Below are 57,671 nucleotides of genomic sequence, written 5' to 3' on the forward strand. Positions count from 1 at the left end.
GCGCGGCTGCGGCGGCGCGGGCGCGCGGAACTGGTGGCCGGCCCCCGGCCGTCCGGCGGGCGGGTTCAACTCGTCCAGCAGCAGCAGGACCTGCTGGTCGTCCCGGAGTGGCAGGTCCAGTCGGACGTCCAGCCGGGCCGACACCCCGGCCGGTCCGTCCGTGCGGCCCGCCGTGCCGATCGGCGCGACGATCCGCGGCTGCCGGGCGAAGGTCTGCGCGTTGGACTCCACGGCGAGGTGGTCGGCGGCGGGCCGGCCGTCCAGCGCCAGTCCGTGCAGCACCTGCACCTGGTACACCCCGGGCGGCAGGTCCTCCGGTACGGCGACGACCAGCCGGTCGTCCCGGACGCCGCCGGGGCCGACCGCCACCCGCCGCTCGCCGATCCTGGCCACGACCAGGTCCGCGCGCAGGCCGGAGCCCTCCACCACCAGCTCCCGGTCCTTGGTCACCGGCCCTTCCCCGGGGGCGCCCGCGGACCCGGCCGGCCGGGAGAGCACCCGCTCGACGACCGGCCCGCGGGACGGCACGGCCCGCACCGTACGGCGCAGCACCGGCTTGCCGGCCACCGGGTCGGTCCTGCCCTCCACGAGGACGGCGGTGGCCTGGTAGACCACGGACAGTGCGTACGGCGTCTGGAGCAGGGTGCTCCACAGCTTGGACAGCTCCTCGAGGTCCATCGTGGTGGGGGTGAAGCGTACGCGCTGTGGCGAGGCGGCCAGGTCCGTCCCGACCAGGTACGGCTGGGAGGCCGCCTCGTCGATCAACTGCCGGGACAGCGCCGGCTGTTCGGTCAGTGCCCGGACCACGCAGCCGAGCAGTCGCTGCCCGACCAGCTGGCTCTCCTCGCCGTAGCAGCTGATCAGGTAGTGCAGGTCGAGGGCGGCGGTCGGCCGGGCGAGCACGGTGCCGTCCGTCGCGCGGGTGGGCGCGTCGCGGTTGCGCAGCGCGGCGTTGGGCGTGACCTGGTAGAGGAAGACGGTGATGGTCGGGTCGGCGGGCGGCTCGGTGAGCGGCCTGCGGGTGCCGACCTCCACCGCGAAGGGGATGTCGGGCGAGAGCGCGCGGGTGATGAGCAGCCGCAGGGCCTCGCTCACGGTCGCGATCGCGAGGTGGTTGCTCATGGGGCCCACTCCCTCGACGCGCCCACCCGCCCGGTCATGACGGCTCCCGGTTGAGGTACCTGCCCAGGTCGAGGGCCGGGGCCGGGCGGGCCGCCGCCGGCCTGCGCGGTCCGACCGGGGTGCGCTCGGCGGCCCTGACCTCGACCCGCCCGATCCGGACCCGCACCACCCGCTCGACCGGCCGCTGCCGGCCGCTGGTCCCCGTCCCGGGCGCGTGGCCCAGGGCGGCCGTCAGGGCGGCCCGCCGTCCGGACGCCGGTGCGACGGCGGGCCGCACCGATACGGGCGGTGCCCCTGCCGTCCGGGGGGCGGCCGTCCGGGACGGAGCGGTGCCGGGCGGCGCGCTGCCGGCCGGCGGGGCCGCCGGGCGGGCGGCCCCCGCTCGCAGCACCGGCTCGACGGCCGGCGCGGCGGCGGCGATCGGTGGCGCGACCAGCAGCGGCGTGCGCGGCAGCGGAAGGACGGGTGCGGCGGCCGGCCGGTCGTCGTGGGCCGCGTTCCGGGGCGCTCCCTCGGCCGGGGCCGGACGTGGTGCCGCCGTCGGCCGGGGGAGCGGTGCGGCAAGCGGCCGCAGTTCCGGCCGACCGGGTGCGGCCGACTCCCCGTCGACGTCCGGCCGGTCCGGACCGAGACCGTCGATCCGTTCGAACGGCCCCGGCAGGCGCGGCCGCACGCGCACCACGCCCTCGGACCCGGCCTCGGAGCCGGATTCGGACCCGGAACCGGCCCGGTCCCGGGCGCCCTTCGCGACCAGGCGGTCGAAGTGGTCAGGCATCTGCACACAGCTCCAGGTAGTAGCGGCGCCGCAGCGGGCTGAGCGCCAGGATCTCCGCCTCGCTCCAGCCGTAGGCGGTGGCCAGGAGATGGACGTCGAGCAGGGTCGCCCGGGCCCAGTCGTCCAGCTCCTCCCAGAGGTAGGAGGCGATGTCCAGCTCGGCGAGGGCCTGCCGGCCGCACTCGGGACAGCTGAGGTTCAGCCGGACGTCCGCGCACGGGTCGGCCGCGGCGGCCGCCTCGGCGATGCGCCGCTGGACCGCTTCGGGGAGCCGCCGGGCGGCCACCGGCTCCCCGCCGTGCTCGGCGGTCAGCACGCACCGCTCCAGCAGGACGGCCCTGCCCTGGCCCGCGGGGGCCTGTTCGGCGGCGGCCACGTCACCGGGGGTGGGCAGCCGGAAACCGACCCGCCAGCCGTCCAGTTCCACCCGCAACGGCCCGGCGCCGCCCGACTCCGCGGCGCCGCCCGACTTTCCAGCGGCGCCCGACTCCGCGACGCCGCTCGACTCCCCGGCGCCGCCCGACTTTCCAGCCTCGCCCGACTTCCCGGCACCGACCGACGACGCCGAACCGACCAACTGCCGGGCGTCGAAGGCGAACTCCATCTCCTCCGCACAACCCGGGCAGCCGACCAGCACGTTCAGCTGCTCGCCGAACAACTCCACGCGCAGGCCGAACAGTTCGGCGTCCCGCTCGCCGAGCGGTACGGCCAGCAGCTCCGCCGTCCCCGCCCCGGGGCGGGCGACGGTGTGCAGCAGCAGGGCCCGCCCGCTGCGGCCGGCCGCCAGTCCGGCCTCCCAGGTGGCCAACAGGGCGGCCTGCCCGGCGAGTTCCATCGGTCCCCGCTCAGGCCGGCTGCTGGAACGACGGCTCTTCCGGTTCGGGCGTCTCGTCGTCCCGCTCCCAGCCCTCCACTTCCAGCTTGAGGCTCTGGATCGCCACCGCGTTGGCGTTGGCGTCCAGTTCGCCGAGCACCTGGTACTCGCTCGGCCAGGCGCGGTACAGCTTGTGGGCGACCGCCACCTGGCCGGCCTCGTTGAGCACCTGGATCACCAGGTCCTTGCGGAAGTCCCGGAGCGAGACCTCCGCCCCGCGGCCCGCGCCGACCATCCAGACCTTGTTGGCCCAGCGGTCGAACTCCGGGTCGTGGGTGACGCCGCGCTCCAGGGTGACCGCCTCGAAGTCCGTGCGGCCCGGCGACTTCCGCGGTGCGCTCGGATCGCCCCCACTGCGGTGCTTCACCACCTCGGTGGTGCGCTTGAGCGGGCTGACCTTGCTGACCCCGGCGACGACCCGGCCGTCCCAGACCACCAGGAACTTGAAGTTCTTGTAGGGGTCGAACCGGTGCGGATTGACGGTGAACTCGACCATGGAGATCCTAAACCTCGAACTGTCCGGCGAGCTGCTCGATCTTGACGATCACGAATTCCGCCGGCTTGAGGGGCGCGAATCCGACCACGACGTTCACCACACCGCGATTGATGTCGTCCTGCGTGGTGGTGTCCTTGTCGCACTTCACGAAGTAGGCCGAGCGCGCGGACGTGCCCTGGAACGCGCCCTGCTGGAACAGCGAGTGCAGGAACGCGCCCACGTTCAGCCGGATCTGCGCCCACAGCCGCTCGTCGTTGGGCTCGAACACGACCCACTTGGTGCCGCGGTAGAGGCTCTCCTCCAGCATCAGCGCGAGTCGCCGCACCGGGACGTACTTCCACTGCGAGCCGAGCACGTCGGCGCCGGCCATCGTCCGGGCGCCCCACACCACCGGGCCCACCACCGGGAACGTCCGCAGGCAGTTCACCGCGAGCGGGTTCAGCAGGCCGTTCTCCCGGTCCGTCAGCGGGACGGTCAGCGCGCGCACCCCGGGCAGACCGGCCTCGGTGCCCGCCGGCGCCTTCCACACGCCCCGCTGGCCGTCGGTGCGCGCCATCACGCCGGCGATGGTGCCCGACGGCGGGAAGCTGCGCAGCCGGCCGGTGAGCGGGTCGACCAGTTCCAGGTGCGGGAAGTACAGCGCCGCGTGGTCGCTGCGCACCGAGTCGAAGGCGGCCAGCCCCGTCCGGGCGGCGTCCAGCGTCGTCCACGCCTGCGGCGAGTCGACGATCAGGAACATCCGCTTCTCCGCGCAGAGCGCCTGGGCGGCCGAGACGACCGTGACGGCGTCGTCGACGTTGGCGTAGCCGGCCAGTTCCGGCAGCACCAGCAGGTTGACGTCCTGCACGTCGCGCAGGGCCTGGATGCCGGTCTTGGCCGCCTCGCTGCCGATCAGGTCGGTCAGGCCGGGCGCTGCGCCGTCCTGGCCGCCGGCGAGGGCGAGGACCGGCGGGCTGACCGAACCCTCCAGTCCGAGGTTGTTGGCGGCCTCGCCGAGGAAGCGGACCACGTCGGCCGGGTCGGTGGAGCCGGCGACGACCTGGAGCTGCCGGCCGAACACGCTCACCCGGGTGCCCGCGAAGACCCGGCTGCCCGGGGCGTCGGGCAGCGCGCGCAGTTTGCGCTCCAGCAGCAGGGCGAGTTCGGGGACGGTGGTCGGCGCGGCGCCGTCCATGGCCGGGTCGTGGATCCGGACCGTCCGCGACACGTCGCCGATCTTGACCTGGATCTCGTGGGTGAGGTCCGGCAGGGTGGCCGCGAACGGCTTGGAGACGGTGCCCACCGGGTCCGGCCGGCTCGCCGCCAGGACCTTCACCCGGACGACCGTCGAGCCGCTGTTCACCACCGTCTCGGCGAACCGGGGGCTGGTGTCCCGGACCGACAGGTCGGTGAAGGACTCCCGGACGGCGCCCGAGGTGTCGAAGACCTGGAGGTTGAAGGTCTCGGCCGGGGTCGGCGTCAGGTAGTCCACGGCGACCCGCAGTGCCGCGCCCCAGAGCCCCGGCTCGACGGCCGTGACCTCAAGGGCGGGGGTGGCGGTGGAGGTCTGCGTCGACTGGAGCGTGACGGCCGCGGCGGCGCCGGTCCCGGCCGCCGCGACCCGGACCACGACGCCGATCGATCCCCCGTTGAGGAAGAACTGCTGGACGGCGTAGCTGACCGGGCTCTGGCTCGCGAGCCCGCCGAAGCGGCGCTCGAAGTCCGCGAAACTGGTGACGGTGACGGGCTGGTCGAGCGGGCCGCGCCGGGTCGCCCCGACGAAGGCGGTCACCGAGGTGCTCACCGCGGTGATGGTACGGACGCCGCTGGGAAGCTCTTCGATGTAGACGCCCGGGTAGGTCGGTGTCGTCGGCAAATTCCCCCTCCGTTCACTTCGTGCATCAAGGGACCCGGGAAAGTGATTCGAACCGGATTGCGGGTATGCCGCGCGGTCCCGATGCATCGGTGGCAGGCTCAGTCTCATATTCGGGTGACTACACGTCAAGACCCGAGCAGGAAAGGCAAATTGTATTACTGCACTAATTGGGCCGGGGGGCGCGGAATCGGCGACTCACGCCCCCTGCCGATGCCCGGCGCGGCCGGTCAGCCGCCTTCGGGGAGGTTCCGGTAGTCGGGTCTTGCCGCCGGGGGATCCGCCGGCTCGGGTGTCGGCGCGGGGGTGGGCGGCGCCGGTTCGGGCGCCGGTTCGGGCGTGGGTGCCGGTACCGGTGCGGGCGCCGGCACGGGTGCGGGCTCGGGCACGACCGGCGCAGTGGCTGCCGTCGGCGCGGGAGCCGGTCTGGGGGCCGATTCGGGCTCCGGCGTGGGAGTTGACTCGGGGCCCGATCCGCGGCCCGAACCGGGGTCCGACGTGGGGGCCGACCCCGGGGCCGCCGTCTGGTACGACGGCGGCCGCGCGGCCCCCAGGAACCAGCCCCAGGACGCGCCGAACCGGTGCTCCAGGAACCGGAACGCCGCGTAGTAGGCCGTGCCGAAGCCGGTGACCAGGGCGGAGGTGGCGGAGGCGTTGTCCAGGTGGATGCCGAGCCGCGCGGCCTGCACCACGAGGAAGGCGACGATGTAGGGCACGCACGTGCGCCACAGGGACAGGGCGATTTGGTACATCGGTCCTCCTCGACCGACGTCAGTCGGCGACCGTGAAGCCGTGCGCCTGGCCGAGCCGGGTCAGCGAGTTGATGCCGGGGATGCCGTCCGCCTGCTGCCCGCTGTACCCGTACCGGCGCTGGAGGGCGGAGTAGGCGTCGATGGTCCTGGTGCCGAACGAGCCGTCGGCCCACTGCCGGTCGAGCAGCCCCTCGGCGACGAGGGCCCGCTCCACCGTGTACACGTCGTCCGCGTGGGTGGTGGCGCCCTGGGGCGCGTCCGGGTCCTGACGGGCCGCCGCGACCACGTTCGACTTCGACACCTGGGCCAGCGGGACCGCTCCGCCGAGCAGCCGGCGCAGCGAGGCCTCGCCGGGCACGCCGTCCGCGTCCCCTCCGGAGTAGCCCAGACTGCGCTGGTAGTCGGCGTAGTTGAGGGTGTCGGCGTCGGTCCAGTCCGGGCCGGGGCCCTGGCTGTAGTGCGAGCCGAAGCCCGCCGCCGACAGCGCCTCGCCGACGAGGGTGACCTGCGGACCGTGCGCGCCGTAGCCGTACGCCAGCCCGCCGACGTTCTTCTGGTACCGGGCCGGGGTCGGGTCCGGCTGCGGGGCGGGCTGCTGGGGCGCGGTGACCACCGTCCCGGACGGGCGCGGCGCACCCGACGTCACCCAGGCGTACAGCGCCGGGCCGGGGCAGTCGGTCGAGTAGCCGTCCTGGTGCCCCTTGATCTCCGGACCGGCCGGGCCCTGCCGCTGGCAGTACTCGATGGCGTCCCGCAGCCCGTTGAGCTGGTCCGGGGTCGGCTCGGTCGACCCGGAGGAGCCGACCAGTCCGCACACCGCGTAGTGCGCCTCGTTGAGCGGGACGTCCCCGTTGGCGCTGTTGCGCCGGTTCAGGCCCCGGCCCTCGAACACGACGCCGTGCTCGCAGACCACGAAGCTGTAGCCGATGTCCGACCAGCCGTCGTCGTCCATGTGCGAGGCCTGGAGGCGCCGCACGTAGGCCGGGCAGGAGTCGTGGGTGGAGAAGGTGTACGCCGTGCCCAGGTAGTGCACCTTCACCCCGGCGCGCGGACCGGCGTACGGGATCGAGCCGTTGGGCTCACGCCAGGCCCGCGCGCCCCACTGGTCGCGGTTCACCAACTGCAGCCCCGGCCAGTCGGGCTGCTGCGGCACGGGGTCCGGCGCCGGCGTGGGCGGCTCGGGCGCCGGGGCCTGGCCGGCCCCGGCCCACGCCTTCAGCTCGTCCAGCGAGCCGTTGAACACGTTGGTGTCGAGCGGGTCGTCGGTGTACTGGTGGAAGCGCCAGGACGCCTGGATGCGCGGCGAACCCGCGGACACGTAGTCCGCGATCCACAGGAAGTCGCCCGCGTTGTCGTCGGTCCTGAACCAGTAGTCCCGGTTGGTGTAGAGCCCGACCAGATGGTCCGGGTAGCGCTGCTTGACCGCCGCCAGCCACTGGTTCTTCGCCGCCGTCGCGTCCCCGTCACCGACCGACTGCCCGTACGGCTCGAAGTCCAGCACCAGCAACTCACCCGCGGGGATCCACCCCACCACCCGGCAGAAGTGCTCCACCTCACCGTCGACCGGGTTCTCCACGTGCAGGAAGTGGTAGTGCCCGACCACCAGCCCCCGCCCCCGCGCGTCCGCCACCTTGGAGGCGTACCCCGACTGCTCGGTGTGCCCGCCCTCGGTGGCCTTGATGAAGACGAACTCCGCATCCCCCGGAATGCCCGACTGGAAGTCGGAGACGTCATAACCCTTCGCGTATGCCATCAGGAAGCTCCCCCTTCGCGCCGATGGCAGCCACGGCCGGACCGGCCCCGTACTGGGGCACACGACACCGGCCAGAGCGTCATGTCCACTCCACAGTACAACCGAAGAAAGGTCAACTCTCTTTTTTCCCAAGGATCTTGAATTTCCCGAAAATTCCTCGCACGGCCCGCCCCCGGACCGTGCCACTGGCAATTCCACCGACGCGTGAGGGAACGGTGATGGTTTGTCACAGGATTGCCATCCGAATCCGCCGGAATGGCCCCAACCGGATGCGAGCCGCTTCCCCATTCCACCGCCTGCCCGCCCCTCCGGACCACCGGGGCTCTTCCGCCCAGCCCCGGAGTCCGCACCGCCCTTCCCGGCAGACTCCCGCAGCGCCGGCGGCAGCGGCCTCCCTGCCAGTCGCGCGGCGCTGCGGGCACGCCGCACGACGAGCAACCCCGCGAGCGAGGGGCCGACTGGAACCGATCCCCCATCTCAACTTCCCGCACAGAGCAACCCCCGCGAGCGCGGGGCCGATCAGCTGACCGCGAACTCGTCCATGAAACGCGAGGAGCGATCCCCGCGAGCGCGGGGCCAATGATTTTTTACAACACGCCTGTGCGCGCGGCGAGTTCGCGCACGCCAGCTACCGTCACCGGCGCATACAGCAGGTCCGCCGTCAGCGCCCGTAGAGCGGGGCGGCGTGCCTCCTCCGGCGCCATCTGCTCCGTGAACTGCAGGGCCGCGAACGTCCTGCGGTGATCGCCGAGGTGATGCCACATGCGTGCGCAGTCGGTGCCGTACCGGGCCCGGCGCTCCGCGGTCGGCAGCCGCCCCGGGGCGATCCGTGCCGCGTAAGGGACTCCCTCGTCCGGGGTGCCCAGCGCGGTGTGCACGCCGATCCAGTACAGGTCGGCCTGTGCGCTGGTGGCGTCAACCGTGAACAGCTGCTGGGCCCTCTGCCGCTGCTCGGCCAGGCGTCCGACCGCCTCCTCGGCACCCCCCATCAGATCGAGGGCGTCGGCACGGCGGTGTGCGCACGCAGCCGTGTACGCGGCCGTCATCAACAAGGTTGCTGCCACCGCCCGGGAGATGCCGTCCGTGCCCTGGTCGAGCGATCCGGCGGTGCGACGCAGGAGGTCCACTGCGGCGGCCGGGCGGCCGGCGCGTCGCATCGTGATCGCCAGCACCCGAGCCGCCTCGCCCTGGACCGCCGGGTCGCCACTGGCCTGGGCCGCGGCCAGGGCCCGATCGGCCGCCGGCCACGCCACGTCGGAGTGACTCTTCAACGCAAGCTCCGTTGCCAGCACCCAGGCGCGGGCCATGCACGCGTGCGCCTGGTCCCGGGCTCGGCCGGACAGAGTGTTCCGAGTCGCCTCGCCTGTACCCAGCAGACCAGGGAGGGCGGCACCGAGATCCTCGTGCGGGCCGCCGTGAACTGCGCGCGGGCTGAGGTCAGTGCCCGGCCGAGTTGCTGCAGCGACACAGGTGCCGACTCCGTCGGCTCGTACAGCGCCCCGACGATCCGGGCTGATGTGTCCGGCCGGGACGCTCTTGCCACCGATGACGGGAGCACCGACGTACCGGCCGCCGCCATGCCGGCCACGAGCAGCTGCCTGCGGAGCATGGCGTCCTCCTGATCCAAAGTCACATTCCGTGCCAGATTAGCCGGTCGGCCCTTGCTGATGTCGTCAAGCCGGATCCCAAGCACCCGGACGATCACGGCGAGCGGCTGGTCTGCCGGCCGTAGCAGGCCCGCCTCCACCCGGCTGATCGCGGACGCCGAGTACCCACAGGCTCGCCCCAGCTCGGCCTGCGTCATCCGCTGTGCACACCGGGCGGCCCTGATGGCCGTCCCGAGCCGACGCTGACGTGACACGGCGCACCCTCCGACTGCACGGGGCCGTCACCGTATCGACTGGACCGGCACCGCGGGCAGGGCGTGCACGGGGTGTGCGGGGCACGCACACGGCGTGCGGCAGCCCCTCCAGGCCTCCTGGCGGCAGGCCGGGACGGGGTTCCCTGGTGAGTGCCCCGGCCGGGCGCATCCCCATCCCACCCCTCAACAGAGGAGAGTGCGTCATGAGTGCAGCCCTGCTCGACCGCCCCGAGACCCCGAACCTGACCCACGGCGACCCGCAGCCCGGTACCGTGCTGGACAGCGACCGGACCGCGGCCGCCATGGCGTGCCCGGTCTGCGGGTCGGGAGCCACCTACCAGACCATGGACGGCAGGTGGGGCTGCACCCAGTGCGGCTCGACCTGGGCCTGAGCAAGCAAGGAGGGCCGACGGCATGCCACTCTGCGCCGAGTGCCGCACAGGAGAGGCGGCCATCGAGGACCGGGACGTGAACCCTCCGCGACCGTGGTGCCTGGAGTGTGCCATCGCCCTGGTTGCCGCAGGCGATCCGGTGCTCAACTATCGGACCCTGACTGATGAGGCGGCCGACTACGCACGCGCCCTCGGGACCCGCAGCACTGCGGTCATGCCGTTCGGGTAGCCGCTGCGAACGCACGAAGACGCCCCCGCCCTCCCGGAGGAGAGCGGGGGTGTGGTGGGTTCAGGGATGGAGTGGAGCAACCCCCGCGAGCGCGGGGCCGACGCCCAAGCCCTCGGCGTGGAGCCGGCTGAGCTGGAGCAACCCCCGCGAGCGCGGGGCCGACCCCATCTTCTTAGCGAGCGACATGAAGCCCCGGGAGCAACCCCCGCGAGCGCGGGGCCGACCCCGGCCCTACATGACAGTGAGGACGTGCGGGTAGAGCAACCCCCGCGAGCGCGGGGCCGACTGGGGGGTGGCAGCGCAGACCGCGAGCCGGGTGGAGCAACCCCCGCGAGCGCGGGGCCGACCGGGCGGCGATGGATAGCGCGGACTGCGCCGGGGAGCAACCCCCGCGAGCGCGGGGCCGACTCGGCGGCGGCCTGCTGGGCGAGGATCGCGGTGGAGCAACCCCCGCGAGCGCGGGGCTGACCGCCGCCCGGTGCATCGTTCCTCGACAGCCAGCGAGCAACCCCCGCGAGCGCGGGGCCTACTCCCTGGCCGACGCCGCGCGCGCGGCCCGTCGGGAGCAACCCCCGCGAGCGAGGGGCCGACGTCCATGGGCGGCCCGCGATGATGCGCCCCTGGGAGCAACCCCCCGCGAGCGAGGGGCCGACGTCCATGGGCGGCCCGCGATGATGCGCCCCTGGGAGCAACCCCCCGCGAGCGTGAGGCCGACACACCGATTGCCCACCGGTCGTCCTTGAGGCCGGAGCAACCCCCGCGAGCGCGGGCCGACGGTGTAGTAGCTGGCCATGCTCGGCCCCGTCAGGAGCATCCCCCGAGCGCGGGGCCGGCCCTGGGCGCGAACAACCAGCCGACCGTCGGCCCGAGCAATCCCCGCGAGCGCAGGGCGGACGAGCTGGACCGCCTGGGTGAGGACAGCGACGAGGAGTGATTCCCGCGAGCGCGGGGCCGACATGTGGCGTCCGGCGGCGGCGTCGATGGAGCACCCCACACGAGCGCTGGGCTGAACTTTACGACAGTGGGCGGATTGTCGTGGCGGCGGAGATGCTCCTGCAAGAGTGGGATCGTCGCGCCAGCTTGTTGTCCGGGATCGGTGGCCTGCCATCAACCCCATCGCGCCAGTGGTGTGATTGCTGCTGCGCCTCCTGTGCAGCCCTGTCCAGGTGCGGGCTTGGAAAGTGTGAGGATGCAGGCCGCGATGGACAGTGTCTGGATGACGGGGTCTGTAGCAGTAAGTGCTGTCCAAGCAGGGAGAATCCGGGGTAGTTTAGTACGTGTGAGGGGGCCGCCCCGTGAGCGCGAAACGGCCCCAGATGGGAAACACGAAGCCTCGGGGCTAGCTACCAGTGGTGCAGGTACACGGCGATTCCGGCCAGCGCGTGCGCCAACACGGCTGCGTCCTTGCCGTAGACCAACCATTTTGCGCCCCGGGGCTCGTGGCCCAGGTTGCGCGCCCTGGCGGCGTCCCTGATCCTGGCAATCAGTTGCTTCATGCTCACCTCCCTCCGCAGAGCGAAACGGGGGCTTGCAGCGTGAAGCAACGGTAGCAGAAGATCCAGCGCCCGTAGGTCATGACAGACAATCAAGTCCCTTGTCTTATACCTACATTGAGGGACACTACCGTGTTGTAAAGGAACTTCATGGCGATGAGACAGCATCCTTGCTGTCGCCAAAGTGCTGGCGACCAATCCCCGCGAGCGCGGGGCCAACTGCAAGTCGCCTGCGTTGAGCTGCACTACCGTGGAGCGATCACCGCGAACGCGGTTCCGACGTTGCTAAGGAGCAGTATCCACCCAAGGCGCCATGAAGCCAGCTGCCGCTGGCCGAACTAAGCGGTTGGTACGCGGGTGCGGGCCAGCGTGGCGGTGCAGGTCGTCAAGGCGAGGGTGGCGGAGCAAGTCCCGGCGAGCGCGGGGTCGACGTCGTGTCCACCGTCTCCGTGGCCGCTGGCACGGAGCAACCCCCGCGAGCGTGGGGTCGACCCGGACGCTGCCGACCTCCAGCCCTACGCCATGGAGCAACCCCCGCGAGCGCGGGGCCGACGCCCAACTTTGGCGAGTGGGGCCGCTTCGCTGGAGCAACCCCCGCGAGCGCGGGGCCGACCGCTACCCCAGCCCCTGGCCCTACGTCGTCGCCGAGCAACCCCCGCGAGCGCGGGGCCGACGTCGCGTTGGCGTTGCCCTTGAGATCGGTGGCAGAGCAACCCCCGCGAGCGCGGGGCCGACACCCCCCGCCGCGCGCTGCGGCACTACCCGACGGAGCAACCCCCGCGAGCGCGGGGCCGACGTATACGGCCCGCGCAGCCAGTGGCCGCAGCGGGAGCAACCCCCGCGAGCGCGGGGCCGACTTCCGGTCCCGCAGCACCACGAACTGCGACATCGAGCAACCCCCGCGAGCGCGGGGCCGACGTCCCGAGGCTCATCGGACACGTGCTCTCCAGGGGAGCAACCCCCGCGAGCGCGGGGCCGACCTCGCGCAGCAGCCCGCCGACGCGGTGAGCCCGGAGCAACCCCCGCGAGCGCGGGGCCGACCCGGCGGGAGCTGGTGAGTGACACGGCGCTGTGGAGCAACCCCCGCGAGCGCGGGGCCGACCGCGCCGGTCAGGCCGTGCCGCTGGAACAGCGGGAGCAACCCCCGCGAGCGCGGGGCCGACCGTGCGGGGTCGATGCCGACGACGACTGGGCTCGAGCAACCCCCGCGAGCGCGGGGCCGACTCATCACCAACGACGTGGCCGCGGCGTCCGAGAGAGCAACCCCCGCGAGCGCGGGGCCGACCGAAGGAGCCCGGTCGAAGTTGGTCGACTGGGCGAGCAACCCCCGCGAGCGCGGGGCCGACCACCTTCCCGGCGGCTTCCGCGGCGGCAACGCCGAGCAACCCCCGCGAGCGCGGGGCCGACGCCCCGAGCAGCGGCGGGCCCGCTCGTTCTCCGAGCAACCCCCGCGAGCGCGGGGCCGACTGCCGGCTCTCGTCCCGGTCGCCGGCGTGATAGGAGCAACCCCCGCGAGCGCGGGGCCGACACCACGCGCCGTCCGCTGCGGCACTACCCGGTGGAGCAACCCCCGCGAGCGCGGGGCCGACCCCTCGGCCGCAAGACCGGAAGGAGCACAGCAGGAGCAACCCCCGCGAGCGCGGGGCCGACGACGGGGCGCGGCACGACCCCGGCTCAGTCGGGGAGCAACCCCCGCGAGCGCGGGGCCGACGGCGGTTTCCCGCTTGGTCTTCTCCCGGGACAGGAGCAACCCCCGCGAGCGCGGGGCCGACAGCAGGGAGGAGTACCGCTGCACGTCCTTCGGAGAGCAACCCCCGCGAGCGCGGGGCCGACACGCCGCAGGTGCAGCGGTGTCCTTCATGACGGGAGCAACCCCCGCGAGCGCGGGGCCGACCAATGTCCACCCCGGACCGGTCACCTACGGCCGGAGCAACCCCCGCGAGCGCGGGGCCGACGGCCGGTGCGGGTCACCCCCGGTGTGCCTGCGCGAGCAACCCCCGCGAGCGCGGGGCCGACCGGGCCGGTACCACCTGGACCCACCTGTCGTGGGAGCAACCCCCGCGAGCGCGGGGCCGACATCCGGGGGTAGATCGTCTGGGGCTGCGGCTTCGAGCAACCCCCGCGAGCGCGGGGCCGACAACGGAGAAACGATCATGCGCTACCTCAAGCCGGAGCAACCCCCGCGAGCGCGGGGCCGACGTGAAGACCCCCCACTCGTCCCGGCCGGTCGCGGAGCAACCCCCGCGAGCGCGGGGCCGACGACGGGACGCCGGCCAGCACGTCGAGCATGCGGGAGCAACCCCCGCGAGCGCGGGGCCGACCTTCATGACGGTTGCGGGAATTTCGCTTCCCCCGAGCAACCCCCGCGAGCGCGGGGCCGACACTTCCTGACCTGCAGCGATTCTCCTCACAGGGCGCCGATTGATTCAGTTCGATCCGGTAGGCGGCCCATAGCAGATCTCCTGAATTATCGTCACATCTTCTAGCAGCCAAGCCAATTGTCAGTGCTGCCCCCTAGGCTCCCGAAGCGTACTCGTACATGGAGGTTGGGACGATGACCGAGGACCGCTGGCAGTGGTACCCGCCCGAGGTCAGGGGCTGGTTGGGCGTGTTGTGGGGGAAGTCGGCCGGGCGGGCCGGAGGGTCTGCCAACCTCCTGCTGTCGCACATGCTGGACACCGCGGCGGTGGCGGAGGTCGTCTGGGACCGCTACCTGCCGCCCGTGACAAAGAGGCGTCTGGACGCCGTCGCGGGCGGCCGGGAGAAGGGCCGGCGCCTTTTCTCCTGGCTGTGCGGGATCCACGACTTCGGCAAGGCCGTCCCCGCCTTCCAACACATGGACTCCGACTTGGCGGACGCCGTTCGCGGATCCGGCCTGTCCTGGAACAAGTTCGCGGTGAAATCCGAGCGCTGGCGGCACGACAAGGCCGGCGGGCGTCTCCTGCGCGCGGCGCTTGCCAAGGCAGGGTGGGCGGAGGAGCAGGTCGACTGGGTCTGGCCGTTGGTCGCCGGCCACCACGGGCGCTTCCCCACGCTGGGCCAGCTGCCTCCGAAGAAGGAGGACCTTCAGGGCAAGGGCCCGTCCTGGAAGCTGGCGCAGTCGGCGCTGGTGGAGGTGTTCTCCCGTGAGCTGGGCTTCGCGGGGGAGTCGCCGCTGGCCGCGGCGGAGCCGGCTCTGGTACCGGGCCGTGCGATGCAGCTCCAACTGTCCGGGTACGTGGTGATGGCGGACTGGATCGCCAGCGACGAGCGGCACTTCGCTGGGGTAACGGACCTCGCGAAGGTGACGATCGCCCAAGCGCGTCACCGAGCCGCTGTGGCATGGTCGAGCCTCGGGTTGCGCGGCGGCTGGGGGGCGCTGCCGACCCCCGGCCCGGAGGCGTTCCGGGACCGCTTCGGTCACGGGACCCGCCCGTCGCAGGATCTGGTGCTCGATGTCGCGCGTCGGATGGGCGGGCCGGGGCTGGTGATCGTCGAGGCGCCGATGGGGGAGGGGAAGACGAAGGGCGCGCTGGCGGCGGCCGAGCTGCTGGCCGCCCGGTACGGCCTGGACGGGGTGTATCTGGGCATGCCGACCCAGGCGACCTCGGACCCGATGTTCACTCAGGTCCGGTCCTGGCTGCGCAACGTCGAGGAGGGGCTGGAGGACCAGGTCGCGCTGCTGCACGGCAAGCGGATGTTCAACAAGGAGTGGCGCGGCCTGCTGGAAGACGCGGGGGAGGGGAGCCAGGACGCCGACGCCCGCTACTCGACGGTGGACGAGTACGGCATGCAGTCCGATTGCTTCGGCGGTTGCGAGGGCGGGGGAGAGGGCGGGGAGCGTAGGGCGCCTGCCGAGTGGTTCCTCGGCCGTCGGCGTGGCCTGTTGAGCCCGTTCGCGGTCGGCACGATCGATCAGCTCCTGTTCGCCGCGACGCGGACCAAGCACGTGATGCTGCGGATGGCCGGCCTGGTGGGCAAGGTCGTGGTCCTCGACGAGGTCCACGCCGCCGACGTCTACATGTCGCAGTTCCTGCTGGAGGGCCTGTGGTGGCTCGGGCAGGCCGGGGTGCCGGTGGTATTGCTGTCGGCGACCCTGCCGCCCGAGCAACGGCGCCGTCTGGTCGCCGCCTACCTGGCCGGAACGCAGTCGGCCGAGGCCGCGGCGGCGCTGGAGGTTCCCGAGCCGCAGGGGTATCCGAGTGTGACGGCGGCCTGGCCGGGCCGGGACGGGAAGCCGGAGGTGCTGGTCGAGAGCACGGAATCCTGGCGTGACGACCTGCGAGTGCGGGTCGAGGTCCTCGACGAACCGCCGACGCGGACCGATTCCCTGACCGACTCCCTGACCGACTTCCGGACCGATTCTCGCGCCGGGGAGAACGACGCCGCCCCGGCGGACAGCGCCGTGGTCGACTACCTGAGGGAGCGCCTGGTCGACGGCGGGTGCGTCCTGGTCATCCGCAACACGGTGGACCGTGCCCAGTCCACGTTCGACGCCCTCCGCAAGGAGTTCGGCGCCGACGTCCGGCTCCTGCACGGTCGCCTGCACACGGGCCACCGGGCCGACCGCACGCAGGAGGTGCTGAACCTCCTCGCCCCGCCGGCCGAGGGCGTCGAGCGTCCCGGCAGGCTGATCGTCGTCGCCACCCAGCTCGCGGAGCAGTCGTTCGACGTCGACGCCGACCTGCTGATCACCGACCTCGCCCCGATGGACCTGCTCCTCCAGCGCATCGGCCGTCTTCACCGCCACGACGGAGTGAAGCGTCCCGCCTTGCTGGAGCAGCCCACGGTCGTCGTCACCGGCATCGGCCTCGACGGCGGCGGAGGCGCACCGCACATGCTGCGCGCCTCCGAGGGGATCTACGGCCGCTACCTGCTGCTGCGTACGGCCGCCGAGGTGGAGCGGGTGACGGCCGGTGGGGGCGCGTGGAGTATCCCCGGCCAGGTGCCGGAACTGGTCGCCCGGGTGTACGGGACGGACCGGGTCGTCCCGGAGGCGTGGGGCGAGGCCGAGACGCAGGCCCGGCGGGAGTGGGAGGAGCGGCAGGCCGAGCGTCGAGCGAAGGCTGCCGAGTACGTGCTGACCCGCGCAGGGGAGCACGGGGCCCCGACGCTGGCCGGCCTGCACTACGGCGGCCACGGCACCATGGCCGAGGGGCAGTTCGAGGCACTCGTCCGTGACGGGGACCGCAGCGTGGAGGTCGTCCTGGTGCACGGCACCGAGGATCGCTTCCGGGCGGTGACGGGCCGCAGGCTCGGGCCGAACGGCGAGGTCGCGGCGGAGGTGGTGGACGACGTGCTGTGCGGCACGGTCCGCCTGCCCGCCAAGCTGACCGAGGCGGCCGAGCAGGGGCTCGGTCCGCTGCCGGGCTGGCGGGACCATCCGTGGCTTCGCTACAGCCTCGCCCTCGAACTCGACGAACAGGGTGAGGCGTCGCTCGGAGACTTCCGGCTGCGCTACGACGAGGCGCTCGGGCTCGTGGTGAGCGGCGGGCGTCCCTACCGGTAGAGCGTGTGGGCGGAACGGACACGATGCCGTTCCGCCCACACGCGCCCCTTGCCCCGCGAACGCGGGGCCGACGTGCTCTCGGCCGGGAGCCGGAAACACGGCCAGGGGCCACCCCCGCGAAACGCTGATCCGCGGGGCCGAGGGGCTGAGGGGCAATTCAAGCATTCGCCCCACAACGGACCATCAGAGGTGCCAGGATTAGCCAACAGCGAGCTAAACATGGCCAGTTGGGAGAACAGCGCGTGCCTGGGTACAACCTTGTCGAGGAACCGTGGCTGACGGCGCGGCCCGTCGCCGGCGGGCCTCCCGTGGAGCTGGGGATCGCCGAGGCCCTGGCCCGGGCCCATGAGCTGGAGGGCCTCGTCGTCGAGTTCTCCACCCAGCTGCCGGCCGTCCTGCGCCAGGTCCTGCTGCCCGTTGTCGCCCACGCCACCGACGCGCCCCAGACCCTGCGGGAGAAGGGCGACCGGCTCGCCCGGAAGGACGGGTTCACGCAGGACGAGCTGAACCGTCTCCAGACCTACCTCGACGAGCACCGCGCGAAGTTCGACCTCTTCGACCCGGCCGCCCCGTTCGCGCAGGTCGCCGGGCTGCGGACGGCCAAGGACGAGACGAAGGGCTCCGCCGCCCTGGTCGCGACCGCCGCGAGCGGCAACAACGTCCCGCTGTTCGCCAGCCGTACGGACGCGGACCCGCTCGACCTGACGCCCTCCCAGGCCGCGCACTGGCTCGTGCACACCCACTGCTGGGACACCGCGGCGATCAAGACCGGTGTCGTCGGCGACCCCGAGGTCAAGGCGGGCAAGACGACGGGGAACCCGACCGGCCCGCTCGGCCAGCTCGGCGTCATCATCCCCACCGGGCGCACCCTGTACGAGACCCTCCTGCTGAACCTCCCGGTCACCCCGCCCGGTGCCCTCGGGGTCCCGCAATGGGTGCGGGCCCCCCACGGCCCGGCCTGGAAGCCGCGCTCCGCCGACGGCCTGCTCGACCTGTGGACCTGGCAGGCCCGGCGGATCCGGCTCGTCCCGCACCAGGACGACGACGGCCTGCTGAAGATCGCGCGGGTGGTCATCAGCGCCGGTGACCGGCTCACGGTCCTGCCCGTGCAGGAGCCGCACACCGCCTGGACGTTCACCGCTCCGGCCAAGAAGTCCGCGTCGGCCCTGCCCGAGCGCAGGCCGCGCCGGCACACCCAGGGCAAGGCCGCCTGGAGGGGCCTGGACGCTCTACTCACCCCGACCCGGCAGGGCCCCGAAGGCGGCTTCGAGACCAGCGTCCTGCTCGACGAGGCCAGCGCCCTGCGGGAGCTCGACAAGCTCGACGCCGACTACCCGCTGCAGGTCGAGACCTTCGGCATGGTCTACGGCACCCAGTCCTCCGTCGTCGAGGACGTCATCCACGACGAGATCCCGCTGCCGCTGCTGGCCCTTCACCAGGACAGCGAGGCCCACGAGCTCCTCCTCGACGTGGCCGAGCAGGCGGAACAGCTCGCGAAGGCCGTCAACAACCTCTCCGCCGACCTGCGCCGGGCCGCCGGCACCGACCCCATCCCCTGGGACAAGGGCCAGCGCCCCGGCGACCTCCTCCTGCACACCCTCGACCCGCTGGTCCGCCGCCTGCTGGCCGGCGTCCGGGCCGCCGGCACCGACGACGACGTCCTGGAACGGGGCAGGCTCGCCTGGGAGGAGCTCGCCAACCGCCGCGCACGGGACGCGGCGAACGAGCTCCTGCTGGCCGCCCCCGCCACCACCTTCCAGGGCCGCACCGCCGGCCCGGCCGGCAAGTCCGGCAAGCCGCAGACCTACAAGCTCGGCACCGCCGGTGCCGCGTTCCGGCGCCAGCTGGACGAGATCCTCCCCCGCTACGCCGAAGCCCTCCGGGAAGCGGCCGCCGCCCGGGCCGCCGAGACCGGACCCGACCCCGACCCAGCCCCTGGAGCGGACCTTGACGACTGAACACACCACCACCGCCAAGCGGCGCCCGTACTGGGACAAGCTCACCGCCCCCGACCACACCTGGCGCCTCGACCCCCGTACCGGGCAGCCGCGCCGCCCGCCCGGCGAGGACCTCGCGGCCCTGCGCTCCGGCCTGGGCCGTCCCGTCATGGACAGTCCCAAGATGTGGCCGCTCTACAGCTGCGAGATCAACGATGTCCTCGCACTGCGCGACGAGGTCTCCGACGAGCAGAAGGCCGAGCACGCCGCCCTCGCCCTCTACGGCCTGCACCAGCAGAGCCAGTCCACGCCGATGCACCGCCGCGGCGTCAAGCTCGGCGAGGCACTGCGTGCCCTGCGGCGCGACGGCAAGTTCAGTGAGGAAGCGCTCGACCGGCGGGTCGCGCAACTCGCCGGTGCCACCAGCGTGTCCGCGCTGCTGGTCCACCTGCGTGGCCTGATCACCCAGCTGCGAACCGTCGGGCAGCCGCTGGACTACAACCACCTGATGGCCGACATCCAGGCCTGGCACCACACCGACCGGCGCCCGCAGGTCCGCCTCAAGTGGGCCGTCGGCTACCAGGCCTGGAAGGACAAGGCGCCCGGCACCGGCTGACCGCCCCGCGAACACCGCTGACCCCGCACCCCGACACCGACACCGACACCGACACCGACACCGACACCGACACCGACACCACCGAGGAGAAGCGCATGACCGACCGCCTCTACATCGACGTGCACATCCTGCAGACCGTCCCGCCGGCGAACCTCAACCGCGACGACAACGGCAACCCGAAGGAGGCCTACTTCGGCGGCAAGCGCCGCTCCCGGGTCTCCTCCCAGGCCTGGAAGCGCGCCACCCGCCTCCACTTCGCCGAGAGCCGCGACCCGCAGGACCTCGCCACCCGCACCAAGCGGATCGCCGCCCAGCTCGCCAAGGGCGTCGCCCAGCGCACCGGCATCGCCGTCGAGGACGCGCAGCGGATCGCCGACGCGCTGATCAAGTCGACCGGCATCTCGGCGGGCAAGAAAGCGGGCGACACCGCCTACCTCCTCTTCTACGGGCGCCGCCAGCTGGACGGCATCGTCGGCCTGGTCGCCGACACCGCCGCCGACCTCGCCACCCTCGATGCCAAGGCCCTGGAGGAGGCGGTCAAGGCCCTGCCGGTCAAGGAAGAGCTGCAGAACGGCCACCCGGCGGACGTGGCGCTGTTCGGCCGGATGGTCGCGGACATCCCCGGCCTGAACGTCGACGCCGCCACGCAGGTCGCGCACGCGATCTCCACCCACGCCACCGAGCTCGAGTTCGACTACTACACGGCGGTCGACGACGAGAACACGGCGGACGAGACCGGCGCCGGCATGATCGGCACGATCGGCTTCAACTCCGCCACCCTGTACCGCTACGCCACCGTCGGCCTGCACCAGCTGCTGGAGAACCTCGGCGACGACAAGGCCGCCGTCGACGCCGTCGACCTGTTCGTCGACTCCTTCGCCCGCTCCATGCCCACCGGCTACGGCAACTCCTTCGCCCACCGCACCCGCCCCAGCCTGGTCGCCGTCGTCGTACGCGCCGACCAGCCGGTGAACCTCGTCTCCGCGTACGAGAACCCCGTCCCGGCGAGCCGGGGCATCGTCGCCGAGTCCGCGCGCCGCCTCGCCGGGGAGTTCGCCACCGCCACCGAGCAGTGGGGCGACGCCCCGCTGTACGTCGGCATCTGCCACACCCTCGGTGCCGACGCCGACGAGACCGAGCACAAGCTGGCCGAGGCCTTCGGCGCGAACCGCACCTTCCCCGAGCTGCGCGACGCCCTGCGCACCGTCCTCACCGAGCGGATGAACGACAACTGATGCCCGCCGACCCCACCCCCGCACCGGACCCGCGGGACGAGGAGCAGGCGGTCCTCGTGCTGCGCCTCGCAGGCCCCCTTCAGTCCTGGGGCGACCGCAGTGCCTTCAACCGCCGCGACAGCCGGCCCCAGCCGACCAAGTCCGGTGTCATCGGGCTGCTCGCCGCCGCCGCAGGCCGCCCGCGCGAGGCGGACATCAAGGACCTGGTCGGACTGCGCCTGGGCGTGCGCATCGACCAGCCCGGAACGCTGCTGCGCGACTACCACACCGTCAGCGACTACCGGGGCCGGCCGCTGCCGCAGGCCGGCGTCAACGCCAAGGGCGTCCAGAAGCCGACCTCCCCAGCCAAGGACACCCACGTCACCCACCGCTACTACCTCCAGGACGCGGTGTTCGTCGCCGCCGTCCAAGGTTCGGCCGACCTCGTCACGGCGCTTGCCGAGGCGATCCGCCGTCCCGCCTTCCCTCTCGCCCTCGGCCGGCGCTCCTGCGTCCCCACCCAGCCGATCGCCCTCGGCGAGCTACGCGACGGCACCTTGGAGGACGTCCTGGCCGAGGAGCCCTGGCAGGCGGGCGACACCGCCAAGCAGGCCTACCGTCGGCGGGCCGAGCGGGGGGCAGAGCGGTTCTCCCCCCACCGAATCGACCTGGCCGCGACCTTCGACGACCCGTCGGGCGACGACACCCTCCAGGACGTCCCACGCTCCTTCGACCCCCGCGAACGCGGCTTCTCCACCCGGCGGATCCGCCACGCCTGGCTCGACGTCCCCACCGGCCTGGCCCCGTCCGCCACGACCACGCAACCGGCCGCAGCCGCCGGCGGCCACGACCCGTTCGCCCTGCTGGGCTGGTGACCCGATGACCTACCTCTCCCGCGTCCGCATCAACCCGCTGCGCGCCGCCAGCCGTAACCTGCTCGCCAACCCCCGCGCCCTGCACGGCGCCGTCACGGCCGGCATCCCCGACACCGCCCCCGGCGACCGAATCCTGTGGCGCCTGGACGCCGACCACCCGCGCCGCCCGATGCTGCTGGTCCTCACCCCCTCCAAGCCCGACTGGACCCACATCGTCGAACAGGTCGGCTGGCCCGACGCAGAAGGCGAGCACTACGCGATCCGCGACTACACCCCACTGCTCGCCCAGCTCGCCGTCGGCCGGGAGTTCGCCTTCCGGCTCAAGGCCAGCCCCGTCCAGAACACCTCCAAGCCCGAGAAGGCGAGCGCACACCGCACCAAGACCGCTGCCGAACTCCACCACCGCTCCTACCGCATGGCCCACCGCACCGCCGCCCAGCAGCTCAACTGGTTCCTGGACCGCACCGACCGCTGGGGCTTCACCGTCCCCGCGGCGCGCACCGACGAGCCGGCACCCGGCCTCGAACCGTCGGCCTCCGACACCCCGGCAGACGCACGGCCCGCCCGGGAGGTGAGGATCACCGACCGCAGCCGCAGCACCTTCACCAAGCCCGGCACCCGCACCCCGGTCACCCTCACCACCGCCACCTTCGAAGGTCACCTGCGCATCACCGACCCGGGCCTCCTGCAGGCCGCCCTCCTCGGCGGCATCGGCCCCTCCAAGGCCTACGGCTGCGGCCTACTCACCCTCGCCCCGCTGCCCGCCGGAGCCCGCTGACCGATGGCCGACATCTGGTGGAAAGCCCACCCCCACGACCTGCACCGCCTCGCCGACCGCGTCTCCAGCGTCTACGTCGAGCGCAGTCACATCGACCGCGACGAGAACGCCGTCGTCGTCATCAACAAACGCGAAACCGTCCGCGTCCCGGCCGCCATGGTCGCAGTGATGCTGCTCGGCCCGGGCACCCGCATCACCCACGGCGCCGTCAACCTCCTCGCCGACTCCGGCACCACCGTGTGCTGGGTCGGCGAGCAGGGCGTACGCATGTACGCCGCCGGCCTCGGCCCCAGCCGCGGCGCTGGCCTGCTCAACCGGCAGGCCTGGCTGGTCAGCCGCACGAAGGAACGCCTGGCCGTCGCACGGAACATGTACCGCATGCGGTTCCCCGGCGAAGACGTCAGCACTGAGCTTCCCCCGTTGAGCGGGAGGTGCTGATTACCTGGTCAGGGCGGGTGTGGGTGGTTCGACGGCCACTGATTCGGCCGTCGCCTGGTCGGCGTAGTACTTGGCCTCGTATTCGTCGGGGCTGAGCCAGCCGAGGCGTTTTTGGATGCGGCGCGTGTTGTACCAGCCGTCGATGTAGGCGAAGAGGGCCAGGTCGGCGTCGGTGCGGGTCGCGAAGGCGGTGCGGCGCACGCACTCGGTCTTCAGCACGCTCCAGAAGTTCTCCGCCAGGGCGTTGTCGTAGGAGTCGCCGACCGTGCCCATGCTCGCCTCGATTCCTGCTTTGAGTAGGCGGGTTGTGAGCTTGATGGATGTGTACTGGCAGCCGTGGTCGCTGTGGTGGATCAGTTTCCCGGGCTCGACGGGCCGGCCGTGCAGGGCGTACTCGAGGGCGGTGAGGACGAGGTCGGCGTCCGCCCGTTCGCAGGTGTGCCAGCCCACGATCCGGCGGGAGAAAGCGTCGCGGATCGTGGCCAGCCACCACGGCCCCTCACCGGTCGGGACCAGTGAGATGTCGGCGACCCACAGCCGGTTCGGCGCGGTCGCGGTGAAGTCGCGCCGGACCAGGTCCGCGGCGAGGTCGGCGGCCGGGTCGCGGTGGGTGAAGGAGCGGGGCCGGCGCGGGCTCACGCCCTGGAGGCCGGCCTGGCGCATCAGGCGTTCGACCCGCTTGCGGCCGACCCGTGTGCCCTCGCGCCGCAGGACGGCATGAACGCGCGGGGAGCCGTAGGTGGCGTCGGATTCGGCGTGGATGCGGCGGATGTGCTCGGTGAGTTCGGCGTCGTGGCGCTTGCGCTCGCACGGCTCGACGGCCTCGCGGCGCCAGCGGTAGTAGGTGGAGGCGGGGATGTGCAGTTCCCGGAGGACGGGCTCGGCCCCGAAGCGGTCCTGGTGCTCGTCGACGAGCTTCAGTACCGTCGCCGGGTCGGGTCGAGCTCCTGGGCGAAAAAAGCCGAGGCGGCCTTGAGGATCTCGCAGGACCGGCGGAGCTCGGCGTTCTCCTTGCGCAGCGCGGCCAGCTCCTCCTTCTCCGTGGTGGTCAGCCGGTCGTCGCGCTCGCCGCGGTCCGCTTCGTCCTGGCGGATCCAGTTGCGCAGGGCCTCGTGGTGGACGCCCAGGTCGCGGGCCATCTGGCGGATCACGGGCTTCGGATCGGCGGAGCGGTACATCTCCACCGCACGCCGCCGCAACTCGGGCGGGTACTTCATCTGAGCAGCCATCACAAAGGCTCCCTTCTCATGGCCCATCAGGCCATACCCGGCAACCTTCCGCATCTCGGGGGAACCTCACACCGCCACCATGCAGCAGCTGCGCGGCCGCGAGGGCGCCCGCATCCGCAAGCTCTACCAGGCCGAATCGTGGCGAACCGGCGTCCCCTGGAACGGCCGCGTCTACAAGGCAGGCGATGCCCACGCCGCGGGCGACGACCTCAACCGGCTGCTGTCGGCGGCCAACGCCGCGCTGTACGGCATCTGTCACGCCGTCATCACCGGCCTGGGCGCCAGCCCGGGGCTCGGCTTCGTCCACACCGGCCTGGCGACCTCGTTCGTCCTCGACATCGCCGACCTCTACAAGGCCGAGTACACCATCCCCCTCGCCTTCGACCTCGCCCAACAGGGCCACACCGAGGAACGCGACGCCCGCCTCGGCCTGCGCGACCGCATCGCCCAGGACAAGCTGCTGGGCCGCATCGTCCACGACGTCAAGGCACTCCTCAGCCCGGACGGCATCGAAATGCCGGAGGTCGAGGTCAACGAACTCTGGGACGAACGCGTCGGCACGGTCCAAGGCGGCGTCAACTGGTCTGGCACCGAAGGCCCGCCGGTGCCCGCCGTCTCCGACCCCGGTATGGGCGACGAACACCTGGCCGTCATCGGACCGGAGTTCACCGAGGACACGAGCAGCCCATGACCGTCATCATCCTCATCGCAGCCCCCGAAGGTCTCCGCGGACACCTCACCCGCTGGATGGTCGAGGTCAACGCCGGGGTCTTCGTCGGCACCCCCAGCCGCCGCATCCGCGACCGCCTCTGGGACCTCCTCGCCACCCGCATCGGCGACGGCCAAGCCGTCCTCGTCGAACCCGCCACCAACGAACAGGGCTGGACCGTCCGCACCGCCGGCAAGGACCGCTGGAAGCCCGTCGACTTCGACGGACTGATTCTGTCGGCCCGCTCCCGCCGGTAAACCCGCAGGTCACGAAGCGTCGGCCCCGCACACGCGGGGATCGCTCCCTGCGCCGCCTCGACGACACCCTCGGCGGCGGGTCGGCCCCGCACACGCGGGGATCGCTCCTCGGCCTCCAGCGCCCAAATGCGTTCGTCCTGGTCGGCCCCGCACACGCGGGGATCGCTCCGACCGCCGGATCCGTTGCCTTCTCCGCTTTCTGTCGGCCCCGCACACGCGGGGATCGCTCCTCCTCTCGGCCGAAGCGCGCCAGCCGGGTCTGGTCGGCCCCGCACACGCGGGGATCGCTCCGACCAGCGCTCGAAGCCGCTGAGCCACGTCTCGTCGGCCCCGCACACGCGGGGATCGCTCCTTCTCTCCCCCACGGAGATCTCCAAGGCGGCGGTCGGCCCCGCACACGCGGGGATCGCTCCGGGCATCCGGCCGAGCCTATCGCCAGCGGAGGGTCGGCCCCGCACACGCGGGGATCGCTCCCAGTCGATCTACGGGTTCCGTGGCGCCACCGAGTCGGCCCCTCACGCGCGGGGGTGATTCCGGCTCCGCTGCTGCGTGTCGATCGCCCGCGGTGCACCCCCCGCGGGCGCGAGGCCGATTCTGGAGCTAACGACTGTCCCCGGAGCACACTGGAGCAATCCCCGCGGGCGCGGGGCCGATAACGTCTGGATCACGTTCGCCGGCGCGTCCTCGGAGCAACCCCCGCGAGCGCGGGGCCGATGCCCCGGCGTGGGCGCCCGACGCGAGGGCCCGGGAGCAACCCCCGCGAGCGCGGGGCCGATCTCACCGGCATCGGCCACCAGCTGAGCGAGGTGGAGCAACCCCCGCGAGCGCGGGGCCGATCACGCCTGGGAACTCGGCTGGGTGCCCGGACTGGAGCAACCCCCGCGAGCGCGGGGCCGATTCGGCCTACAAGCGCGGGATCAGGGCCACCACCGAGCAACCCCCGCGAGCGCGGGGCCGATCCACCCCAGGACGGCGGCCAGCACCGGAGTGAGGAGCAACCCCCGCGAGCGCGGGGCCGATGGACGGTCTCAGCTGTTTTCCCTGGTGGCGGTGGAGCAACCCCCGCGAGCGCGGGGCCGATGCGAGCGCCCTTCAGGATCGCTTCGGTCCCGCCGAGCAACCCCCGCGAGCGCGGGGCCGATGCTGCAGCTGCCCCGACCGAGGGGGCCGGGCCGGAGCAACCCCCGCGAGCGCGGGGCCGATTCTGATTCAGGTCGTGGCAGGCGACGGGGAGTGGAGCAACCCCCGCGAGCGCGGGGCCGATTCGTGGCACGAGTGCGCGGCCGCCGTCCCCGGAGAGCAACCCCCGCGAGCGCGGGGCCGATCCCGCAGTAGATGCGCAGTCGCGCCGGACCGTCGAGCAACCCCCGCGAGCGCGGGGCCGATCACTCGTAGGTGATGTCGGTCGAGCGGCGGGCGGAGCAACCCCCGCGAGCGCGGGGCCGATGCCCTTGACAGGGAGATCAACCCGGACGACCAGGAGCAACCCCCGCGAGCGCGGGGCCGATGGCTGGACCATCAACCAGGACGGCTCCGCCGAAGAGCAACCCCCGCGAGCGCGGGGCCGATCATCAGTGCCTGGGTGATCAGGGCGCCGAGGCGGAGCAACCCCCGCGAGCGCGGGGCCGATGCCACCTCCAGCGCCTCCGCCGGGTCCTGCCGTGAGCAACCCCCGCGAGCGCGGGGCCGATGTGCACGGGCGGCCTGCTGGGCATGGTGTCCGGGAGCAACCCCCGCGAGCGCGGGGCCGATGTCGGCCAGGGCGGCGGCGGCCGGGGCCGGCTGGAGCAACCCCCGCGAGCGCGGGGCCGATGCCGCAGCGCGTCACGGTCCCCTCTGGCCCGGAGAGCAACCCCCGCGAGCGCGGGGCCGATCGGGTTGGTGCTTGGTGGAGTTCCTCGGGCCGGAGCAACCCCCGCGAGCGCGGGGCCGATTTTCGGCCCCTATCAGTACTGCGGTGACGCTAGGAGCAACCCCCGCGAGCGCGGGGCCGATGCCGTGACCAGGGCGGGCTTCCACACGTAGGTGGAGCAACCCCCGCGAGCGCGGGGCCGATAACAACACCCGTAGCGGGGGCGGGAGTTGGGGGGGAGCAACCCCCGCGAGCGCGGGGCCGATCCCGCTACCAGTGGGTCCTACGAATGTGAGGTGGAGCAACCCCCGCGAGCGCGGGGCCGATACAGCAGCCCTATCCGCTTCGGCGGGGTCTGAGGAGAACCCCCGCGAGCGCGGGGCCGATACCGCCTCGGCGAGCGCGGTGATCTCGCACTTCGAGCAACCCCCGCGAGCGCGGGGCCGATCGCGGGTCGACCACGATTTGCCCGCGCCGGACGGAGCAACCCCCGCGAGCGCGGGGCCGATCAGGGCGGCTCGTACGACCTGCCCGGCGACGCCGAGCAACCCCCGCGAGCGCGGGGCCGATGCCATGAGGGCCCTGGAGGAGATCGCCGGAGCGGAGCAACCCCCGCGAGCGCGGGGCCGATCCGCCCGGGACCGGCATCCCCGGCCTGCCCGAGGAGCAACCCCCGCGAGCGCGGGGCCGATACAGGTCGAGGCCCCTCCACGGGCCCCGCCGCGGAGCAACCCCCGCGAGCGCGGGGCCGATGAGACCACCATGGACACCCAGATGCTCGGCTCGGAGCAACCCCCGCGAGCACGGGGCCGATGTTCTGGTCGGGCCGGACTGACAAGATCGAGAAGGAGCAACCCCCGCGAGCGCGGGGCCGATCACGCCTACGGGCCGGCCACAGCGGTGCGGTGCGAGCAACCCCCGCGAGCGCGGGGCCGATATCCTCTCCCGCAGCCACATCGCCCGGCGGTGGGAGCAACCCCCGCGAGCGCGGGGCCGATAACACGCGTGTTTCCGGCCGGGCCGCCTGGCGGGAGCAACCCCCGCGAGCGCGGGGCCGATGGGCCCCACGGGCGCCAGGGCCGCAGTCGCGCTGAGCAACCCCCGCGAGCGCGGGGCCGATCGGCACCACCGTGGCGATGAACAAGCGGTTCACGAGCAACCCCCGCGAGCGCGGGGCCGATCCACGGCCTCTACCCCGACCTCACGCCCCGTGAGAGCAACCCCCGCGAGCGCGGGGCCGATAAGCCAATGAGTGTCTCGGCGATGTACGAGGTGGAGCAACCCCCGCGAGCGCGGGGCCGATACTTTCTGACCTGCGGAGATCCGGCTCAGTGGGTGCCGGTTGATTCAGTTCGAATCGAGTCCATGGGCTGTTGCCTTCCCTCTTGCGTCCGGGTGGGTGGTCAGCGCTGCGATTGGTTCCGAAGCCTACGCGGACATCGTGCTGTGGCGATCACGTTTCCGTGAGGAGTGAAGGCCATACCCGTTGGGCGGGTAACGGGCGGGCCTGCTCGCACGGGTTGTCCTGCTGGGGCCAGGGGCGGACACGCGGACCCGAGCCGCTCAAGTCCAGCTCCCGCCACCCGCCTCGCCGGGTCGACATGATGGCCCGACGGTGCGCCCCCGTTGTGCGGCCGTCAGATGGCCATGGACAGCGGTCCCCGCGCCCGCGGAGCGAGCCCGGTGCCCGCGCCCTCCCCTCCCGGGCCGCCGTATCGGTGGGATGACCGATGTGCGGTGGTCGGGTGCGCGGCGATAGTCCTCGGGAGGGCGTTCGCGGGCTGGCCGTGGTGCGTCCGGTTCCTGAGAGGGCTTTCCATGGGTACGCACGCGGATCTGGTGTTTCTCAACGGACGGGTGGTCACGGTCGATGCGGAGTTCTCCGTCGCCGAGGCCCTGGCGGTGACCGGCGGGGTGATCAGCACTGTCGGTCGGCGGGACGACGTCGCCCCGCTTGTCGGGCCCCGTACCCGGGTTGTCGACCTGCGGGGGGCGACCCTGCTGCCCGGCATCAACGACTCCCACCTGCACGGGTGCGCGTTCGGCATGGCGTCGCCGCCGCTCTCCCTCGACCTCGGCCACCCCGCGGTGTCCTCGCTCGGGGACGTGGCCGAAGCGGTTCGGGAGGCGGTCGGCCTGGCCCCGGCCGGGCAGTGGATCACCGGGCACGGCTGGGACACCGGCTTTCTCGACGAGTGCCTCCTGGACCCGTCGCGGCAGCCCTCGCGGCACGACCTCGACGCCGTCAGCCCGGACCACCCGGTCGTGCTGTACTCCTTCTCCGGGCACGCCACCTGGGTCAACTCCAAGGCCCTGGAGCTCATCGGGATCGACCGGCACACCGTCGCCCCGCCCGGCGGAGCGATCGTCGTGGACGAGGCGGGGGAGCCGACCGGGCTGCTCCACGAGGGGGCTCAGGACTTCGTCCAGAACGCGTTGCCGCCGCTGAGCCGGCAGGAGCGGACCGACGCGATCAGGGCGACCCTCGCCACCCTCACCGGGCTCGGCGTGACCAGCTTCACCGAGCCCGGCCTCGGCCCCGGCGGCGAGGGCATCATGCGCGGCGCGCTCGGGGCGGAGACCCTCGACGTCTACCGCGAGCTGCTGGCCGACGGTGAACTGACCGCCCGCGTCGGCGTCCTGCTCCTGCCGACCGGGATGGCGAGCACCACCGAGGAGTTCGCCCGGGGCCTCGCGGACCTCGGCGGTGGCCCCGGCGACGCGGATCCGCGCCGCCTCGCGGTCCACGGGGTCAAGGTCTTCGCCGACGGCATCGTGCCCAACAAGACGGCCTGGATGCACGAGCCGTACGTCGGCGGCGGTTGCGGTTCCCTGTGCGTCGGCGGCGACACCGACACCGAGCGCACCGCCGGGATCGCGGCCATGATCCGGCTCGCTCACGCGGCCGGGCACCAGTTGGGCGTCCACGTGACCGGCGACCGGGCGATCGACGCCGTCGCGGACGCCTTCACCACGGCGATGGCCGAGCACCCGCGGCCCGACGCCCGCCACTACGTCATCCACGGCGACTTCCTCACCGCGCACAGCATGAAGGTGCTGGCCGCGCACGGCTTCGGCGTCAACATGAACCCGACCATCAAGTGGACCGTCGCCGACATGGAGGAGGAGTTCGTCGGCGCCGAACGGGCCGCCTACGCGTGGCCCTACCGCGACGCCATCGACGCCGGCGTGAGGGTCGCCAGCGGTTCCGACGCCCCCGTCACACAGCCCGACTGGCGCCAGGGCCTCGCCACCATGGTGCTGCGCGAGTCCAAGGGCGCCCGCAGGGTGAGCGGCCCGGAGCAGCGCATCGGCCTCGCCGAGGCGCTGCGCACCTACACGATCGACGCGGCCTGGCAGGACTTCGCCGACGACTGGAAGGGTTCCCTGGAGCCGGGCAAGGTCGCGGACCTGTGCGTGCTGGACGGGGACCTGCTCGGCGCCGACCCGCGTGAGATCCCGTCGATGCCCGTCGTCCTCACCGTCATGGACGGACGGGTGGTGCACGACGCCCTTCGCGACTGACGTACGCGATCGTCGCACTCCGGACGCGTGATCATCCTTGGGGATGGCGGCGGAGCGGAGTGCGACGGACATCCTGGACGCGGCCACCCCCGCCGTCCGGGCGGCTGCCCGGGAGTTCGAACCGGCCGCTGATCCGAACCCTCGCGCTGATCCGAGCCCTCGCGCTGATCCGGATGATGCGAGAGGTGCGAACGAACCGCCCTGGCGCGGAAATTGATTGACCGTGTCGTATGGCGAGGTCGAGTCCCAGGTGAGCGCGGCGCTACGTTCCGTACGCCCCGTTGGTTCCCTCACTCGACCGTGTCGAGCAATACAGTCGACCGACATGAGCACCTGACCATGTCGCCTGTATGGTGACTCGCAAGCGACTGCTGGTGTGCGACGAAAGGCACGGTCATGACTCGGAAGTCCGTCGGCGGGGCCCAGGCGATCCCCGAGCGCCCCTCGCTCCCCTTGATCGGCCACGCCCTCAATCTCCCCAGCGGGGCCGACCTCCTGGTCCACATGATGAAGGAGGTCAAGGAGCTGGGACCGATCTACCGGCTGCGGATCTTCGGGGCCGAGACCGTCGTCGTCGGCGGCCTCGACCTGGTGGCCGAACTGGCCGACGAGGCCCGGTTCCGCAAGAACGTGCACGGGGACCTCGTCGAGGTCCGGCGGATCGCCGGAGACGGACTGTTCACCGCCTTCAACCACGAGCCGAACTGGCGCAAGGCGCACGACATCCTGATGCCGGCGTTCTCCCTGGGCGCGATGCGCGGCTACCACGGCACGATGCTCAAGGTCGCCCGGTCCCTCATCGGCAAGTGGGACCGGCTCGCCGGCGTGCAACCCGTGGACGTCCCCGACGACATGACCCGGCTCACCTTCGACACCATCGGACTGTGCGGCTTCGGCTACGACTTCGAGTCGTTCCGCCGCAGCGACGCCCACCCCTTCGTCGAGGCGATGGCCCGCGCCCTGCAGTTCACCCAGGAGAAGAGCGAATCCATCCCCGGCTCGGAGCTCTTCAAGCGCAAGCAGGTCGAACGGTTCCGCCGGGACGCCGAGTTGATGACGGACCTGGTCGACGACGTCATCCGGCGGCGCAGGGCCTCCGGCGAGACCGGCACCGACGACCTCCTCGGCAGGATGCTGCACACCAGGGACGCGGTGACGGGAGAGCCGCTGGACGACGTGAACATCCGCCACCAGGTGATCACGTTCCTCATCGCCGGGCACGAGACCACCAGCGGCGCGCTCTCCTTCGCGCTCTACTACCTCACCAAGCACCCCGAGGTCCTCAACCGGGCCCAGGCCGAAGTGGACGCCCTGTGGGGCGACACCGAGAACCCCGAGCCCGACTACGGGGACATCGGCAAGCTCGGCTACGTCTGCCAGGTGCTCAACGAGAGCCTCCGCCTGTGGCCGACCGCCCCCGGCTTCGCCGTGGAGCCCCTCGAGGACACGGTCATCGGAGGCAAGTACGCCGTGCGCAAGGGCGAGTCGCTGATGGTGATCACCCCCGCCCTGCACCGCGACCCCGCCTGGGGCGAGAACGTCGAGCTGTTCGACCCCGAGCGCTTCTCGCCCGAGCGGGAGGAGGCGCGGTCGGTCCACCTCTGCAAGCCGTTCGGCAACGGCGAACGCGCCTGCATCGGACGGCAGTTCGCCTTGCACGAGGCCACCCTGCTGCTCGGCCTCCTGGTGCACCGCTACCGCCTGATCGACCACGCTGACTACCAGCTGAAGATCAAGTCCTCACTCACCATCAAGCCCGACGCGTTCACGCTCGACCTGGCCCGCCGCACCAGCGGCGAGCGCAGGACGCCCGCCCCGGCCCTCGCTCCCGCCCCGACTCCCGCTCCCGCCACGACCACGGCCACCGGCGGCCACACCCGGACGGCGGCCACGGTCCGGCGCGCCGCCGGCACCGCGCTCACCCTGCTGCACGGCTCCAACCTCGGCACCTGCGCGGGCATCGCGCGGGACCTCGGCGTCGACGCCGAGGAGCACGGCTTCACCCCGTCCGTCGCCTCCCTCGACGACCGCGCCGGCCGGCTCCACGCCGCCGACGGCCCCGTGGTGATCGTGGCCGCCTCGTACAACGGCCGGCCCACCGACGACGCGGCCGAGTTCGTCACCTGGCTCGACGGCCTGGAGCCCGGCGCGCTCGACGGACTCCAGTACGCCGTCCTCGGCGTCGGCGACCGCAACTGGGCGGCGACCTACCAGCGGGTCCCCGCACTCATCGACGAACACCTGGCGGCGGCCGGCGCCACCCCGCTCCTCGACCGCGCGGCCGCCGACGCCTCCGGCGACTTCGCGGGCACGGTCGACCGGTGGGCGACCGAGCTGTGGACCGCGCTGCTCGACCGGTACGGCGCGGAGGAAGCCGCCCCGGCCGCCCCGCCCGGCCCGGCCAGCCCGCCCGGCGACGTCCGAGACGAGGCAGCGGACCAGGGCCTCTACGAACTCCAGGACACCGCCGAATCCGTCACCGCCGGACTCGCCGCCCGCCACGGCGTCGTCCCGATGGAGGTGCTCGACGCCCGCGAACTCGTCGACACGGACCACGAACTCGGCCGCTCCAAGCGCTTCCTGAGGCTGCGGCTGCCCGAAGGCGTCACCTATCGCACCGCCGACCACCTCGCCCTGCTCCCGAGCAACCCGACATCCCTGGTGCAGCGGGTCGCCGACCGCTTCAGCCTCGATCTGGACCGCACCGTCTGGCTGCGCGCCCGCCGCCGCAGCCGCGACACCCTGCCCGTCGACCGGCCGCTGACGCTGCGCCGACTGCTCACCGACTTCGTCGAACTCCAGGACACCGCCACCCAGGAGCAGGTCGCCGTGCTCGCCGCGCACACCGCCTGCCCGCCCGAGAAGCAGCCGCTGACCCGACTCGCCACGGCGGACCCGGAGGAGTTCCGGCAGCAGGTGACCGCCGCCGGACACAGCGTCCTGGACCTGCTGGAGCGCTACCGCGCCTGCGAACTGCCCTTCGAGCGCTACCTCGAACTGCTGCCCGTCCTGCGCCCCCGCCACTACTCCGTCTCCTCGTCCGCCGCCGCCCGGCCCGGCGAGGTGGACCTGATGGTCTCGCTGCTCGCCGCACCCCACCGCGCAGGCGAGGGCACCTTCCGCGGCATCGCCTCCCACCACCTGCAGACCATCCGGCCCGGCGACACCGTCCAGGCGCGGATACTGCCCTGCAGCGACTCCTTCCGCCTCCCGGCGGACCCGTCCGTCCCGGTGATCCTGGTCAGCGCCGGCACCGGCCTCGCACCCTTCCGTGGCGCGGTCCTCGACCGGCACCACACCGGCTCGACCGGCACCCTGCTGTGCTACTTCGGCTGCGACCACCCGGACGTCGACTACCTGCACCGGGAGGAGTTCGAGGCGGCGGAGGCGGCCGGAGCCGTCAGCATGCGCCCCACCTTCATGCACGCGCCCGTCGACGGCGCCCGCTTCGTCCAGGACCGCATCGCCCGCGAGAGCGACGAGGTCTGGGCGGCCCTACGGGCAGGCGGCCGGGTGTACATCTGCGGCGACGGCCGCCGGATGGCCCCCGCCGTACGGGAGGCGTTCACGGCCGTCCACCGCGAACACACCGGTGCGAACGACGAGCAGGCCGCCGCCTGGCTGGCCGAGCTGATCGAGTCCGGCCGCTACGTCGAGGACGTCTGGGCCGGCTGACCCCGGGCAGGCGCGAGGCCCCACCGTCGTCGACGATGGGGCCTCACGCCACCTTCTTCTCAGCCCGTCGGCACGTCCGCGAGCTCCAGCCGCCCCCCGGCCAGCGCCACGGTCGCCGACACCAGCGCCTGCAGACCCACCCGCTCCGAATCCTCGTCCGGCAGACAGAGACGCTGCATCGTCAGCCCGTCGAACCCGGCGAGGAAGAACCGGGCGACCGTCGCCGCAGGCTGGACCAACTCGTGCCCCGCCCGCGCCGCCGCCTCGGCCACCAACCGCGCCGTCACGTCTATGGCCCGCCGGTAGTGCTCCTGGCGGGCCTCGGCCAGCCGAGGAGTACGGAGGGCGAACATGGTCAACTCGGTGAGCAACTGGTGATTCGTCGCCGGCTCCAGCACCGTCCGCCACAACTCACCCGCCAACGCGGCGACCGTCTCCGCGAACCCGCCACCCTCCGGCGCCGCCCGCCCCACCCGAGCGGTCAGCTCGTCGGTGATCTCGTCCATGACCGCCCGGTACAGGTCCTCCTTCGTACCGAAGGTGTAATGCACCGTGGCCTGGGAGACCCCCAGCTCGGCAGCGATCGCCCGCGTACTGCCGGCGGCGACGCCCTCCCTGGACATGAGGTCGATGGCCGCCTTGATGAGCTGCGGGCGGCGCTCGGCGGCAGTGACGTGAGCCATCCGGCGATTATAGCGACTTAGTCTCCCGATTCAGTCGCCCACTTGCCGGTGACGGGACGGTCCCCGCGAAGCGCGGGGCTGATGCGAGGACGTTCGGGTCCCCGAGGCCGGCGTGGGATCAATCCCCGCGAACGCGGGGCCGATCACAGGCACCCTCAGACGGCATTGACGGGGCCAGAGCAATCCTCGCGAGCGCGAGGCCAATGCAATGACAGCCCGGTTGGCGTACAGCGCGCCGGAACCATCCCCGCGAGCGCGGGGCCGATCAGACCAGCGACTTCATGTCAGGCTTGATCATGGAGCAATCCCCGCGAGCGCGGGGCCGATTGAAGGTCACCCGGCTTGTGAAATACCAAACCAGAGCAATCCCCGCGAGCGCGGGGCCGATCGCGCGGCAGGCGACCGGGGCAGTATCACCCTGGAGCAATCCCCGCGAGCGCGGGGCCGATACGAGGTTCCTGGCGGCGTAGTCCTTGTGCTGGGAGCAATCCCCGCGAGCGCGGGGCCGATCCCTGAATTCCGCGTGACGGGAACTCAGGGCCTGAGCAATCCCCGCGAGCGCGGGGCCGATACCTGGACGCGGCCGAGGGACTGGGTGTTGGGGGAGCAATCCCCGCGAGCGCGGGGCCGATCGGATGGAGCGGGCCGGGCACATGGTCGGCCCGGAGCAATCCCCGCGAGCGCGGGGCCGATACTTTCTGACCTGCGGTGATTCGGCTCAGTGGACGCCGCCTGATTCAGTTCGATTCGATTGGCTGTCCGCAGCAGAGGCCGGCGGCCAGGCGGCCAACTGCCGTACGGCTACCGAGTTGTGGGCCGTCCCGGTGGTGGGCGTGCGCTTGAACATACCCGTGATCCGGCACATCACGGAATCTGGGCTTCTACGTCGGCGAGTTGGGCGGCGAGGATCTCCCCGCTCGGCGTGATCGTGCCTGACGTGAGAGAGGCTGGGCACGGAAGGGGTGATCCCGTGTCGGACCCACCGCACGAGTCCGTCGGTCCCGACACCGCTGTCGACGAGAGTCGGCTGGAGGAGCTGATCGTCGAGGCGCAGACGGCCCTGCCGGGCGAACTGCCCGCTCTGGCGAACCGGTGCGCCGCAGTTCTGGGCCTGGACGCGCGTTGATCTACCTCGTCGACCTGTAGCAACGGCTGCTCGTCCCACTTGACGAGGCCCTGGAACCGCTGCCGGTGGACCGCTCGCCGGCCGGCTGGGCGTACCGCAGGGTCTCCCCGCAGGTGGCGGCCGACGGCGGCGGCATGATCGTCTGGATGCCGCTGGTCGACGGCGCGGAGCGGCTGGGCGTGCCGGCGGTGCGGACCGTCGCGCTCGACGGCGTGCGGATGCGCCGCAGCCGGATGCCGGCCCATCTGTTCGCCATGCTGATCACCTCCGAGCGCACCTACAGCGACTGGCTCGCCTCCCTCGCCCGCCGCACCATGACCATGGGGTTGCCCGCCGAGATGCTTCGGGCCTTCCTGCCACCCCACACCGTCGGCAGCAGCCGGTGCGTCTCGACCGCGGTCCTGGAACCGGCGTACGACGTCGCCGGCGATGCCTTCGACCACTCGGTGATCAAGAACGTGCTGCACACCATGATCCTCGACTCCATGGGTCACGACCCGACCTCCGGCCTGACCACGTCGGTCGCCACGGCGGCGGCGCGTAACGCCCGTCGGGCCGGCCGCGCCCCGGTCGACGTCGTCGGTTCCGTGGACCGGGCGCTCGCCCGATGGCAGCCCGACCACTTCTGCACCGGTGTGCCGTGCGGGCTCGACGCGGTGACCGGGGTGCTGCACCGGATCAACTGCGGTCACCCGGCGTCACTGCTGATCCGTACCGACCGGGTCCTGCACGGAGCGCTGGACAGCGGACAGCCCCCCGCAGCCCCCGATCGGCCTGGCCGGCCGACTCGTCCCGGCAGTCCGACAGGTCCACGAGACGACACGGGAACCGGGCGACCGCGCCTGCTCTACACCGACGGCTCTACACGGACGGCGTCGTGGAGGCACGCGACGCGGGCGGTGCGGAGTTCGGCCTCGACCGGTTCACCGACTTCATCATCCGCTCCTCCGCCGCCGGCCAGCGCCCGGCCGAGGTGCCGCGGCCGGGGTCGGCCGGCCGACCGGGGTGTCCCGCGCCACCACGCAGCGTTACTGCCCGCACCCGGTACGGGAGGGACCGGTCCGCCTGGAGCTCGGGTACGGCACCACCGGCCGCCCGGAGCACCGCCACCGGACGACCTGACAGAACACGCCGGACGACTCCGGGGCACCGATCTGCCGGCGGTTCGTTCGGCCCCACAGCGGTTTCGGGTGTGCGCACCGCCGGGCTGGGTGGCAGCGTGGAGGAGGGACCCGGATACGCGGGGACGGCCTGCATGCGCAGAGTGGACAACCACGCCACCGGGGGGCCGGAACCCGGCGGACCGGGGGAGTACCGGTCCGCCGGGGGTCGGTCGCGCTCGAAGCCGGGGACGCGCAGTGTCGCCGGGCAGGTGTTCCTGTGGCTGTTGGTCGTCGTGGTGCTGCTGGTCGGTGCCGGGCTGACGGCGCTCGTCCTGCAGGCCCGCGGCTACGCCACGAGTGACGCCGTGCACCGCACGCGCGCCGCGGCCGTCACGATGGCGCAGGCCCCCACGGTGGAGGCCGCTCTGGACAGCGCCGACCCGACCGCGGTGCTGCAGCCGCTGGCCCTGGACGTCATGAACAAGGGCGGCTTCGACTACGTCGTGATCGCCGGCCCCGACGGGACGCGCTACGCGCAGACCGCCCAGCCCGAGCTGATCGGGAAGCACCTCATCGGCCCGTACCAGCAGGCCCTCAAGGAACCGATCACCATCAGCTTCACCGCGCCCATCGGTCGGGTCGTGGAGAGCAGCGCGCCGGTCACCAGGCCGGACGGATCGGCCGCCGGCCTGGTCCAGGTCGGCTACACCGTCGCGCACGTGAGCAGCGTGGTGAGCAGGCAGTTGCCGGTCCTGTTCGGTGGTGCGGCCGCCGCGCTCGCCGTGGGCACGGGCGGGGCAGTGCTGGTGCGGCGGCGGCTGCGACGCCAGACCCACGGCCTGGGCCCGGCCGAGATGACGCGGATGTACGAGCACCACGACGCGGTGCTGCACGCTGTGCGCGAGGGCGTGCTGATCGTCGGTGGGGACGGGCGGGCGCTGCTGGTGAACGACGAGGCCCGGCGGCTGCTGAAGCTGCCGCCCGAGGTGGAGGGGCGGCCGATCACCGAGCTCGGGCTCGATCCGGAGCTGGCCGAGCTGCTGGCGTCCGGGCAGGCCGTCACCGACGAGGTGCATCTGGCCGGGGACCGGCTGCTCGCCGTCAACAACCGCTCCACGGCGCCGTTCGGCGGTGGGCCCGGCAGCGTCGCGACGATCCGGGACACCACCGAGCTGCGGGCGCTGGCCGGGCAGGCCGAGGCGGCCCGCGGCCGGTTGCAGATGCTCTACGACGCCGGGCTGCGGGTCGGTACCACCCTGGACATCGTGCGGACCGCCCAGGAGCTGGTGGATGTGGCGGTTCCCAGGTTCGCGGACTTCGCCACCGTCGAGCTGGCCGATGCGGTGCTGCACGGTGACGAGCCGCTCCCCGGCACGGGCGTCGCGGGAGGCCCGCGGATCCGCCGGGTGGCCGCAGGCGGCATGCGCGAGGACCGGCCGTTCTACCCGGTGGGTTCGCAGATCGGCCCGCTGCCCGGCACGCCGGAGGCCACTGCCCTGGAGAGCGGGCGTGCCGCGCTGGTTGCCGACCTGCGTCAGGAACACTCGTGGCGGGCACGCGACCCGCAGACCGCCGACCGAATCCTCGCGTACGGGGTCCACTCGCTGATCTCCGCGCCGCTGAAGGCACGCGGCCAGGCGCTGGGCATGGTCAGCTTCTGGCGTGCGGGGCGGTCGGAGCCGTTCGGGCCGGAGGATGTCGCCTTCGCCGAGGAGCTGATCGCCCGCGCGGTGATCTGCGTCGACAACGCCCGCCGCTACACCCGCGAGCGCCGGATGGCCGAGGCACTGCAGCGCAGTCTGCTGCCCCGGGGACTGCCCGAGCAGAGCGCCCTGGAGACGGCCTACCGCTACCTGCCGGCGCTGAACAGGGTCGGCGGGGACTGGTTCGACGTCATTCCGCTGCCCGGCTTCCGCGTGGCGCTGGTCGTCGGCGACGTCGTCGGGCACGGCCTGCACGCCGCCGCGACCATGGGCCGACTGCGCACAGCCGTTCTCAACTTCGCCGCCCTCGACCTGCCCCCGGACGAGTTGCTCGCCCGTCTCGACGAACTGGTCGCCCGGCTCGACCAGGACGAGGCGGGGGCGGGAGAAGCCGACACCGAGGACCAGGACGAGGGGGAGGGCGAGCTGACGGTCACGGGCGCCACCTGCCTGTACGCGATCTACGACCCGGTGTCCGGACACTGCACCATGGCGCGGGCGGGTCACCCACCGCCCTCACTGGCCCGCGCCGACGGCAGCGTGGAGTTCGTCGACCTGCCCGCCGGGCCACCCCTCGGCGTGGGCGGCCTGCCCTTCGAGGCCACCGAACTCCAGCTGGCACCCGGCGCCGTTCTGGTCCTCTACACGGACGGACTCGTCACCAGCCGCGACCGCGACCTGGCGGACGGACTCGCCACGCTGCGCCGTTCCCTGACGGACGTCCGCGCGGACGCGTCCCCGGAGGAGATCTGCCGGACCGTGTTCGACGCGCTGGCCCCGCCGAGTCCGAGCGACGACATCGCACTCCTCGTCGCACGCACGCGACTGCTCGCGCCCGACCAGGTGGCCGTCTGGGACGTACCCGCCGACTTCGCCGCCGTCTCCCGCGTCCGCAACGCGTGCAGCGACCAGCTCGCCGCCTGGGGCCTGGAGGAACTGACCTTCACCACCGAGCTGATCCTCAGCGAACTGGTCACCAACGCCATCCGCTACGGCACCGAGCCCATCCGCGTCCGCATGCTGCGCGACACCAGCCTGGTCTGCGAGGTCTCGGACGGCAGCAGTACCGCCCCGCACCTGCGCTACGCGGACACCACGGACGAGGGTGGCCGGGGCCTGTTCCTGGTGGCCCAGCTGGCCGAACGATGGGGAACCAGGTACACGGCACGCGGCAAGGTCATCTGGTCGGAGCAGCCATTGACCGCACCCGAGTTCCGGTTCGAGGCGATGCTGCTGTAGCCGGGGTCCCGAAGCGGGGCATTGCCGCCTCCGGGCGCTGCTGACCGCACCTGACCTGGGTGAACGTGGCTGTGGGCGTACCGGGCGGCGGCTCTGGAGGTGAGGTCTCGATCCCTGCGTCGGCGTCGGCACCACCATGTTCGAGGGGATGATCCGCCGCCGCCCGCCGGGTACGCGATTGCCCTAACCCCCGTGGAGACCTTCAGGCCCCGGGGTTAGCCTCGGTCTGAAGCTCCCGGGTGGCTGATTCGCGCTCCTGGCGCCCAGGCACGACGTCAAGCCCAGGCACGACGTCAAGGAGGACGGCATGGCTGGGGTCTTTCATGCGGGCGCATCCGTTGCGGGCGCATCCGTTGCGGCCGCGCCCGAGTTGACCGGGTCGGGCCGGACGCTGCTGGTGATCGTCGCGGTGATCGGGGCAGGAGCCCTGGTGGTGGCCTGGGCGCTTGTGCGCCAGGTCCTGGCCGCGGACGAGGGCACCGAGACGATGAGGCGGATCGCCGGGGCGGTTCAGGAGGGCGCGAACGCCTATCTGAGGCGCCAGTTCCGCACCCTGGGCGTCTTCGCCGGTGTGGTGCCCTTCGTGCTGTTGCTGTTGCCGGCGGACAACTGGGGGCAGCGGATCGGGCGTTCGGTGTTCTTCCTGGTCGGGGCGGCGTTCTCGGCGACGACGGGGTACGTCGGGATGCAGCTCGCGGTGCGCAGCAACGTTCGGGTGGCGGCGGCGGCCCGGGCGGGGACGCCGCCCGTCCCGGCCATCGAGTCCGAGGAGGGGCCGACGGCGGCATCGATCGTGCGAGGGGTGTCGCACCGGGCGATGCGGATCGCCTTCCGTACCGGTGGAGTGGTGGGGATGTTCACCGTGGGGCTGGGTCTCGTGGGGGCGACCACGGTGGTGCTGATCTACCAGGCGAACGCGCCGAAGGTGCTGGAGGGCTTCGGCTTCGGTGCGGCGTTGCTGGCGATGTTCATGCGGGTGGGCGGCGGGATCTTCACCAAGGCCGCGGACGTGGGCGCGGACCTGGTGGGCAAGGTCGAGCAGGGGATCCCCGAGGACGATCCCCGCAACGCGGCGACGATCGCCGACAACGTGGGTGACAACGTGGGCGACTGCGCGGGGATGGCGGCCGACCTGTTCGAGTCCTACGCCGTGACCTTGGTCGCCGCGCTGATCCTGGGCACAGCCGCCTTCGGCGACGACGGGCTGACCTTCCCCCTGGTGGTGCCCGCCATCGGGGTGCTCACGGCGGTCCTGGGCATCGAGATGGTCTCCCCCCGGCCCACGGACCGCAGCGGGATGACCGCGATCAACCGCGGCTTCCTCGTCTCCGCCGCGGTGTCCCTCGCGCTGGTGGCCGGCGCGGTCTTCGCGTTCCTGCCGGCCCGCTTCTCCGGACTGCACGGGGTGCCTGCCGAGATCACCCGGCACGCGGGCAGTCCACGGCTGTTCGCCCTGGCCGCGGTGGCCATCGGGATCGTGCTGGCCGCCGTCATCCAGCAACTGACCGGCTACTTCACCGAGACCACCCGCCGCCCGGTACGGGACCTGGGCAGGACCTCGCTGACCGGGCCGGCCACCGTGGTGCTCTCCGGTGTCGCGCTCGGCCTGGAATCGGCCGTGTACTCCGCGCTGGCCATCGGAGCCGCCGTCTACGGCGCCTTCCTGCTCGGCGGCGGCTCGCTGATCCTGTCCCTGTTCGCGGTCGCGCTGGCCGGGACCGGACTACTGACCACCGTCGGTGTGATCGTCGCGATGGACACCTTCGGCCCGGTCTCCGACAACGCCCAGGGCATCGCGGAGATGTCCGGAGACATCACCGGCGCCGGTGCCCAGGTGCTCACCGAACTGGACGCCGTCGGCAACACCACCAAGGCGACCACCAAGGGCATCGCCATCGCCACCGCGGTGCTCGCCGCCACCGCGCTGTTCGGCTCCTACACCGACACCATCGCGACCGCCGAGGCGCAGATCGGCCCGGCCGCCCACGGACCGAGCCTGAGCCTGGCCATCGACCAGCCCAACAACCTGGTCGGCCTGCTGGCCGGCGCCGCCGTCGTGTTCCTCTTCTCCGGCCTGGCGATCAACGCCGTCTCGCGCTCCGCCGGCGCGGTCGTCTTCGAGGTCCGGCGCCAGTTCCGGACCCGGCCCGGCATCATGGACGGCACCGAGCGGCCCGAGTACGGCCGTGTGGTGGACATCTGCACCCGGGACGCGCTGCGCGAACTGGTCACCCCGGGCCTTCTCGCCGTGCTGACCCCGATCGCCCTCGGCTTCCTCCTCGGCGTCGGTCCGCTGGGCTCCTACCTGGCCGGAGCGATCGGCGCGGGCACCCTGATGGCCGTCTTCCTGTCGACCTCGGGCGGAGCCTGGGACAACGCCAAGAAGCTGATCGAGGACGGTCACCACGGCGGCAAGGGCAGTCCCGCACACGCGGCCACCGTCATCGGCGACACGGTGGGGGACCCCTTCAAGGACACCGCCGGACCAGCCATCAACCCGCTGCTGAAGGTGATGAACCTGGTCTCCCTCCTGGTGGCGCCCGCGATCGTCAAACTCAGCTTCGGCTCGCACGCCAACCTGGGCCTGCGGCTGACCATCGGCCTGCTGGCCCTGGCGGTCGTCGTCCTCGCCGTGTGGATCTCCAAGCGCCGGGGCACCATCGTCGGCACCGACGAAACGCCCACCGGCACCCACGTGCCGGAGGAACCCGCGCCCGTCCGGTGACGGGTCCGTCCGCCCGCTGGTGGTTCAGGTCGAGGTCCACCCGTTCGAGCATGTGCTGTTCGAGGGTGCCGCTGGTCCGGGCGGTTGGTCCGGGCGGTAGGGGGCCTCCTGTGGTGGCAGCTCCGGTCGGTGCTGCCACCACGGCTCTGTTCCGGGTAGGGGCGGTGGGGTGCCGACGCGGCCCGAAGGGCGCGGATTCGGGGCCCGGTTCCGTGCTTCCGGCCGAATGATGTCGGCCCGGTGAGACCGGGCACGCGCGGGTCGTCAGAGGCCGAGGACGCGGACGGCGTTCTCCTTGAGGATCAGGGGGCGGACCTCCGGCTTGATGTCGAGTGCGTCGAAGTCCGCCAGCCAGCGGTCGGGCGTGACGACGGGGAAGTCCGAGCCGAACAGCACCTTGTGCCGGAGGAAGGAGCCGGCCGCCTTCACGAGCTGCGGCGGGAAGTACTTCGGCGACCACCCCGACAGGTCGATGTAGACGTTGGCCTTGTGCGTGGCGACGGAGATCGCCTCGTCCTGCCAGGGCACGGACGGGTGCGCCAGGACGATCGTCAGGCCGGGGAAGTCGGCGGCGACGTCGTCCAGGAGCATCGGGTCGGACCAGCGCAGCTTGATGCCGCGCCCACCGGGCAGGCCCGCGCCGATTCCGGTCTGCCCGGTGTGGAACAGGGCGGGGACGCCCAGTTCCTGGATCGTCTCGTAGAGCGGGTAGTGCTCGCGGGCGTTCGGCGCGAACGCCTGGAGGCTCGGGTGGAACTTGAAGCCGCGGACGCCGTGGTCGAGGACGAGCGCGCGGGCCCGGGCGACGGCGTCCGGCCGGTGCGGGTCGACCGAGCCGAACGGGATGAGGACGTCGCGGTGGGCGGCCGCCGCCTCGGCGATCTCCTCGCTGGACAGGGCGGGATGGCCCAGGCCCGTGGTGGCGTCCACCGTGAAGACCACGGCGGCCATGCGGCGCTCGCGGTAGTAGGCGGCCAGGCGCTCCACGGTGGGTGTGCGGTCCTGGCCGGACTTGAAGTAGGCGGCCGAGGCGTCCATCAGCTCCGCGTCGAGCGCGAGACGGCCGTGGGCGTCCTGCTCCACATGGACGTGGAAGTCGATGGCGATCGAATCGGCGGGGTTCATCGGAGTGCTCACAGGTGGTCGGTCCGGTTCTTGGCGTCGAGGAGGAGGGAGAGGAGGGCATCGCGTTCCGCGACGAGGTCGGTCTCCGCGGTCCCGGCCAGCTCGTCGCTGACGCCTTCGGCGATCGCGCGCGTCAGCTCGGGCGTGAGGCGCGGGGCGCCGAGGTCGGCCCACCACTCCTCCATGGGCGGGCCGAGGTGCTCCAGGACGTGCGCGATGCCGCCCGGGCCGCCCGAGAGGTGCTGGTTGAGGAAGGGCCCGAGCAGCGCCCAGCGCAGGCCGGGGCCGTGGGCGACGGCCGCGTCGATGTCGGCGACGCTCGCCGCGCCGCGCTCGACCAGGGAGTACGCCTCTCGCCAGAGCGCGGCCTGGAGCCGGTTCGCGACATGGCCGGGCAGCTCCTGGCGCAGCCGGATCGGGTGGCGGCCCAGGCTGCGGTAGAAGTCCATGGCCTCCTCGACGGCGGCCTCACCGGTCCGCTCGCCCGGTACGACCTCGACCAGCGGGATGAGGTGGGGCGGGTTGAACGGATGCCCCACGAGGACCCGTTCGGGGTGCGCCGCGCAGGCCCGCTGGATCCGCGACGGCAGCAGCCCCGAGGAGCTGCTCGCCAGGATCGTCCCCGGCGGGGCCGCGGCGTCGAGGACGGCGAAGACCTCGTCCTTCAGCTCGGGACGCTCCGGGCCGTTCTCCTGGACGAAGCCGGCGTCCGCGACGGCCTCGGCGAGGTCAGGGGTGAACGACAGCCGGCGCTGGTCGGCGGCGACGGCCGCCCGGAGCCGCTCCTCCGCGCCGGGCGCGGGATCGCTGGCGACGACCTCGTGCCCGTGCAACAGGAAGAGCGTGGTCCAGGAGGCCCCGATGACTCCGGTGCCGACGACGGCGACCTTCACGACGCGCTCCCGCGCGTGGTACCGGCGGTCCGTCCGGCGGCGTACGCGACGAAGGGGTCGAGGGAACGCGGGTCGGCGAGGACATCGGCACTGGCGACGGACTCGGGACGCGCGCCGAGCAGGATCCGCTTGACCGGCACCTCCAGCTTCTTGCCGGTGCGGTTGCGCGGGACGGCGGGCACCCGTTCGATGACGTCCGGGACGTGCCGCGGCGACAGCGCCGACCGCAGCGCGCGGGCGATCCTCGTACGGAGGGCGTCGTCCAGCTCCACGGGGCCGGCGACGAAGAGCAGCAGTTCCCCGTTGCCGCCCTCCGGGTCCTCGATGTGGACGACGAGGCTGTCCTCGATCCCGGGCAGGTCCTCGACGACGGCGTAGAACTCGGCGGTGCCGAGCCGGACCCCGCCCCGGTTGAGGGTGGCGTCGGAGCGTCCGGCGACGACGCAGTGGCCCTCGGGCGCGAACCGCACCCAGTCGCCGTGCCGCCACACGCCCGGGTACTCCTCGAAGTACGCGGCCCGGTAGCGGGAGCCGTCGGTGTCGCCCCAGAAGCCGACGGGCATCGACGGCATCGGTTCGGTGATCACCAGCTCGCCCAGCTCGCCGACGACCCGCTCGCCCGCGCTGTCGTAGGCGTACGCGGCGACCCCGAGGCAGGGGCCGGAGATCTCTCCGGCGCGCACGGTCTGGAGCGGGCTGCCCTGGAGGATGCCGGTGCAGACGTCGGTGCCGCCGCAGCCGACGTTCAGGAGGACCCGGTCCCCGAACTGCTCCGTCACCCAGCGGAAACCGTCGGCGGCGAGCGGGCTGCCCGCGGCGCCGATCTGTCGCAGCCGCGACAGGTCGAACTCCTCGGCGGGCCGGATCCCGGCCTTGCGGCAGGCCATGAGGTAGCCGGGGCTCACGCCCATCAGCGTCGTCCCGGTCTCCTCCGCGATCCGCCACTGCTCCCGCAGGTCGGGGTGGACCGGATTGCCGTCGATCATGACGATCGAGGCGCGGACGAGCAGCGCCGAGACCAGGGTGTTCCACAGCATCCAGGCGGTCGTGCTGAACCAGAGCATCCGGTCGCCCGGCTTGAGGTCCCAGCTCAGCGCGTTGTTCTTCAGGTGTTCCAGGAGGATCCCGCCGTGCCGGTGGACGATCGCCTTGGGGATGCCGGTGGTGCCGGAGGAGAAGAGCACGAACAGCGGATGGTCGAACGGCACGGGCTCGAAGGACAGTTCGGCCGGTGCGGCCAGCAGCTCCGTCCAGCTCAGCGCGTCGGGGAGGGCGTTCGGTCCGTACGGCACGTGGACGACCCGCTCCACGGTGGGCAGCCGGGAGGCGATCTCCGCCACCTCGGTACGGCGGTCGATGTCGCGGTCACCGTAGCGGTATCCGGCGACGGTCAGCAGCACCTTCGGTTCGAGCTGGGCGAACCGGTCGACCACGCTGCGCGGGCCGAACTCCGGGGCGCAGGCGGCCCAGACCGCGCCGATGCTCGCGGTGGCGAGGAAGGCCACCAGCGTCTCCGGGATGTTCGGCAGGTAGGCGACGACCCGGTCGCCCCTGCGGACGCCGAGGCGCAGCAGCCCGGCGCGGGCCCGGGCGACCTGGTCGCGGAGTTCGCCGAACGTCAGTTCGATCGGTGCCCGGGTCTGGGAGCGGGCGACGACCGCGACGGCGTCGAGGTCCTCCTCGCGGCCGAGCGCGTGCTCGGCGTAGTTGAGGGCCGCGCCGGGGAACCACTCGGTGTCCGGCATCGACCTGCGGCCCAGGGTGGCTGTGGGCGGGGTGTGCGGGCGGACGTCGAAGAACTCCCAGACCGACGACCAGAAGCCGTCCAGGTCGGTGACGGACCACTGCCACAGGCTGTCGTAGTCCGGGAAGCTCAGCTGCCGCCGAGACTCCAGCCAGCGGAGGTACCGGCCGATCTCCGACTCGTCCCTGACCGAGGGGCCGGGGGTGCTGAGGATCTCGCTCATCGGGCGTCCTTTCCGTGGGAGCCGTGGGAGCCGTGGGAGCCGTGTGCGCCGGCGACCTTCGCGGCGCGGCCGTCGAGGAACGCCCGCATCCGCTCCTGGGCGTCGCGGCTGCCGGCCGCGACGGCCGACATGAGGGATTCGAGCAACAGACCGCCGGCGGGCGAGGCTTCGGCGATCCGGGGGAGCGCCTGGAGGACGGCGAAGTTGGTCAGCGGTGCGTTGGCCGCGATCCGCTCCGCGAGCTCCAGGGCCCGGGCGCGCGCGCCGCCCTCCTCGGCCAGGTACTGCGAGAGGCCGGCGGCCTGGCCCTCGGCGGCGTCGAGGACGCGGCCGGTGAGCATCATGTCGGCCATCCGGTGGGCGCCGATCAGCCGGGGGATCCGGACCGAGCCGCCACCTCCGACGAAGAGGCCGCGCTGTCCCTCGGGCAACGCGTAGAACGTGGACGGCTCGGCCACGCGGATGTGCGCGGAGGCCGCCAGCTCCAGGCCGCCGCCGATCACCGCGCCCTTGAGCGCGGCCACCACGGGGACGCGCCCGCCCTCGACGGTGTCGAAGACGCGGTGCCACATGAGCGAGTGCTCCAGGGCCTCCTCGGTGGACCGCTCGGTCAGCTCACCGAGGTCGAGCCCGGCCGAGAAGTGATCACCCTCGGCGTCCAGGACGACGGCCCGGACGTCCGCGCCCGGCTGCCGGAAGAACCGCTCGACGCTCAGCACGGTGGCGTCGTCGAGGGCGTTGCGCTTGGCGGGGCGACGAAGCGTCAGGACCGCTACCCCGCCCTGGCGGTCGATGGAAAGCGTGGTCAAGAAAGGCTCCTCAATTATCAGGAATCCTGAGTATCGGAGAGCGTCTCGCCGATGGGCAAGGGGGTTGGGCTAGAATTTTTGACAGGTTTCCTGATGATGAGGGAGGGCTTGTGACGGACATGGCTCCGCCGTCGTTGCTGTACTCGGTGAAGCAGGTCGAGCTGGCCACCCGGGCCCGGCTCGACGAACTGCTCAAGCCCGCGGGCGTCACCGCCCTCCAGTACACCGCCCTGACCGTGCTCGAACGCCGGGACGGCATGTCCTCGGCCGAGCTCGCCCGCAACTCCTTCGTCAGACCGCAGTCCATGTCCGACCTGGTCGGCGCACTGGAGCGGCGGGGCCTCATCGCCCGGTCCCCGGACCCGGCGAGCCGGCGTCGCCACATCATCAGCCTGACGGACGAAGGCCGCACCCTGCTGGCCCGTCATGAGCCGGCCGTCCGGGAACTGGAGGACGAGATGCTCACAGGCTTCACGGCCCGCGAGCGCACCGCCTTCCGCGCCTACCTCAACCGCGCCCGCGAAGCACTCGGCCAACCGAGGGAGCTGGCTACGTCAACGATGTTGACGTAGCCAGCCGGGATGGGCTGAGCGCCGCCGCCGGGCCTCGGCGGCGGGTCTCATTCGGCGGTGTGAACGAGTCGGCCGCCGATGTAGGTGCGCGGGACGCGGGCTGCGGCTCAGCAGTCCGTGCGGAGGAAGTACGGCGAGCGGCGCCGCCAGCGGGCCCAGGCCGCTGCCGGCAGCCCGCTGACGATCATCAGGATCACCACGGAGAGTTCGAACCAGCCGTTGTCGGCGGCGAGTTCGAAGTGGTCGGCGGAGTCGTAGAAGGTCCAGGCCAGGTAGCCGCCGACGGCGAGCAGCGCCGCCGCGCCCAGGATCGGTCCGACCACCGCGCGCAGGCCCTCCAGCGGGGCGGTGCGCAGCAGGCCGCGGAAGCGGACGGCGGCGGCGATGGCGGTGAGCGCGTAGTAGAGCGCGACGACGATGCCGATCGCGTTGACGGCGGCGGAGATGAGGTCGTTGACGGTCGGGATGGCGATCGCGCACAGGGCCAGGGCGACGGCGAAGCCGGTGACCAGCAGGGTGCCGGCGGCGGGGGTGGCGTGGCGGGGGTGCAGTCGGGTCCAGACCGGGCCGAGCACCCGGTCGCGTCCCATTGCGTACATCCCGCGGGCGGTCGGGATCACCGAGGACTGCAGCGAGGCCACCGCGGAGAACATCAGTGCGATCAACGGCAGTGCGGCCAGCGGCTGTTGAGCGAGCTTGGTGCCGAAGTAGGTCAGCCCGTGGGCGCCGTTGTCGGCCAGCTCGTCCAAGGGCAGCACCCGTTGGAACGCGGTGCCGGCGAGCAGGAACAGCAGCAGCATCACCACCAGGGCGATCATGCCGCCCCGGGAGGCGTCCCGCGGGTCACGCACCTCCTCGCCGACGCTGAACACCGACTCGAAGCCCCAGTAGCAGAAGACCGCGAGCACCATGCCCTGCGCGACCGCGCCGAAGGAGGGGATGTCGAAGGGGTTGTACCACTGGAGCGAGAACGGCTGGTCCCCGGCGAACAGCCCGTAGCCGCAGAAGCCCAGCAGCACGACGTACTCGAAGACCAGCAGTGCCTTCTGCAGCCTCGCGGCCAGGTCCAGCCCGCGCACCGCGACCAGCGCGGCACCGACCAGCACGACCAGACCGATGAGCGTGCACTGCACCGTCGAGTCCGCGTCCAGCCGCAGGCCCGCGACGCTGCGCAGGTGGGCCAGGTCGAGGAGTTGGACGATCGAGGAGCCGGTGACGGTCGTGGTGTACGCCATGAAGACCACGGTCCCCACGGTGTTCACCCACCCGGTCAGGAAGCCCAGCCAGGGGCTGAGGGTGCGCCCGACCCAGCGGTAGCTGCTGCCCGCGTCCGGGTCGACGGCGTTCAGCCGCCCGTAGCCGCCGGCGATGGCGAGCACCGGCAGGAAGGCCAGCAGCATGATCGCCGGCAGGTGCAGGCCGACCACCCCGGCCATCAGGCCCAGGCCGATCCCGATACTGCTGGTGGCGGCCGTGCTGGAGGCGGCGATCGCCGCCCCGTCGAGGAGGCCGAGGGAGCGGCGCATGGAGTGGTGGGGGCCGCTCGCGTCGATTCTCGGACCGCTGTCCGTGGCCTTCGCCGTCGATGCCAAGGGATCACCGCCTTGGGGGGTGTGGAGGTGGGGGAAGTGCGAGCCATGAAACCGGGGGAGCCAGAACACGTCAATGCCGTTGTCATAAGAGCCGTGACGATCGTCCGCCGGGTCGGGCCCGCGTCTTCCGGGGCCTCGTGTCGGCCCTGCTACCCGATCGCCCGCATGCCCCTGGCGCGGGCGATCCCCGACGCCGTGTCGGACCCGAGGAGGTCGAGGACCTTGCGGGCCCGGTTCGGTCGGCCTGACGAAGCCAGGACACCCCCGCTGAAGACCGAGTTGATCGCGGTGTCGCCCGGCAGTGGGCCGACGACGACGACGCCCGGCAGGTCCGTCAGCTCGCTGCGCTGCTGGAAGGCCAGGTCGGCCCGGCCGGACGAGAGCAGGCTGCCGGCGGGCACCCCCGCCGGCGCCTGGACGAGCCGCTCCGAGAGCGTGCCGGTGAGCCCCAGCCGGTTGATCAGCTCGACGAGAGCCGTCCCGCTGGGACCGGTGGAGTACGCGACCCTCGTCGCGGACAGGAGCGCGGCTCGCAGGTCGGATTCCGAGTCGAGGGCCGGAACCGGCACCCCGTCCGGTACGGCGGCGACGACCTGGGAGACCCACAGCGGGCGCGCCGTTCCCCTCAGGACGTGCCCTTCCTCCTCCAGCGCGGCCAGTGCTCCTGCGGCGAGGACGAGCAGGTCGGCCTCCGCGCCCTCGCGCACCCGCCGCGCGACCTCGACCCCACCGGCGGACTCGAAGCGCACCGGAAGGGCGCAGGTGTGCCGGAGATGTTCGCAGAGGTCGGCCAGGACCGGCCGTGTCGCCATCGAGGACAGCCCGGAGATCTCTTGGTTCACATCGCCTCCTTGGGATCCGGCAGCCGGTACGACGCGTGCCAGGGAGGCGGCGCGCCGGTCTGCGAGACTGGCCGGATGATCACACCTCGGAGCACGGCGGCCGGAAAGGTTCTCGAGGTCCTCGCGGCCTTCGACCGTGAACACCCGTCGCAGACACTGTCGGAGATCGCCCAGCGTACGGGCTTGGCCCTGAGCACCGCGCACCGCGTGGTCACGGAGCTGGCGGGCTGGGGAGCGCTCGAACGCGCGGAGGACGGGTCGTGGCACGTCGGGCTGCGCCTGTGGGAGATCGCCTCGGGGTGTCCGCGGACCCAGATCCTGCGCGACGCGGCGCTGCCGTTCATGCAGGACCTCTACGAGGCGACCCATGAGAACGTCCAGCTCGCGGTGCGCGAGGGCACGGAGCTGGTCTTCGTGGAACGGATCGCGGGGCACGGGTCGGTCGAGGTGGTCACGATGGTCGGGTCCCGGTTCCCCATCGGCTCCACCGGGATGGGCCGGGTGCTGCTGGCGCACGCGCCCCGGGAGCTGCAGGAGGAGGTCCTCGGATCGCCGCTGCGGGCCTGGACCCCGCACACCGTCACCGACCCGAAGGCGTTGCGGACACAGCTGGACCGGATCCGCCGCGAGCAGGTCTTCGTCAGTGACCGGCAGCTCTCGGAGCGTTCGGTCGCGGTGGCCGCGCCGGTGCGGATCGGCCGGGCCGGCCCGGTGAGCGCCGCCCTGGGGATCGTCATCGCGGCGCGGGGTGCGAGCCGTGCCCGCGGGCTGCGCGAGTCGCTGCTGAGGGCTGTGCGGGGGATCTCCGACGAGCTCGGCAGGCGGGCCCGGACGACGGCCTGACCGACGGCGGCTTCCGCCTGGCGGAAACAGTGGCGACGCGGCGGGGAACCGGATGCCAGCGTTCGGGGTGTTCCCAACCCCACGCCACCACTCGGGAGATGCCATGGCCGATGCCATCGTCGACACCGTCGCCTCGGTCCCCGTCGCCGTCGTCGGCGCCGGCCCAGCCGGCCTGATGCTGGCCCATCTGCTCGGGCGTGCCGGGGTCGAGACGATCGTGCTCGACACCCGCACCCGGCACGAGATCGAGACGACGCACCGGGCCGGCATCCTCGAAGCCGGCGCGGCCCGGGACCTGGTCGAGACCGGCGTCTCCGAGCGGATCCTGCTCGACGGCCACGAACACGAGGGCGTCGAGCTCCGGTTCGGCGGCCGGCCGTACCGCGTCGACTTCAAGAAGCTGGTCGGCGCGTCGGTGTGGCTCTACCCGCAGACCGACGTGTTCATCGACCTGGCCGACGCCAGGGAACGGGACGGCGGCACGGTCCACTTCGGAGTCAGGGACACCGAGGTCCTCGACATCACGACCGACGACCCCCGGGTCCGCTGGACCGCGCCCGACGGGACCCGCCACGAAGTCCGGGCGCGGTACGTGGTCGGTGCCGACGGCTCGCGCAGCATGTGCCGCGACCTGGTGCCCGAGGACCGGCGGGTGCGCTACGGCAAGGAGTACCCCTTCGCGTGGTTCGGCATCATGGCCGAGGCGCCGATGAGCGCGCCCGAGCTGGTCTACGCCCACTCCGAGCACGGGTTCGCGCTGATCAGCCAGCGCACCGAGACCGTGCAGCGGATGTACTTCCAGTGCGCCCCCGACGAGTCCGTGGACGCCTGGCCGGACGACCGCATCTGGGAGACGCTCCAGGCCCGGGTGGCCGGTGAGGACGGCTTCCGGCTCAAGGAGGGGCCGATCATCGAGAAGACGGTGCTGCGGTTCCGCTCCTTCGTGCAGGAGCCGATGCGCTGGGGCTCGATGGCGCTGGCGGGCGACGCCGCGCACACCGTACCGCCGACCGGTGCCCGCGGGCTGAACCTGGCGCTGCACGACGTGAAGGTCCTCGCCGGCGTCCTGCTGCGGGCGCTCGGCGGCGAGGGCGCGACCGCGCTGGACGACTACCAGCCGCGCGCCCTCCAACGGGTCTGGCGGGCACAGAACTTCTCGTACTGGATGACCCGGCTGCTGCACACCACGCCCGGCGCCACGCCGTTCGACCTGCGGCGCCAGCTCGGCGAGCTCGACAACGCGGTGGGCACCCGGGCCGGCCGCACCTTCCTCGCCGAGCAGTACACCGGCTGGCCCACCGGCACCCAGGACTGACCCCGAACGCCCCCAGGGAGAGCACACATGATCATCGACTGCCACGGTCACTTCACCACCGCACCACCGCAGTTGGCGCAGTGGCGGGACCGGCAGGTGGCGGCGGCCGGATCCGCCGGTCACGCACCCGACCCCGACGACCTGGTCATCACCGACGACGACCTGCGCCAGGCGATCGAGGGCAACCAGCTGCGGCTCATGGACGAGCGCGGCAGCGACCTGACGATCTTCTCCCCGCGGGCCAGCTTCATGGCCCACCACATCGGCGACTTCGGGGTCTCCTCGGTGTGGGCGCGGATCTGCAACGACCTGGTCCACCGCGTCAGCACGCTCTACCCCGACCGGTTCGCGATGGGCGCGATGCTCCCGCAGTCGCCCGGCGTCGACCCCGCCACCTGCCTGCCCGAGCTGCGCCGCGCGGTCGGGGAGCTCGGTGCGGTGACGGTCAACCTCAACCCCGACCCCTCGGGCGGCCGGTGGACCGCACCGCCGCTGACCGACCGCAGCTGGTACCCGCTCTACGAGGCGATGGTCGAGTACGACATCCCGGCCATGATCCACGTCAGCACCTCGTGCAACCCGGCCTTCCACACCACCGGGGCCCACTACCTCAACGCCGACACCACGGCGTTCATGCAGCTGGTCCAGGGCGATCTGTTCGCCGACTTCCCGACGCTGCGGTTCGTGATCCCGCACGGCGGCGGCGCGGTGCCCTACCACTGGGGACGGTTCCGCGGCCTGGCGATGGCGCTCGGCAGGCCGGACCCCGAGACCCTGCTGGACAACGTCTTCTTCGACACCTGCGTCTACCACCAGCCCGGCGTCGACCTTCTGACCCGGGTGATCCCCAGCCGGTCGGTCCTCTTCGCCAGCGAGATGATCGGCGCGGTCCGCGACATCGACCCGCGCACCGGTCACCACTTCGACGACACGAAGCGGTACGTCGACGCGACGCCGAACCTCTCGGACGAGGAGCGGGCGGCCGTCTACGCCGGCAACGCCCTGCGCGTCTACCCCCGCCTCGCCGCCCGCCTCGCCGCCGCCGGCCGCTGAACCCAGGAGAAACCACCGCATGGAACACACCGAAATCGGCGTCGTCCACACGTCGGTCACCCGTGCCGACCCCGAGGCGGTCGCCGCACTGTCGGCGTTCGGCGTGGCGACGATCCACGAGGCCATGGGCCGGGTCGGACTGATGCGCCCCTACCTGCGCCCGGTCTACCCCAAGGCCCGGTTGTGCGGCACGGCGGTGACCGTCCTGCTGCAACCCGGGGACAACTGGATGCTGCACGTCGCCGCGGAGCAGATTCGCGAGGGCGACGTCGTCGTCGCCGCCTGCACGACCGAGAGCGAGGACGGGTTCTTCGGCGAACTGCTCGCCACGTCCTTCCGCTCACGGGGATGCCGGGGCCTGGTCATCGACGGCGGCGTGCGCGACGTGGCCGACCTGGAGGAGATGGACTTCCCGGTCTTCGCGCGGGCGATCAACGCCAAGGGCACGGTGAAGGCCACCCTCGGCTCGGTCAACGTTCCGGTGGTCTGCGCCAACGCGCTGGTCCGGCCCGGCGACGTCGTCGTCGCGGACGGCGACGGTGTCGTCGTGGTGCCTCGCGAGCGAGCCGCCGAGGTCGCCGAGGCCTCGGCCGCGCGCGAGGCGGGGGAGGCGGGCAAGCGCGCGAGGTTCCGCGCGGGCGAACTCGGCCTGGACATCTACGACATGCGTGGCCCGCTGGGTGCGCTCGGGCTGCGGTACGAGGACTGAGGATGACCACGACCTTCGAGAAGACCCCCGGCTGGCTGGACTGGTACGCCGGTCCGAGCCGTCCGGAGTTCCGGCTGCCGACGGGCGCCGTCGACGCGCACTGCCACGTGTTCGGGCCGGGCGCGGAGTTCCCGTTCGCCCCCGAGCGCAAGTACACCCCGTGCGACGCGTCGAAGGACCAGCTCTTCGAGTTGCGCGACCACCTGGGCTTCGCCCGCACCGTCGTGGTCCAGGCGACCTGCCACGGCGCCGACAACAGCGCCATGGTCGACGCCCTGCGAGCGTCGGGGGGACTGGCCCGCGGAGTGGCGACGGTGCGTCCCGGGATCGCGGACGCGCAGCTGCGGGAGCTGCACGAGGCCGGTGTGCGCGGGGTGCGGTTCAACTTCGTCAAGCGGCTCGTCGACGCGGCGCCGCAGCGGGACCTGTGGGACGTCGTCGAGCGGATCAGACCGTACGGCTGGCACGTCGTCGTCTACTTCGAGGCCGCCGACCTCGCCGACCTGCGCGAGTTCCTCCTCTCGATCCCGGTGCCGCTGGTCGTCGACCACATGGGCCGGCCCGATGTCGCCAAGGACCCGCACGGCCCGGAGTTCGAGGCGTTCCTGGACTTCATGCGGGCCCGGCCCGACATCTGGTGCAAGGTCACCTGCCCGGAGCGGCTGTCGGTGAGTGGCCCGCCGGCCCTCGACGGGGAGCGGACGGCCTACCGCGACGTCGTCCCGTTCGCCCGGCGCGTGGTCGAGGAGTTCCCCGACCGGGTGCTGTGGGGCACCGACTGGCCGCACCCGAACCTCACCGGCCACATGCCCGACGACGGCCTGCTCGTCGACTTCATCCCGCACATCGCGCCGACGCCGGAGTTGCGGCGCAGGCTCCTCGTCGACAACCCGATGCGCCTGTACTGGCCCGAACCGGACTGAACCGCCCCTCGAACGGAGGACCCACCCATGTCGCTGGACAAGAGCTACAAGCTGGTCCCGGGGACGACCATCTTCGACGCCGAGCAGTCCGCCAAGGGCTACCACCTCAACCAGTTCTGCATGTCATTGATGACGGCCGAGAACCGGCACAGCTACCTCGCCGACGAGCGCGCCTACCTGGACGCGTGGCCACTGCGGGAGGAACAGAAGCAGGCGCTGCTCGACCGCGACCTCAACGCCGCGATACGCGAGGGCGGCAACATCTACTTCCTCGCCAAGTGGGGTGCGACGCTGGGCCTGTCGTTCCAGCAGATGGCCGGCTCGATGACCGGCATGACCGAGCAGGACTACCGCGACATGATGGTCGCCGGCGGCCGCTCCGTCGCCGGCAACCGGATCGATCACGCCGTCCTCGAAGCGGCCCACGCCGACCGGACGCCGCCGGCCGAGCACGCCACGATCACCGGCGCCGTCTTCACCTCGCACGTGCCGGCGATCGGCGCGGCGATGGACCACCACAGGACCGACGAGCCCTACTGGCGGCCCGTTTTCGAGGGCTACGAGTACTCCAGGCGTTGGGAGCGGGAGAACCTCCCCGACGTGGTGTTCCTGGTCTACAACGACCACGCCACCGCCTTCGACCAGTCGGTGGTCCCGACCTTCGTGCTCGGCACCGGCGCGGTCTACCCGACCGCCGACGAGGGCTACGGGCCCCGGCCCGTCCCGGGCATCGAAGGCCACCCCGACCTCGCCGCGCACATCGCGCACTCGCTCATCAGGGACGACTTCGACCTCACCCTCGTCAACGAGATGAGCGTCGACCACGGCCTGACCGTCCCGCTGTCACTGATGTTCGGGGACGTCGAGGCCTGGCCGTGCAAGGTGATCCCGTTCCACGTCAACGTGGTGCAGTACCCCGTGCCCTCGGGCGCCAGGTGCTTCCGACTCGGCCAGGCGCTGCGCAGGGCCATCGAGTCCTACGACAGACCGCTGAACGTCCAGGTGTGGGGCACCGGTGGCATGAGCCACCAGCTGCAGGGGCCGCGCGCCGGCCTGATCAACCGGGAGTGGGACAACGCCTTCCTGGACCGGCTGATCTCGGACCCGGAGGGCCTGGCCCGGGTGCCACACCTGGAGTACGTCGAGGAGGCCGGCTCCGAGGGGATCGAGCTGGTCATGTGGCTGATCGCCCGCGGAGCGATGAGCGATGTCGACGGCTCGGGCCGTACAGAGGTCAAACACCGCTTCTACCACGTGCCGGCGTCCAACACCGCCGTCGGCCACCTGATCCTCGAGAACCACCCGGTGGGCGAGACGCCCGCCGCGAAGGAGTGACGACATGACCGACGAGCAGACCGTCCGGATCGCCCTGGTCGGCGGCGGGGCCTTCGGCGCCAAGCACGCGGCCGCGCTGCGCCGAATCAAGGGCGTCGAGGTGGCCGCTGTGGTCAGCAGCAGCCTGGAGAAGGCACGGCGGTTCGCCGAGGAGCAGGCCGTGGGCCGCGCCGTCGCCACGCTGGAGGAAGTGCTGGCGATGGACGACGTCGACGCGGTGATCCTCGCGACGCCCACCCAGATGCACGCCGGGCAGACCCTTGCCTGTCTGGAGGCGGGCAAGCACGTCCAGGTCGAGATCCCGCTGGCCGACTCGCTGGCCGACGCCGAGGCCTGCGACGCGGCGCAGCGACGCACCGGGCTGGTCGCCATGGTGGGACACACCCGGCGCTTCAACCCCAGCCACCAGTGGGTGCGGCAGCGGATCCAGGCCGGGGACTACCGGATCCAGCAGATGGACGTGCAGACCTACTTCTTCCGCCGCGAGAACCTCAACGCACTGGGCCAGGCACGTTCCTGGACGGACCACCTGCTGTGGCACCACGCCGCGCACACCGTCGACCTGTTCGCGTACCAGGCCGGGGCCCCGATCGTGCGGGCCAACGCGATCCAGGGACCGATCCACCCCGAACTCGGCATCGCGATGGACATGTCCATCCAGCTGCGCGCGGAGAACGGGGCCATCTGCACGTTGTCGCTGTCCTTCAACAACGACGGTCCGCTGGGCACCTTCTTCCGCTACATCGGCGACACCGGCACCTACCTCGCACGATACGACGACCTGTTCACCGGCAACGACGTGCCGATCGACGTGAGCGGGGTCGACGTCTCGATGGACGGCATCGAGCTGCAGGACCGCGAGTTCGTCGCCGCCATCCGCGAGGGCCGCGAGCCGAACGCGTCCATCGCCCAGGTGCTGAAC

The 57,671-nt window shown here is 72.3% G+C and carries 42 protein-coding genes, 2 pseudogenes and 4 CRISPR repeat arrays (2 of these 48 running past the window's edge); of the genes and pseudogenes, 24 read left to right on the forward strand and 20 right to left on the reverse strand.

Annotated elements, in window-relative coordinates:
• The 9 genes from ACIQ87_RS01160 to ACIQ87_RS01200 form a co-directional block, all read right to left on the reverse strand.
• Nucleotides 1-1,122 carry the 5' portion of a DUF4255 domain-containing protein gene (locus tag ACIQ87_RS01160; RefSeq protein ID WP_402399681.1) on the reverse strand. 147 nt of this gene lie to the left of the window's left edge, so 1,122 of the gene's 1,269 nt are visible here — the first part of the coding sequence; the start codon lies at nt 1,120-1,122; its stop codon lies beyond the left edge, outside the window.
• Nucleotides 1,123-1,156: 34 nt separating this feature from the next.
• On the reverse strand, nt 1,157-1,897 hold the full coding sequence (locus tag ACIQ87_RS01165) for a hypothetical protein (RefSeq protein WP_402399684.1): 741 nt from the start codon (nt 1,895-1,897) through the stop codon (nt 1,157-1,159).
• Nucleotides 1,890-2,732: a hypothetical protein gene (locus tag ACIQ87_RS01170; RefSeq protein ID WP_402399687.1), complete on the reverse strand. Its 843-nt coding sequence runs from the start codon at nt 2,730-2,732 to the stop codon at nt 1,890-1,892. Before ACIQ87_RS01170 ends, ACIQ87_RS01165 begins: the two co-directional genes overlap by 8 nt.
• A 10-nt stretch (nt 2,733-2,742) precedes the next feature.
• The gene (locus ACIQ87_RS01175) at nt 2,743-3,267 is read right to left on the reverse strand and encodes a phage tail protein (RefSeq protein WP_392870870.1); all 525 of its coding nucleotides are present in this window, start codon (nt 3,265-3,267) and stop codon (nt 2,743-2,745) included.
• A gap of 7 nt (nt 3,268-3,274) precedes the next feature.
• A complete protein-coding gene (locus ACIQ87_RS01180; protein ID WP_402399690.1) occupies nt 3,275-5,122 on the reverse strand; it encodes a phage tail sheath family protein in 1,848 nt (615 codons plus the stop codon).
• 227 nt (nt 5,123-5,349) lie between these two features.
• Nucleotides 5,350-5,871 (reverse strand): hypothetical protein, encoded by a 522-nt coding sequence (locus tag ACIQ87_RS01185; protein WP_402399692.1) that lies wholly within the window; start codon nt 5,869-5,871, stop codon nt 5,350-5,352.
• Between the two features lie 19 nt (nt 5,872-5,890).
• On the reverse strand, nt 5,891-7,624 hold the full coding sequence (locus ACIQ87_RS01190) for a peptidoglycan-binding protein (protein WP_402399695.1): 1,734 nt from the start codon (nt 7,622-7,624) through the stop codon (nt 5,891-5,893).
• 587 nt (nt 7,625-8,211) lie between these two features.
• Nucleotides 8,212-8,931: an XRE family transcriptional regulator gene (locus tag ACIQ87_RS01195; protein WP_402399698.1), complete on the reverse strand. Its 720-nt coding sequence runs from the start codon at nt 8,929-8,931 to the stop codon at nt 8,212-8,214.
• Nucleotides 8,892-9,428 carry a helix-turn-helix domain-containing protein gene (locus tag ACIQ87_RS01200; RefSeq protein WP_402399700.1) on the reverse strand — a complete coding sequence of 179 codons (537 nt, stop codon included), beginning with the start codon at nt 9,426-9,428 and terminating at the stop codon, nt 8,892-8,894. Before ACIQ87_RS01200 ends, ACIQ87_RS01195 begins: the two co-directional genes overlap by 40 nt.
• Nucleotides 9,429-9,688: 260 nt before the next feature.
• On the opposite strand from ACIQ87_RS01200, the gene ACIQ87_RS01205 reads away from it, so the two are divergent.
• Entirely contained in the window at nt 9,689-9,877 is a 189-nt protein-coding gene (locus ACIQ87_RS01205) for a hypothetical protein (RefSeq protein WP_402399702.1), read from the forward strand.
• A 1,572-nt stretch (nt 9,878-11,449) separates the two neighbouring features.
• Here the strand turns inward: ACIQ87_RS01205 and ACIQ87_RS01210 are convergent.
• The gene (locus tag ACIQ87_RS01210; RefSeq protein WP_402399704.1) at nt 11,450-11,602 is read right to left on the reverse strand and encodes a hypothetical protein; all 153 of its coding nucleotides are present in this window, start codon (nt 11,600-11,602) and stop codon (nt 11,450-11,452) included.
• A gap of 399 nt (nt 11,603-12,001) precedes the next feature.
• Nucleotides 12,002-13,981: a CRISPR direct-repeat array (repeat unit 28 nt; unit sequence GAGCAACCCCCGCGAGCGCGGGGCCGAC).
• Between the two features lie 172 nt (nt 13,982-14,153).
• Here ACIQ87_RS01210 and cas3 point away from each other — a divergent pair.
• The 7 genes and pseudogenes from cas3 to ACIQ87_RS01245 all read left to right on the forward strand — a co-directional run.
• Nucleotides 14,154-17,087 (forward strand): CRISPR-associated helicase Cas3', encoded by a 2,934-nt coding sequence (cas3, locus tag ACIQ87_RS01215; protein WP_402399707.1) that lies wholly within the window; start codon nt 14,154-14,156, stop codon nt 17,085-17,087.
• 242 nt (nt 17,088-17,329) lie between these two features.
• A complete protein-coding gene (casA, locus tag ACIQ87_RS01220; protein WP_402399710.1) occupies nt 17,330-19,045 on the forward strand; it encodes a type I-E CRISPR-associated protein Cse1/CasA in 1,716 nt (571 codons plus the stop codon).
• Entirely contained in the window at nt 19,035-19,640 is a 606-nt protein-coding gene (gene casB, locus ACIQ87_RS01225) for a type I-E CRISPR-associated protein Cse2/CasB (protein ID WP_402399713.1), read from the forward strand. Before casA ends, casB begins: the two co-directional genes overlap by 11 nt.
• Before the next feature lie 95 nt (nt 19,641-19,735).
• Complete coding sequence (gene cas7e / locus ACIQ87_RS01230; protein WP_402400001.1) at nt 19,736-20,875, forward strand: type I-E CRISPR-associated protein Cas7/Cse4/CasC; 1,140 nt, start codon at nt 19,736-19,738, stop codon at nt 20,873-20,875.
• Nucleotides 20,875-21,729: a type I-E CRISPR-associated protein Cas5/CasD gene (cas5e, locus tag ACIQ87_RS01235; RefSeq protein ID WP_402399715.1), complete on the forward strand. Its 855-nt coding sequence runs from the start codon at nt 20,875-20,877 to the stop codon at nt 21,727-21,729. The genes cas7e and cas5e overlap by 1 nt, the downstream gene beginning before the upstream one ends.
• Before the next feature lie 4 nt (nt 21,730-21,733).
• Nucleotides 21,734-22,507, forward strand: a complete 774-nt coding sequence (gene cas6e, locus ACIQ87_RS01240) for a type I-E CRISPR-associated protein Cas6/Cse3/CasE (protein ID WP_402399718.1) — start codon at nt 21,734-21,736, stop codon at nt 22,505-22,507.
• 3 nt (nt 22,508-22,510) lie between these two features.
• Nucleotides 22,511-22,939, forward strand: a pseudogene (locus tag ACIQ87_RS01245) (CRISPR-associated endonuclease Cas1); the annotation flags it as partial.
• A gap of 6 nt (nt 22,940-22,945) precedes the next feature.
• On the opposite strand, the gene ACIQ87_RS01250 reads toward ACIQ87_RS01245, so the two are convergent.
• Nucleotides 22,946-23,932, reverse strand: a complete 987-nt coding sequence (locus ACIQ87_RS01250; protein WP_402400004.1) for an IS3 family transposase — start codon at nt 23,930-23,932, stop codon at nt 22,946-22,948.
• Nucleotides 23,863-24,174 (reverse strand): transposase, encoded by a 312-nt coding sequence (locus tag ACIQ87_RS01255; protein WP_402399720.1) that lies wholly within the window; start codon nt 24,172-24,174, stop codon nt 23,863-23,865. Before ACIQ87_RS01255 ends, ACIQ87_RS01250 begins: the two co-directional genes overlap by 70 nt.
• 49 nt (nt 24,175-24,223) lie before the next feature.
• Here ACIQ87_RS01255 and cas1 point away from each other — a divergent pair.
• The 4 genes and pseudogenes from cas1 to ACIQ87_RS01275 all read left to right on the forward strand — a co-directional run.
• Nucleotides 24,224-24,865, forward strand: a pseudogene (cas1, locus tag ACIQ87_RS01260) (CRISPR-associated endonuclease Cas1); the annotation flags it as partial.
• Nucleotides 24,862-25,140, forward strand: coding sequence for a type I-E CRISPR-associated endoribonuclease Cas2e (cas2e, locus tag ACIQ87_RS01265; RefSeq protein WP_331744407.1), 279 nt, complete (start codon nt 24,862-24,864; stop codon nt 25,138-25,140). The pseudogene cas1 and the gene cas2e, both read left to right, overlap by 4 nt.
• Nucleotides 25,141-25,158: 18 nt before the next feature.
• Nucleotides 25,159-25,675: a CRISPR direct-repeat array (repeat unit 29 nt; unit sequence GTCGGCCCCGCACACGCGGGGATCGCTCC).
• 30 nt (nt 25,676-25,705) lie between these two features.
• Nucleotides 25,706-28,295: a CRISPR direct-repeat array (repeat unit 28 nt; unit sequence GAGCAACCCCCGCGAGCGCGGGGCCGAT).
• A 515-nt stretch (nt 28,296-28,810) separates the two neighbouring features.
• On the forward strand, nt 28,811-30,517 hold the full coding sequence (locus ACIQ87_RS01270) for an amidohydrolase (protein WP_402399723.1): 1,707 nt from the start codon (nt 28,811-28,813) through the stop codon (nt 30,515-30,517).
• Nucleotides 30,518-30,913: 396 nt separating this feature from the next.
• Complete coding sequence (locus ACIQ87_RS01275) at nt 30,914-34,192, forward strand: bifunctional cytochrome P450/NADPH--P450 reductase (RefSeq protein ID WP_402399726.1); 3,279 nt, start codon at nt 30,914-30,916, stop codon at nt 34,190-34,192.
• A gap of 59 nt (nt 34,193-34,251) precedes the next feature.
• Here ACIQ87_RS01275 and ACIQ87_RS01280 read toward each other — a convergent pair whose 3' ends face one another.
• On the reverse strand, nt 34,252-34,875 hold the full coding sequence (locus ACIQ87_RS01280; protein WP_402399729.1) for a TetR/AcrR family transcriptional regulator: 624 nt from the start codon (nt 34,873-34,875) through the stop codon (nt 34,252-34,254).
• Between the two features lie 55 nt (nt 34,876-34,930).
• Nucleotides 34,931-35,568: direct repeats of the CRISPR family, unit length 28 nt; unit sequence GAGCAATCCCCGCGAGCGCGGGGCCGAT.
• A 277-nt stretch (nt 35,569-35,845) separates the two neighbouring features.
• Here ACIQ87_RS01280 and ACIQ87_RS01285 point away from each other — a divergent pair.
• On the forward strand, nt 35,846-36,001 hold the full coding sequence (locus ACIQ87_RS01285; protein ID WP_402399732.1) for a hypothetical protein: 156 nt from the start codon (nt 35,846-35,848) through the stop codon (nt 35,999-36,001).
• Between the two features lie 277 nt (nt 36,002-36,278).
• Here the strand turns inward: ACIQ87_RS01285 and ACIQ87_RS01290 are convergent, their stop codons facing one another.
• Complete coding sequence (locus ACIQ87_RS01290; RefSeq protein WP_402400027.1) at nt 36,279-36,473, reverse strand: hypothetical protein; 195 nt, start codon at nt 36,471-36,473, stop codon at nt 36,279-36,281.
• Nucleotides 36,474-36,486: 13 nt separating this feature from the next.
• On the opposite strand from ACIQ87_RS01290, the gene ACIQ87_RS01295 reads away from it, so the two are divergent.
• The 3 genes from ACIQ87_RS01295 to ACIQ87_RS01305 all read left to right on the forward strand — a co-directional run bounded on the left by ACIQ87_RS01295 (nt 36,487) and on the right by ACIQ87_RS01305 (nt 42,771).
• Nucleotides 36,487-37,425 carry a SpoIIE family protein phosphatase gene (locus ACIQ87_RS01295; protein WP_402400007.1) on the forward strand — a complete coding sequence of 313 codons (939 nt, stop codon included), beginning with the start codon at nt 36,487-36,489 and terminating at the stop codon, nt 37,423-37,425.
• Entirely contained in the window at nt 37,374-40,046 is a 2,673-nt protein-coding gene (locus tag ACIQ87_RS01300) for a SpoIIE family protein phosphatase (RefSeq protein ID WP_402399735.1), read from the forward strand. Before ACIQ87_RS01295 ends, ACIQ87_RS01300 begins: the two co-directional genes overlap by 52 nt.
• Nucleotides 40,047-40,353: 307 nt before the next feature.
• On the forward strand, nt 40,354-42,771 hold the full coding sequence (locus tag ACIQ87_RS01305; protein WP_402399738.1) for a sodium-translocating pyrophosphatase: 2,418 nt from the start codon (nt 40,354-40,356) through the stop codon (nt 42,769-42,771).
• Nucleotides 42,772-43,035: 264 nt separating this feature from the next.
• Here the strand turns inward: ACIQ87_RS01305 and ACIQ87_RS01310 are convergent, their stop codons facing one another.
• From ACIQ87_RS01310 to ACIQ87_RS01325, 4 genes are read right to left on the reverse strand one after another with little or no spacing between them, the layout of a single operon-like run.
• Nucleotides 43,036-43,896 carry an amidohydrolase family protein gene (locus ACIQ87_RS01310; protein ID WP_402399741.1) on the reverse strand — a complete coding sequence of 287 codons (861 nt, stop codon included), beginning with the start codon at nt 43,894-43,896 and terminating at the stop codon, nt 43,036-43,038.
• Nucleotides 43,897-43,904: 8 nt separating this feature from the next.
• The gene (locus ACIQ87_RS01315) at nt 43,905-44,789 is read right to left on the reverse strand and encodes a 3-hydroxyacyl-CoA dehydrogenase NAD-binding domain-containing protein (protein WP_402399744.1); all 885 of its coding nucleotides are present in this window, start codon (nt 44,787-44,789) and stop codon (nt 43,905-43,907) included.
• The gene (locus ACIQ87_RS01320; protein ID WP_402399746.1) at nt 44,786-46,756 is read right to left on the reverse strand and encodes an acetoacetate--CoA ligase; all 1,971 of its coding nucleotides are present in this window, start codon (nt 46,754-46,756) and stop codon (nt 44,786-44,788) included. The genes ACIQ87_RS01315 and ACIQ87_RS01320 overlap by 4 nt, the downstream gene beginning before the upstream one ends.
• Nucleotides 46,753-47,565 carry a crotonase/enoyl-CoA hydratase family protein gene (locus ACIQ87_RS01325; protein ID WP_402399748.1) on the reverse strand — a complete coding sequence of 271 codons (813 nt, stop codon included), beginning with the start codon at nt 47,563-47,565 and terminating at the stop codon, nt 46,753-46,755. The genes ACIQ87_RS01320 and ACIQ87_RS01325 overlap by 4 nt, the downstream gene beginning before the upstream one ends.
• A 119-nt stretch (nt 47,566-47,684) precedes the next feature.
• On the opposite strand from ACIQ87_RS01325, the gene ACIQ87_RS01330 reads away from it, so the two are divergent.
• Nucleotides 47,685-48,137: a MarR family winged helix-turn-helix transcriptional regulator gene (locus tag ACIQ87_RS01330; RefSeq protein WP_402400010.1), complete on the forward strand. Its 453-nt coding sequence runs from the start codon at nt 47,685-47,687 to the stop codon at nt 48,135-48,137.
• 107 nt (nt 48,138-48,244) lie between these two features.
• Here the strand turns inward: ACIQ87_RS01330 and ACIQ87_RS01335 are convergent, their stop codons facing one another.
• Together ACIQ87_RS01335 and ACIQ87_RS01340 are read right to left on the reverse strand one after the other, a co-directional pair.
• Nucleotides 48,245-49,663, reverse strand: a complete 1,419-nt coding sequence (locus tag ACIQ87_RS01335) for an APC family permease (RefSeq protein ID WP_402400012.1) — start codon at nt 49,661-49,663, stop codon at nt 48,245-48,247.
• Between the two features lie 215 nt (nt 49,664-49,878).
• Nucleotides 49,879-50,571, reverse strand: coding sequence for a substrate-binding domain-containing protein (locus ACIQ87_RS01340; protein WP_402399751.1), 693 nt, complete (start codon nt 50,569-50,571; stop codon nt 49,879-49,881).
• A 75-nt stretch (nt 50,572-50,646) separates the two neighbouring features.
• Here ACIQ87_RS01340 and ACIQ87_RS01345 point away from each other — a divergent pair, with 75 nt between their 5' ends.
• The 7 genes from ACIQ87_RS01345 to ACIQ87_RS01375 all read left to right on the forward strand — a co-directional run.
• Entirely contained in the window at nt 50,647-51,414 is a 768-nt protein-coding gene (locus tag ACIQ87_RS01345; RefSeq protein ID WP_402399754.1) for an IclR family transcriptional regulator, read from the forward strand.
• 103 nt (nt 51,415-51,517) lie between these two features.
• On the forward strand, nt 51,518-52,729 hold the full coding sequence (locus ACIQ87_RS01350) for a 4-hydroxybenzoate 3-monooxygenase (protein ID WP_402399757.1): 1,212 nt from the start codon (nt 51,518-51,520) through the stop codon (nt 52,727-52,729).
• A 27-nt stretch (nt 52,730-52,756) separates the two neighbouring features.
• Complete coding sequence (locus ACIQ87_RS01355) at nt 52,757-53,782, forward strand: amidohydrolase family protein (protein ID WP_402399760.1); 1,026 nt, start codon at nt 52,757-52,759, stop codon at nt 53,780-53,782.
• Nucleotides 53,783-53,801: 19 nt separating this feature from the next.
• A complete protein-coding gene (gene ligK, locus ACIQ87_RS01360) occupies nt 53,802-54,491 on the forward strand; it encodes a 4-carboxy-4-hydroxy-2-oxoadipate aldolase/oxaloacetate decarboxylase (protein ID WP_402399763.1) in 690 nt (229 codons plus the stop codon).
• A gap of 2 nt (nt 54,492-54,493) precedes the next feature.
• Nucleotides 54,494-55,414: an amidohydrolase family protein gene (locus tag ACIQ87_RS01365; protein WP_402399765.1), complete on the forward strand. Its 921-nt coding sequence runs from the start codon at nt 54,494-54,496 to the stop codon at nt 55,412-55,414.
• 27 nt (nt 55,415-55,441) lie between these two features.
• Nucleotides 55,442-56,749: a protocatechuate 4,5-dioxygenase subunit alpha gene (gene ligA, locus ACIQ87_RS01370; RefSeq protein WP_402399768.1), complete on the forward strand. Its 1,308-nt coding sequence runs from the start codon at nt 55,442-55,444 to the stop codon at nt 56,747-56,749.
• Between the two features lie 4 nt (nt 56,750-56,753).
• Nucleotides 56,754-57,671, forward strand: partial view of a Gfo/Idh/MocA family oxidoreductase gene (locus ACIQ87_RS01375; RefSeq protein WP_402399771.1) — the 5' portion only. It continues 57 nt past the right edge of the window; only the first 918 of its 975 coding nucleotides appear in the window; its start codon is at nt 56,754-56,756; its stop codon lies off the right edge, out of view.

It is taken from the genome of Kitasatospora sp. NPDC096204 (assembly GCF_044763205.1).
GTDB lineage: Bacteria > Actinomycetota > Actinomycetes > Streptomycetales > Streptomycetaceae > Kitasatospora.

Coding starts and splice junctions, on each gene's coding strand:
- ACIQ87_RS01255 (WP_402399720.1), bottom strand. CDS start 24,174: ATGGCTGCTCAGATGAAGTACCCGCCCGAGTTGCGGCGGCGTGCGGTG.
- ACIQ87_RS01175 (WP_392870870.1), bottom strand. CDS start 3,267: ATGGTCGAGTTCACCGTCAATCCGCACCGGTTCGACCCCTACAAGAAC.
- ACIQ87_RS01330 (WP_402400010.1), top strand. CDS start 47,685: ATGGCTCCGCCGTCGTTGCTGTACTCGGTGAAGCAGGTCGAGCTGGCC.
- cas6e (WP_402399718.1), top strand. CDS start 21,734: ATGACCTACCTCTCCCGCGTCCGCATCAACCCGCTGCGCGCCGCCAGC.
- ACIQ87_RS01275 (WP_402399726.1), top strand. CDS start 30,914: ATGACTCGGAAGTCCGTCGGCGGGGCCCAGGCGATCCCCGAGCGCCCC.
- ACIQ87_RS01290 (WP_402400027.1), bottom strand. CDS start 36,473: ATGGTGTGCAGCACGTTCTTGATCACCGAGTGGTCGAAGGCATCGCCG.
- ACIQ87_RS01270 (WP_402399723.1), top strand. CDS start 28,811: ATGGGTACGCACGCGGATCTGGTGTTTCTCAACGGACGGGTGGTCACG.
- ligA (WP_402399768.1), top strand. CDS start 55,442: ATGTCGCTGGACAAGAGCTACAAGCTGGTCCCGGGGACGACCATCTTC.
- ACIQ87_RS01200 (WP_402399700.1), bottom strand. CDS start 9,428: ATGACGCAGGCCGAGCTGGGGCGAGCCTGTGGGTACTCGGCGTCCGCG.
- cas2e (WP_331744407.1), top strand. CDS start 24,862: ATGACCGTCATCATCCTCATCGCAGCCCCCGAAGGTCTCCGCGGACAC.
- ACIQ87_RS01195 (WP_402399698.1), bottom strand. CDS start 8,931: ATGGCCCGCGCCTGGGTGCTGGCAACGGAGCTTGCGTTGAAGAGTCAC.
- cas3 (WP_402399707.1), top strand. CDS start 14,154: ATGACCGAGGACCGCTGGCAGTGGTACCCGCCCGAGGTCAGGGGCTGG.
- ACIQ87_RS01335 (WP_402400012.1), bottom strand. CDS start 49,663: ATGCGCCGCTCCCTCGGCCTCCTCGACGGGGCGGCGATCGCCGCCTCC.
- ACIQ87_RS01165 (WP_402399684.1), bottom strand. CDS start 1,897: ATGCCTGACCACTTCGACCGCCTGGTCGCGAAGGGCGCCCGGGACCGG.
- ACIQ87_RS01295 (WP_402400007.1), top strand. CDS start 36,487: ATGGGTCACGACCCGACCTCCGGCCTGACCACGTCGGTCGCCACGGCG.
- cas5e (WP_402399715.1), top strand. CDS start 20,875: ATGCCCGCCGACCCCACCCCCGCACCGGACCCGCGGGACGAGGAGCAG.
- ACIQ87_RS01205 (WP_402399702.1), top strand. CDS start 9,689: ATGAGTGCAGCCCTGCTCGACCGCCCCGAGACCCCGAACCTGACCCAC.
- ACIQ87_RS01280 (WP_402399729.1), bottom strand. CDS start 34,875: ATGGCTCACGTCACTGCCGCCGAGCGCCGCCCGCAGCTCATCAAGGCG.
- ACIQ87_RS01190 (WP_402399695.1), bottom strand. CDS start 7,624: ATGGCATACGCGAAGGGTTATGACGTCTCCGACTTCCAGTCGGGCATT.
- ACIQ87_RS01170 (WP_402399687.1), bottom strand. CDS start 2,732: ATGGAACTCGCCGGGCAGGCCGCCCTGTTGGCCACCTGGGAGGCCGGA.
- cas7e (WP_402400001.1), top strand. CDS start 19,736: ATGACCGACCGCCTCTACATCGACGTGCACATCCTGCAGACCGTCCCG.
- ACIQ87_RS01210 (WP_402399704.1), bottom strand. CDS start 11,602: ATGAAGCAACTGATTGCCAGGATCAGGGACGCCGCCAGGGCGCGCAAC.
- ACIQ87_RS01320 (WP_402399746.1), bottom strand. CDS start 46,756: ATGAGCGAGATCCTCAGCACCCCCGGCCCCTCGGTCAGGGACGAGTCG.
- ACIQ87_RS01365 (WP_402399765.1), top strand. CDS start 54,494: ATGACCACGACCTTCGAGAAGACCCCCGGCTGGCTGGACTGGTACGCC.
- ACIQ87_RS01310 (WP_402399741.1), bottom strand. CDS start 43,896: ATGAACCCCGCCGATTCGATCGCCATCGACTTCCACGTCCATGTGGAG.
- ACIQ87_RS01305 (WP_402399738.1), top strand. CDS start 40,354: ATGGCTGGGGTCTTTCATGCGGGCGCATCCGTTGCGGGCGCATCCGTT.
- ACIQ87_RS01345 (WP_402399754.1), top strand. CDS start 50,647: ATGATCACACCTCGGAGCACGGCGGCCGGAAAGGTTCTCGAGGTCCTC.
- ligK (WP_402399763.1), top strand. CDS start 53,802: ATGGAACACACCGAAATCGGCGTCGTCCACACGTCGGTCACCCGTGCC.
- ACIQ87_RS01355 (WP_402399760.1), top strand. CDS start 52,757: ATGATCATCGACTGCCACGGTCACTTCACCACCGCACCACCGCAGTTG.
- ACIQ87_RS01350 (WP_402399757.1), top strand. CDS start 51,518: ATGGCCGATGCCATCGTCGACACCGTCGCCTCGGTCCCCGTCGCCGTC.
- ACIQ87_RS01185 (WP_402399692.1), bottom strand. CDS start 5,871: ATGTACCAAATCGCCCTGTCCCTGTGGCGCACGTGCGTGCCCTACATC.